The sequence below is a fragment of the Pseudomonas sp. B424 genome (assembly GCF_055408345.1).
In genome coordinates, this window is the sequence record NZ_JBUZTL010000003.1 from 167,928 (window position 1) to 223,508 (window position 55,581).

Consider the following 55,581-nt stretch of genomic DNA (forward strand, 5'->3'; position numbering starts at 1 on the left):
CATAAAAAATCCCGGCACCTGGCCGGGATTTTTGTTCAGCGCATTGGCTTACGGCACCAATTTGTCCAGCAACGCCTTGTCACGTACCGCGCCCTTGTCGGCGCTGGTGGCCAGCAAAGCGTAGGCCTTGAGGGCGGTGGTGACTTTGCGTGGGCGGATTTCTACCGGCTTCCAGCCTTTCTTGTCTTGTTCAGCACGGCGTGCCGCCATGTCTTCGTCGCTGATCATCAGGTTGATCGAACGGTTCGGAATGTCGATCAGCACTTTGTCGCCGTCCTGCACCAGACCAATTGCGCCACCGGCCGCCGCTTCTGGTGAAGCATGGCCGATGGACAGGCCCGAAGTACCGCCCGAGAAACGGCCATCGGTCAACAGGGCGCAGGCTTTGCCCAGGCCCTTGGATTTCAGGTAGGACGTCGGGTAGAGCATCTCCTGCATGCCCGGGCCGCCTTTGGGGCCTTCGTAGCGGATGATCACGATGTCGCCGGCCTGTACTTCGTCAGCCAGAATGCCGCGCACGGCGCTGTCCTGGCTTTCGAAGATCTTGGCGTTGCCTTCGAATACGTGGATCGACTCGTCGACACCCGCGGTTTTCACCACGCAGCCATCCAGCGCGATGTTGCCGTACAGCACGGCCAGGCCGCCTTCTTGCGAGTAGGCGTGCTCGACACTGCGGATGCAGCCGCTTTCACGATCGTCGTCCAGGGTTTCCCAGCGCGTCGACTGGCTGAACGCGGTTTGCGTCGGGATACCGGCCGGGCCTGCCTTGAAAAAGGTGTGCACGGCTTCGTCATCGGTCTGGGTGATGTCCCACTTGGCGATGCCTTCGGCCAGGGTCTTGCTGTGTACGGTCGGCAGGTCGGTGTGCAGCAAGCCGCCACGGGCCAGCGAGCCGAGGATGGAGAAAATGCCGCCGGCGCGGTGTACGTCTTCCATGTGGTACTTCTGGATGTTCGGCGCCACTTTGCACAGTTGCGGCACATGGCGCGACAGGCGGTCGATGTCTTTGAGGTCGAAATCGATCTCGGCCTCCTGGGCCGCGGCCAGCAAGTGCAGGATGGTGTTGGTCGAGCCGCCCATGGCGATGTCCAGCGTCATGGCGTTTTCGAACGCCTTGAAGTTGGCGATGTTGCGCGGCAATACCGACTCGTCGTTTTCGACGTAGTACTGGCGGCACAGGTCGACGATGGTGCGGCCTGCCTGCAGGAACAGTTGCTCGCGGTCGCTGTGGGTCGCCAGGGCGGTGCCGTTGCCCGGTAACGCCAGGCCCAGGGCCTCGGTCAGGCAGTTCATCGAGTTGGCGGTGAACATGCCGGAGCACGAACCGCACGTTGGGCAAGCGCTGCGCTCGTACTCGGCAACCTTCTCGTCAGAAGCGCTGGAGTCGGCGGCGATGACCATGGCGTCTACCAGGTCCAGGCCGTGGCTGGCGAGCTTGGTTTTGCCCGCTTCCATCGGTCCGCCGGAAACGAAAATCACCGGGATGTTGAGGCGCAACGAGGCCATCAGCATGCCCGGGGTGATCTTGTCGCAGTTGGAGATGCACACGATGGCGTCGGCGCAGTGGGCGTTGACCATGTATTCGACGGAGTCGGCAATGATCTCGCGGCTCGGCAGCGAATACAGCATGCCGTCATGGCCCATGGCGATGCCGTCGTCTACGGCAATGGTGTTGAATTCTTTGGCAACGCCGCCAGCGCGTTCGATCTCGCGGGCAACCAGCTGGCCCATGTCCTTGAGGTGGACGTGGCCGGGTACAAACTGGGTGAAGGAGTTGGCAATGGCGATGATCGGCTTCTTGAAGTCGGCATCTTTCATCCCCGTGGCGCGCCACAAAGCGCGGGCACCGGCCATGTTGCGGCCGTGGGTGGAGGTTTTCGAACGATAGTCAGGCATGGAACAACTCCGGGCGGCTAATCAGGTAACAAACAGGGAAGTGAGCTTCTAATGAATGACAGACCACACAGAAAATGACTACGTGTCCGCAAGCTGCCGTGAACGCTGCGGGATCGCCGCGCGCCTGGGCCTGAGCTCATAAACCCGCCGGGGATGATTGGCGATGAATGCGTCGATTCTACACGGCTGGTGGCGCGATGGAATGATTCGAGAGTGCTGGAAATGAAGGCAGCACTACATCCTGTGCACAGACCCCGGCAGGAAGCTGCGAGTCCCGGATGACTGGCCCCTACAATGGGCGTTGATCTTTAGTTTTTTCCGGCAGGGCATTAAGTAAGTCAGCGCTTGTCTTTAGATAAGAACAATCATTTGCCATAGGGATTCTGGATGCTAACCCTCAACCGCTCCGTAAAAACCAGCCTCGCCATTGGCCTGGTGCAAGGGCTTTTACTCTGGCTGGCCAGTGTTCTGACCGAGCCGGGCATCAAATATGCCGTAGTGACAGCGGCACTGGTCGGGGGGATCAACCTGGTGTTGCTGGGCGAGAACATCCGTCTGCGCGGCACCGCCTGGCTGGTGCTCGGGCTGACCGCCGTGATGACCGCGATCAGTGCCTGGGTATTTGGGGGCGGGAACGACTTTTGGCGCTACAGCAATTGGCTGACCGGCAGCTGGATCAGCTTCGGGGTGGCCATTACCTATATATGCACGGTTTTTATTCTGGGTTGGCCGACCCGTGAAGGTCGCTTCCCGCGTTATGAGGATTTGTTCCGCCATGCCTGGGACACGGTGTTTATCGTGTTGCTGGGGTTGCTGCTCAATGGGGTGTTCTGGGCATTGATCCTGCTCTGGGGCAGCCTGTTCAAGATGCTCGGGGTTGTGGCGCTCAATAAGCTGTTTGCCACTGACGGGTTTGTCTTCATCAGCTCGGCAATGGTATTTGCCCTGGGCCTGCAGATGGGCCGCGACAACGATCGTGTCATTGGCCTGTTGCGCGGCATTCTGCTCACGCTGTGCCGCTTCCTGCTGCCTCTGAGCGCGCTGATTGCGATTGTCTTTACCTTTGCCCTGCCCTTTAGCGGGCTGGAGCCGATCTGGGATACGGGCTATTCGACCCCGATCATGCTGTGTCTGGTGGCCGCCAATCTGTTTTTGCTCAATGGCGTGTTTCAGGAGGGGGAGCAGGGCAGCGGTTATCCGGTGTGGTTGCTGCGCACGCTGGATCTTTGCTTGCTGTGTTTGCCGGTGCTAGTGGTGTTGGCGGGGTATTCGAGCTGGTTGCGCATCGAGCAATACGGCCTGACCCCGACCCGTTTGCTGGCGATGCTGCTGGTGGGCGTGATGCTGGCTCACTGTGTGGCGGCGGTGTGGGCCGTGGTGGTGCCGCAACGTCAGTGGTTGTGGAGTTTGCGTGCCAGCAATCCTGCGATAGCGCTGGTCTGTGTCGTGTTGTTATTGGCGATCCACACGCCCTGGTTCAGCCCTTTCCAGTTCAGTGCCAAGAATCAGGTTCAGCGCGTTCTCAGCGGTAAAACGCCGGTTGAGGCCTTCGATGCAGACACCTTGCTCTATAAGTTGGGCCCTCAGGGCAAGCAGGCATTTAACGCGTTGTTGGCGCAAGTTGAGCAAGGTCAGGTGCTGGGCGAGCCTGCGCGGCAGATGTTGTTGAGCAGACTCAAGGATGCACAGGCACGCAAGGGTGAGGGTGAGCCCAATAATCGGATGCTGGAGTGGATCGGGCCACCCGTGGCAGGTAGCGAGCAGTTCGAGGCTCTGGGAATGCAGGGCCATTTGTGCCGGTATCCGGGATGCGCGATGTGGGCTGTCGATCTGGATCAGGACGGACAGGCCGAAGTGCTGCAATTGCCCAAGCAGAAGTGGTCTGGCCCGCTGTACTTCTTCAAGCGAGATGCTCAGGGGAAATGGCAGCGTGCGGGTATGTTCGAAGTCGACGACAATCCGCTGGAGTTGGTTGAGCTGATTCGTGCAGGTGAGGTGAAGGTGGTGAAACCGCGCTATCAATCGCTGCGGTTTGGCGGTGAAGAGCTGAGCCCCAGGCCTGATCGCTCACCAGAGCCTTGAAAACCCTGTAGCCGCTGCCGAAGGTGGCGGCTACAGGTCGGGTGCCAGCTTACTTAGCTGTTAGGCAGCAAACGGCAGGTGATGCTCTTGATGTAGCGCGTTTCTGCGATGGCCGGGTGCACCGGGTGATCCGGGCCCTGACCGCCGCGTTCCAGCAGCTGGATGTTGCGATCCAGGTGGCGGGCGCTGGTCAGCAGGATGTTTTGCAGGTCGTCTTCTGGCAGGTGCATCGAGCACGATGCGCTGACCAGAATCCCGTCCTTGCTGAGCAGGCGCATGGCTTGCTCATTCAGGCGACGGTAGGCACCTTCGCCGTTTTTCAGGTCTTTTTTGCGCTTGATGAAGGCAGGCGGATCAGCAACGATCACGTCGAAACGCTCTTCGTTGGCCTTGAGCTCCTTGAGGGCTTCAAACACGTCGCCTTCCATGCAGGTGACTCTTTCTGCAAAGCCGTTCAGCGCGGCGTTGCGTTCAACACCGTCCAGGGCGAACGACGAAGCGTCGACACAGGTCACTTCGCTGGCGCCGAACGCTGCAGCCTGAATACCCCAGCCGCCGATGTAGCTGAACAGGTCCAGGACCTTCTTGCCCTTGACGTACGGGGCCAGACGGGCGCGGTTCATGCGGTGGTCGTAGAACCAGCCGGTTTTCTGGCCGGCCATGACCGGGGCTTCGAACTTCACGCCGTTCTCTTCCAGGGCAACCCACTCCGGCACCAGGCCGAACACGGTTTCGACGTAACGCTCAAGGCCTTCGGCATCGCGGGCGGCCGAGTCGTTCTTGAACAGGATGCCGCTAGGTTTGAGCACTTGGACCAGGGCTGCGATCACGTCGTCCTTGTGCTGTTCCATGGTGGCCGAGGCCAGCTGAACCACCAGGATATCGCCGAAACGATCGACTACCAGGCCAGGCAGCAGGTCGGAATCGCCGAACACCAAGCGGTAGTAAGGCTTGTCGAACAGACGGTCACGCAGGGACAGAGCCATGTTCAGGCGGTGAACCAGCAGCGACTTGTCCAATGGCAGCTTGATGTCACGCGACAGCAGGCGGGCGCAGATCAGGTTGTTCGGGCTCATGGCCACGATGCCCAGCGGCTTGCCGCCGGCGGTTTCGAGCAGCGCTTGGTCGCCGGCCTTAAAACCGTTAAGCGGGGTGGTGGCTACATCGATTTCGTTGCTGTAGACCCACAAGTGGCCGGCGCGCAGGCGTCGATCGGCATTGGCTTTAAGGCGCAGGCTTGGCAGGGACATGACGTCGCTCCGGGTATTGAAAAGGGCGCGATTATAGCCTTAGACGTAACCTCGAGGCTTGGCTGATTCACCGCATTGCGTCGGATCACGGAGCCAGTGGCGCAGAAAATTCCGCTAGAATCGCCTGCTATTCCAGAGTACGGAGCCCCCATGCCTGAATTACCTGAAGTCGAAACCACCCGCCGAGGCATCGCCCCGTACCTTGAAGGGCAGCGGGTCAGTCGGGTGATTGTGCGCGAGCGCCGTCTGCGCTGGCCGATCCCTGAAGACCTTGATGTGCGCCTGTCCGGGCAGCGCATTGTGCTGGTTGAACGACGGGCCAAATATTTGCTGATCAATGCCGAAGTCGGGACGCTGATCAGTCATTTGGGCATGTCGGGCAACTTGCGACTGGTGGAAGCCGGGCTGCCTGCGGCCAAACACGAGCATGTGGACATCGAACTGGAGTCCGGGATGGCCTTGCGCTACACCGACCCGCGCCGATTCGGGGCGATGCTCTGGAGCCTGGACCCGCTCAACCATGAGTTGCTGGTGCGCCTGGGGCCCGAGCCGCTGACGGATCTGTTTGACGGCGATCGCCTGTTCCAGCTGTCGCGCAAGCGTTCGATGGCGGTCAAGCCGTTCATCATGGACAACGCCGTGGTGGTGGGAGTGGGCAATATTTACGCGACTGAAGCGCTGTTTGCTGCCGGAATTGATCCGCGTCGCGAGGCCAGGAGTATTTCCCGGGCGCGCTATTTGAAGCTGGCGATTGAGATCAAGCGGATTTTGGCAGCAGCCATCGAGCGTGGTGGTACTACCTTGCGCGACTTTATCGGCGGAGATGGCCAGCCCGGCTACTTTCAGCAAGAGCTGTTCGTGTACGGCCGGGGCTATGAGCCGTGCAAGGTGTGCGGTACAGAGTTGCGTGACGTCAAACTGGGCCAGCGCGCGAGCGTATTTTGCCCGCGTTGCCAAAAGTAGCCGTAATCAACAGGGCAGGGCTCTTGTGGGAGCGGGCTTGCTCGCGAGGCGGGCAACGCAGTCTGTCGGGTAAACCGCGCGGTGCAGCCATCGCGAGCAAGCCCGCTCCCGGCGAAGACGAATCAGGCCTTGCCGGTAATTGCCCGGTACTTTTCCATCAGCTGTTCTTCGGTTTCCGGGTGGGCTTCATCCAGCGGGATGCAGTCGACCGGGCAAACTTGCTGGCATTGCGGCTCGTCGTAATGGCCGACACACTGGGTGCACAGGTTCGGATCGATCACGTAGATCTCTTCGCCCTGGGAAATGGCAGCGTTCGGACACTCGGGTTCGCAGACGTCGCAGTTAATGCAATCGTCGGTGATGATCAGGGACATGGGTACTCCGGCCGGGGCGGTTGGCCCGGGCAACTGAAATCGAATGCGGCAATTGTGCCGCATTGGCGCCCGCAGTGCACGCGGGCGCCGCTTCAGCGGTTATTTCTTGCGAAAACGCTCGGTCAGTGCTTCGGCCACAACCGGGTGCACAAATTTGTTGATATCGCCGCCTAGCGCTGCGATTTCACGCACTAACGTCGACGATATAAACGAATAACGCTCTGACGGCGTGAGGAACAGGCTTTCGACATCGGGGGCCAGTTGGCGATTCATGTTCGCCAGCTGGAACTCGTATTCGAAGTCTGACACGGCACGCAGGCCACGCAGAAAGACATTGGCGTTCTGTTCTTTGGCGAAGTGCGCAAGCAGCGTCGAGAAGCCGACCACCTCGACATTGGGCAGGTGCTTGGTGACTTCACGAGCCAGCTCCACCCGCTGTTCCAGGGGGAACAGGGGGTTTTTCTTGGTGCTGGCAGCGACAGCAATGATCACGTGATCGAACAGGCGCGATGCGCGTTCGACCAGATCGCCATGGCCCTTGGTAATAGGGTCGAATGTACCTGGGTACAACACTCGGTTCATCGCGTCGTCCTGGCGGGAATCCGTTGGGGAGTCGGATGGTATCGCAGCATTCCCGGTCGGCCAAGTCGCCATTCGAAGAAGAAAGCACTATAGACGCGACGGATTTACTGCTTTTTCATGAATTTTTAAGGCGCTCGGCCAATTGTGTCGCAAGTTTTGCCGTTAGCCCGTACACCGATAATTGTGGGTTGGCACCAATGCTGGTGGGGAATAACGAGCCGTCATGGACCGATACATTGCGCAATTGATGATGGCGCCCGAGGCTATCGGTGACAGACATTCGTGAATTTTCCCCCATCGAACATCCGCCCATCACATGGGCACTGGCCAGGCGTGTCCGATACAACTCAAGGCTCAAACTGTCGATTCGGTCACGGGTTGCGCCCAGGCTGTTCATGTATTGCGCATCGCTGTGCAGCGGCATGACGGCACTGGCGCCCGCCGCAAACTGGATTTCGGCCATGCTGTGAAAGGCGCGTTTGAGGCCCTCCCAGCCGTAGGGCGTGAGGGTGTAATCGAGCACCGGGCTGCCATCGCCGCGCAACTCCACACTGCCCCCGGGACTGTCGGGGTGAAAACCGTCGCGCATCAGCGCCAGCATCATGTGGGTATTGGGCAGTTGGGCCATCAGTTCGGCGCTGGTCTGGCCAAGGCGGGCAAACAGGGTGGCGGCCAGTGCCGGATGCAGCGGGGGCACTTCGAGTTTGTAGCCCATAGGGCCTGTGGGGCCGTCTTTCCATTGAAAATGGTCGGAGTAAATCGACTGCGGCGCACCGTAAAAAGGATTAATAGCCGCAGGGAATTGCGCAGCAGAGAAGTTGACCAGATGCAGAAATGTGCGTTTGCCCAGTCGTCTGTGCGGGTCGGGTGCGTCGGAGCGCATCAGCAGGCCGGGTGTGTTGATACCGCCGCCCGCCAGTACGTAATGTCGGGCCTTGACCGTTATGGTGCGGCCATTGGGTGCCACGCAGCGGTTGTCCATGGCCTGGCATTCCAGGCCGGTGACCTGGTCGCCACTGATCAATAGCCGATGGGCTCGGGCCAGATACAGCAGCTCGCCGCCTTTTTCGAGGGTTGCGGGTATGGTGGTGACGAGCATGGATTGCTTGGCGTTTGTCGGGCAGCCCATGCCGCAATAGCCCAGATTCCAGCAACCGCGCACGTTGCGTGGAATCACGTGCCAGCTGTAGCCGAGCTTTTCGCAGCCATTGCGGATCACTTCGTTGTTGGCGTTGGGCGGGACGAGCCAGGGTGCGACGCCAAGGCGCTGCTCCATCTGCTCGAACCAGGGGGCCATCTGTGCTTCGCTGTGGCCGATGACATCATGCTCGCGTGCCCAGTGCTCCAGGGTGGGCGCCGGGGTGCGAAAACTCGAGGTCCAGTTGACCAGCGTGGTTCCGCCTACAGCGCGGCCTTGCAGAATGCTGATGGCGCCGTCCTTGCTCATGCGCCCGATGCCTTCCTGATACAGGCTGGCGTAAGCCTCATCTTCGAGCAGCTTGAAGTCGCTGCTGGTCTTGAGCGGGCCTTCTTCGATCAGCAGCACCTTGTAGCCGGCAGCGCTGAGGATTTCAGCCGTGGTGCCGCCACCCGCGCCGCTGCCGACGATGGCGACGTCAGCCTCCAGGGTCAAATCGCTGTCGAGTTGCGAGCCATCGTAGACTTTCCAGCCTCGGGCCAGGCCTTCGCGGAACGGATCGGGTACGGGCATGGGCGTTACTCTAAATGAGTGTGGGATCTTGTGTGGGAGCCGGTCAGTCAAACCTTTGGCGGCCCCGGATAGCCGCACGCGGCCCATGCCTCGGGTCGCTCATACCAGCTCATCATCACCAGTTGCAGCAGCGAGCTGTGGCCCATACGCAGCAGGCTCAGGCTGCTGTTCTGCCAGCGCTGCAGAAAATGCCGGATCTGCTCGGGAGTGGCGTTTTCCCAGCGGCCCCAAACCCCGGTCAACGGCCCGCGTGTGACGGGCATGGCCAGCACATCGAACAGTTGCTGAGTGAGCGAGAGCAGCCCGGGTGACAAGTGATTCAGGTTGTCGTCCAGTTTGTGCAACGTGGCGTTTGCCGCGCCGGGCATGGAAGGGGTGGCGACGCTGCCGAGCAGCATGACCGGGATCAGCGCCCGCAAAAAAGCCAGGTCGCTGCTGCGCAGGACGGCAAAGCCGCGGGCGCTGCTGCTGGCCGAGCACCCGCTGAGGCTGGCGCTCAACCCGGCGGTTGCCAGTAATGCACTGGCACAGACGCCAACCCTTAACGCGCCGCGCCGGGAGAGCAGGGCGTTTTCGACATGGATTTCAGTCATGGTCAGGGCTCGGCTAGCGGATAAACAGCTTCTGGATCAGGCGCCCCAGCTGCCGGCCATAAGGCGGGTAGATCATCAGCGAGCTGTTAAGGCGCTGTTTGATTAGCACGCCCTTGGCTTTGCTGAAGGTCAAAAAGCCTTCGTGGCCGTGGTAATGCCCCATGCCCGAGTGGCCAACGCCCCCAAAGGGCAGGTCGTCGATGGCCACGTGCAGCAGCGTTTCGTTGATGCTCACACCGCCTGAGTGGGTGTTATGGACGACGTGCTGCTGTTCGGTCTTGTTGTAGCCGAAGTAATAAAGCGCCAACGGGCGAGGCCTGGCGTTTATGTAGGCCAGCGCCTGTTCCAGGTGGGTGTACGGAACAATGGGCAGCAGCGGGCCGAAGATCTCGTCCTGCATCACCTGCATGTCGTCGTTTACATCCAGGATCAGGGCGTGGGGCATGCGCCGCCCCTGGCCCTGGTCGTACAACGGGATCAGGCGAGCGCCCTTGAGTGTCGCGTCCACTTGTAGCCGTTCAAGTCGCGCCAACTGGCGTTCGTTGATGATTGCGCTGTAGTCCGGGTTGTCGATCAGGGTCGGATAGAAACTGTGGATGGCCTGGCGATACGCTTCAACAAACCCTTCGATCCGGTCCTGTGGCACCAGTACGTAGTCCGGGGCGATACAGGTTTGCCCGGCGTTCAGGCTTTTGCCCCAGGCAATGCGCTGGGCCGCGTCTTTGAGCGGCACATCGGCCGAGACGATGGCCGGCGATTTTCCGCCCAGCTCCAGGGTCACCGGTGTCAGGTTTTCGGCCGCTGCCCGCATCACCAGTTTGCCCACGTGGGTCGAGCCGGTGAACAGCAGGTGATCGAACGCCAGGCCGGAAAACGCCACGCCCACATCGGCTTCGCCCAGCACCACGGCCACCATGTCTTCGGGGAAGATGCGCCCCAGCAGATCCTTGAGCAACAGCCCGGTGGCCGGAGTGAATTCGCTGAGTTTAAGCATGACCCGGTTACCGGCGGCCAATGCCCCGATCAAAGGGCCCATAGCCAGGTACAACGGGTAGTTCCACGGCACGATGATCCCGACCACGCCCAACGGTTGATACACCACCTTGGCGCTGGCGGGCTGGAACGTCATGCCTACGCTGCGTGACGAAGGTCTCATCCAGCGTTTGAGGTGTTTGAGGGTGTAATCAAGGCTGTGCAGGCTTGGCATCAGCTCGGCAAACAAGGTTTCGTCGGGGCAGCGATGGCTGAAATCCTGGCTGATGGCGTCGATCAGCACTTCGCGTTCGCGGCTCAACAACTGGCGCAGGCTTTTCAGCCATTGTTGACGTTGCGCAAGCGGCGGGAACGGATGAGCGGCGTAGGCCTTGCGTTGCATGTCGAGCAGGGAATGAAGATCGCTCTGCAGGGCTGAGGCGTCATGAGGGTGGGCGCTGTCGACAGGCATGGTTGCTCCAGGCTGATTTCTTATGAGTTGTTATTTTGTGAGAGCAGTAAAGCTTCTAGAGCCTATGCTCTAAATTGTCAATCGCAGGGCCTGCCGTCCGTGTTGTTTATCGATATGAGGTTAGGCCGTAAGATGCCTTTCGTTTTTAATTTAAGCCCAAGCCCATGGCCAAACGAATAAAAACCATCCAGCGCATCGCCGCCAACAGCCTGGAGCTGTTCAACCAGCTGGGCGAGCGGAGTGTCAGCACCAACCACATTGCGGCTCACATGGAGATTTCGCCGGGCAATTTGTATTACCACTTCCCGAACAAGCAGGCGATTATCTCTGTCCTGTTCAATGAGTATGAGTCGCTGGTGTTGAGCTTTTTGCACCTGCCAGAAGGCCGTTTGCCGAATGTGGATGACAAGCGTCTTTATTTGCAGCAATTGCTGGATGCCATGTGGCGTTACCGTTTTTTGTACCGCGATATCGAGCATCTGCTGCACAGCGACACGGAACTGGCCACCCGCTACCGACGCTTTTCACAGCGTTGTCTGGCTCAGGCGCAGGCAATTTATGCGGGCTTCGTCGAGGCCGGGATCATGCGCATGACCCCCCGGCAAATCGAATCCCTGAGCCTTAACGCGTGGATCATCCTCACCTCCTGGGTCGGCTTCTTGTGCTCGACCCGTGAAAACAGTGAGCAGCTCAGTGAGGAGGCGATCAAGCGCGGGGGTTATCAACTGCTGGTGCTGGAGTCGGGCTTTGTCACTGACCAGGCCCGTGAAGCGGTCGATGAATTGACCAAGCAATACTATGTCCCTCTGGAAAATGCGCTGTACGCTCAATAACTGCATTTCACCCCCTCACAGGAGTTCACTATGCCCGTTGCGCAATTGATCAGCCCTCAAGCCCTGAATGAACGTCAGGCGCAGCCCGGTCTGATTATTCTGGACTGTCGCTTTGCCCTTGAAGACCCGGACTACGGTCGTTGCAGTTATGCCGAAGGGCATATTGCCGGCGCGCAGTTTGCCGATCTTGAGCGTGACCTGAGCGGGCCTGTGGTCAAGGGCGTGACCGGCCGCCACCCGTTGCCCGACGCGCATACCTTGCTTGAGCGCCTGCGCACCTGGGGCGTGAACGCCGACAGTGATGTGGTGCTGTATGACGATGGCCCGGGCGCCTTTGCCGCCCGGGCGTGGTGGTTGCTGACCTGGCTGGGCAAGCGCGACGGCGTGTTTATTCTCGATGGCGGCCTCAAGGCCTGGCATGCCGCGGGTTTCCCCCTCAGTCTGGATGCCGTTGCCCTGCCGCGCGGTGATTTCGATGGCAAGCCCGACAAACACTTGCTGCTGGATGCAGAGCATCTGCAAAAGCACCTGGGCGACCCGGGCCTGACCTTGATCGATGCGCGCGCGCTGCCACGTTTTCGCGGCGAAGTTGAACCCATCGATCCTGTTGCCGGGCATATCCCGGGCGCGCAATGTGCCGCCTTCAGCGAGAACCTCGACAGCACGGGGCGTTTTTTGCCTGCCGAACAGCTCAAGCAACGCTTTGCCGAGAAACTCGCCGGCCGTTCACCTGAAGAACTGGTGGCTTATTGCGGTTCTGGCGTAACCGCTTGCCACAACCTGTTTGCACTGGCGTTGGCGGGCTATCCGCTGGGCAAGCTGTATGCGGGGTCGTGGAGTGAGTGGATCAATGATCCGGCGCGGGGCATTGCGACCGGCGATTGAACCGGGTACCCCCATGGGAGGCTGGCACTGGCCAGCCGATACACGCCGTGAGTAGTTCGCCGCTGTGACCCGCGTTCCTTACGCAGACTCAAGCCGCAGCGCGGCCAGCCATTGCGGAATGCGCCGCTCAAGGTAGTATCCCGGTTTTGTTGGCGTGCCCTCCAGAAATCCGACATGCCCGCCTTTGGCGTGCAGCTCCAGCTGTGTGCAGGCGGACAGTTCGCTGGCTTCGGGGATGCTGTGCTTGAACACGAAGGGATCGTCTTCGGACTGGATAATCAGCGTCGGAGTGTTGATGGCGCCGAGGAAGTAACGGCTGGAGGCACGGCGGTAATAATCATCGACATTCATATAACCGTTGAGCGGGGCGGTCACGCGGTCGTCGAACTCCCAGAACGTGCGCATTTTAGTCAGCGACTTTAGCGAGCCCAGCTTGTCCAGCGTGGCCAGGTCCTGGTGTTTTTTATCGAGCTGAAACTGACGTTTCTTGTCTTTGACGCAGGCCACCAGTTCACGCATGAAGTGCGCCTGATACACCCTGGAAAACCCGAGGCCGATGCGGTCGGCACACTGGTCCAGGCGAAATGGCACCGACACCGCGACGGCGCCTTGCAGGCCACTGTCGCTGCCGCTCTCGCCCAGGTACTTGAGCAACACATTGCCCCCCAGCGAATAGCCCACGGCGTACAGCGGCGACAGTGGGTGCCTGGCGCGTAAATGAGCAACGGTTTCGGCCAGGTCTTCGCTGGCGCCCGAGTGATAGCTGCGGGTCAGCAAGTTGGGTTCGCCCGAACACCCTCGCCAGTTGAGTGCCGCACTGGTCCAGCTCAGGGCGGCGAGGGCTTTTTGCAGCCCGCGCACATAGTGCGAGCCCGATGATCCCGTCAGACCGTGCAGTACCAGCACCACCGGCGCATAGGCCGAAGGCGTGCCATGCCAGTCCATGTCCAGGAAATCGCCATCCTTCAGCCAAATGCGCTCACGCCGGTGCTCGATGGCGGGTTTGGTACGCCAGAGCGGCCCCCATAACGTTTGTACGTGGGGGTTACTGAGGCCCAAAGCCGGGCTGAACGGTTCAAGGGGCGATGTATGGTGAGTCGAAAAAGGCACGTGGGTTCTCATCGGGTGACAGGCACGGCGGGGTGTCTGAATTGCCACATAATGACATTGCGTTAGTGAGATAGGGAGAGTTGAAACGGGGGGAGGGGAGCGGGTGAAGTGGGAACTGGCAGGCCAGCTCCCACAGGGAGTTACAGATTACTCGGCGCTGGGTGCCTGAACCGCTTCGCGCTGCCAGAGTGCGTAATTCACGCCCCCGGCTTTTTGCTCGCGGTGCAGGCGCCAGTTGGCGGGCAGGCCGAGTTCCGAAGGGCGGTTTTCGCTTTCGGTGTAGACCCATGCATCGTCCGTCAACCAGCCGCGCTGTTCCAGCAAGTCGCAAGCCGGCTTGAGCAGGTCCTTGTTGAACGGCGGGTCGAGGAAGACGACGTCAAAGGTGTCGCTCGGGGTGCCGTCCAGGTAACGCAGGGCGTCGGTCTGCTGCACTTCGCCAACGGTGCAGCGCAAAATGCCCATGTTTTCGCGAATGTTGGAGATTGCTTCGCGGTTGCTGTCCAGGGCTACGCCCTTGGCTGCGCCGCGGGACAAGGCTTCGAGGAACAGTGCGCCGCTGCCGGCGAACACGTCCAGTACCTTGGCGCCGATGATATCCGGGGCCAGCCAGTTGAACAGGGTTTCACGCACGCGATCGGGCGTCGGGCGCAGGCCCTCTACATGGGGGAAGTCCAGCTTGCGGCTGCGCCATTCCCCGCCAATGATGCGTAACTGACCCGCACCTGAGTGCGATGTGTTTTTTGGCTTTGCCATTAATGCTCCGGAACCCCAAGAGGTTGCTCTGAAGGTTTGTCGGTAGGAGGTGGCAGTGGTTTTTGCGGCACGGTTGGGCCGGCAGTCACTACGACCATTTTGTCGGCGCTCAGGTGCTTGTTCATGGCGTCCTTGACCTGATCGGTGGTCAGGTTTTGGGACTGCTGCATGAAGGTTTCCAGATAGTCCAAAGGCAAATCATAGAAGCCCATTGCGCCCAGTTGGCCGACGATGGCCGCGTTGCTGGCAGTGGACAGCGGGAAGCTGCCCGCCAATTCACGCTTGGCATCGTCGAGTTCTTTTTGCGTCGGACCATTTTTCAGGTAGTCGGCCAGAATGTCTTGCACCAGTTTGAGCGTACCTTCGCTCAATTCGGCACGGGTTTGCAGGTTGATCATGAACGGGCCACGGGCCTGCATCGGGCTGAAGCCGGAATACACGCCGTAGGTCAGGCCGCGCTTCTCACGCACTTCAGTCATCAGGCGTGTACCGAAACCGCCGCCGCCCAGGATGCTGTTGCCCAGCGCCAGCGCTGCATAGTCGGGGTCGTCACGGTCGATACCCAGCTGAGAGAACAGCAAGTGGGTCTGTTTGGACGGGAACTCGATATGGGTTGCGCCCGCTTTGGGCTCGACCGGTTGCACTGTCTTGGCCACCGCCGGGCCTTTAGGCAGTGCGGCCGAGACTTGGGCCGCAATGGCTTCGGCTTCGGCGCGGGACAGGTCGCCAACGATTGCGATCACCGCGTTGCCGGCAGTGTAGGCCTTGTTGTGGAAGGCTTTGAGCTGGTCGATGGTGATCGAGGTGATGCTTTGGGCATTGCCATCACTGGCGTGGGCATACGGGTGGTTGCCGTACAGGCGCTTGAACAGCTCATCGCTGGCCAGTTTGCCAGGGTTTTGCTTCTGGAACTCAAAGCTTGCGAGCAACTGGTTCTTGATTCGCGCCAGTGAATCGGCCGGGAACGTTGGCTTGCCCACTACTTCGGCAAACAGGTTGAGCGCCGGGGTACGTTTGTCTGCGTCGCTCAGGCTGCGCAGCGACACGACGGCCATGTCGCGATAGGCGCCGTTGCCGAAGTCTGCACCCAGGCCTTCAAAACCCTCGGCGATGGCGCCGACATCCTTGCCGGCCACGCCTTCGTTGAGCATGGCGTTGGTCAACAGGGCCAGACCCGGGGTGTCGTCGTCCTGGCTGCTGCCGGCGGCGAAGGTCAGGCGCAGGTCGAACATCGGCAGTTGCCGGGCTTCGACGAACAGCACCTTGGAGCCTTCGGCGGTTTTCCAGGTTTGTACGTTCAGTGCACGGTGGCTGGGTGCCTTGCCGTCGAGTTCGGCCAGGGATTCGAGTTTGTGCTCAGCCTTGGCCTGATCCAGAGCCTGACTGGCAATGGAACGGTCCGGGCTGATGAAATAGTAGCCGAGTACGCCAGCCAGTACGGCAGCGGTCAGCCCGAGCAGGGCGTAGCGGGGACCTTTACGCTCACTCATGGGTTTTCTCCTCGGGCAGTACGTGCGCAACGCTGAGACGGTCGCGGGTGAAATAGGTGCGGGCGGCCTGCTGGATATCGGCCGGGGTGACTTTTTGCAGGTCTTGCAGTTCGGTGTCCATCAACTTCCAGGACAGGCCGACGGTTTCAAGCTGGCCAATTGAGGTGGCCTGGCTGGTAATCGAGTCGCGCTCGTAAACCAGGCCGGCAATCACTTGCGCACGCACGCGCTCCAGCTCTTGAGCCGTAGGAGGCGTTTTTTTCAGGTCATCAAGCAATCGCCACAAGCCTGCCTCGGCCTGGGCCAGGGTGACTTTTTTCTGGCTGTTGGGCATCGCCGAGAGCATGAACAGGCTGTCGCCACGGGTGAAGGCGTTGTAGCTGGACGATGCGCCGGACACCAGCTCTTCGCCGCGCTCCAGTTGCGTCGACATGCGGGCGCTGTAGCCGCCGTCCAGCAGGGCCGAGATCAGGCGCAGCGCATTGGCGGTGACCGGGTCTTTGGCCGTGGCGATGCTCGGTACGTTAAAGCCCAGCATCAGGCTTGGCAGTTGGGTCTGTACGTGGATCTTGAGCAGGCGCTCGCCAGGGGTGGCCAGCTCCAGCGGGACCTTGGCAATGGGTACTGCGCGTTTAGGAACAGGGCCAAAGTAGCGCTTGGCCAGGGCTTTGACTTCGTCCGGAGTGACGTCGCCAACCACCACCAGTGTGGCGTTGTTTGGGGCATACCACTCTTCGTACCAGTCACGCAGTTCGCCAACGCTCATGCGCTCCAGGTCGACCATCCAGCCGATGGTGGGCGTGTGGTAGCCACTGGACGGGAAAGCCATGGCGCTGAAGAGCTCGTAGGCCTTGCTCATGGGCTGGTCATCGGTGCGCAGGCGGCGCTCCTCTTTAATGACCTCGATCTCGCGTTTGAACTCTTCTGGTGGCAGACGCAGGCTGGCCATGCGGTCGGCTTCAAGTTCGAAGGCCACACCCAGGCGGTCGCGGGCCAGCACCTGGTAATACGCGGTGTAGTCATCGCTGGTAAAGGCGTTTTCCTGGGCTCCGAGGTCGCGCAGGATCAGCGAGGCTTCACCGGGGCCGACCTTGTTGCTGCCTTTGAACATCATGTGTTCGAGGGCGTGGGACAGGCCGGTCTTGCCCGGGGTCTCGTAACTTGAGCCGACCTTGTACCAGACCTGGGACACCACCACGGGTGCACGGTGGTCTTCGCGCACGATGACTTTAAGGCCATTGTCCAGACTGAACTCGTGGGTAGGCTGCGGTTCGGCCGCCAGGGCCGAAAGCGGGAGCAAAACTGTGCTGAGCAACAGGCCAGCAGCGCGTCGGGCTAGAACAATCATTCGTTTTTAAACCTGTTGGGCTGCCCGCTTGGCCTTAGCGTCTGCGGGTGAGGAGGTGCTAGGATACTGATCCGTTTTACTGGCGGCCACGCCTATCAGGCCTTTGACGATCAGACGACGTTTGGTCGGGCAGTATAGGAGCCCGTTTGGAAGTTTGGATTTATCCCGGTAAATTTCGTTTTTTTGCCGATTTTCCCGTTCCAGACCCGAGTTAAGACGAAATTTCCGAGGTGTGCTTTACCCTCGGGAGCAAGTTGCGTGCGAACAAGCTGGCAAAAGAACAGTCTGTATCACACCGAATATTATTTGCCGGGGCGCCACAGTGGCGCGTCGCTACGATGAGATAGCCGTCCTCCATGTTTGGTTCCAACGACGACAAGAAGAACCCAGCTGCGGCTGGCGAGAAAAAAGGCCTGTTCGGATGGCTGCGCAGAAAGCCGCAGGAACCCGTGGTGGAACAGCCCGCGCCTGCCCCTGAAATCACCCCCGAGCCGTTGATTGAGGCCGCTCCTGTGGTCGTCGAGGCAACGCCCGAAGTGGTTGTGGTGGCCGCTGCACCCGCGGTTGAGCCAGCCATTGAGCCGACTGTCGCCCATGAGCCGACGCCATGGCCGCCGCTGCCTGTTCCCGAAGAGCCGGTAGCACTGGTTGTCGACGTGCAGGCGCCGCATGTCGTGCCGCCGATCCCTGAACCTGAGGTCTTTGCTCCCGAGCTGGTGATCGCCCCTGAACCTGTGGTTGAAGTGCCCGAGGTGGTTGAAACCATCGCAGAGCCAGAGCCAGAGCCAGAGCCAGAGCCAGAGCCAGAGCCGGTCGTAGCTCCGGTGGTGGTGCCTGCTCCGGTAGCAGCGGTAGCTGTCACGGCTGAGCCGAAAACCGGCTTCTTCGCCCGCCTCAAACAGGGCCTGTCCAAGACCAGCGCCAGTATCGGCGAAGGCATGGCCAGCCTGTTTCTGGGCAAAAAGACCATCGATGACGATTTGCTCGAAGAGATCGAAACCCGCTTGCTGACTGCCGATGTGGGCGTTGAAGCAACGTCGGTGATTATCAAGAACCTCACGCAGAAGGTTGCCCGCAAGCAACTGACCGATGCCGATGCGTTGTACAAATCGTTGCAGGCCGAGCTGGCTGCCATGCTCAACCCTGTTGAAAAACCGCTGAAAATCGAAGCTACCAACAAGCCGTTCGTGATTTTGGTGGTGGGCGTCAACGGTGCGGGTAAAACCACCACCATCGGCAAACTGGCGAAAAAGCTGCAGCTGGAAGGCAAAAAAGTCATGCTGGCGGCCGGTGATACCTTCCGCGCTGCTGCTGTCGAGCAGTTGCAGGTGTGGGGCGAGCGCAACAATATCCCGGTAATTGCCCAGCACACGGGCGCGGACTCGGCTTCGGTGATTTTCGACGCCGTACAGGCGGCCAAGGCCCGCGGCATCGACGTGTTGATTGCCGATACCGCCGGGCGCCTGCACACCAAAGACAACCTGATGGAAGAGCTGAAAAAAGTTCGCCGCGTGATGGGCAAGCTCGACGAAGATGCCCCGCACGAAGTGCTGCTGGTGCTGGATGCCGGTACCGGGCAAAACGCTATCAACCAGACCAAGCAATTCAATCAGACCGTTGAGGTCACAGGCCTGGCGCTGACCAAGCTTGATGGCACGGCCAAGGGCGGGGTGATTTTCGCCCTGGCCAAGCAATTCAACATTCCGATTCGTTATATCGGGGTGGGTGAAGGCATCGATGATTTGCGTGATTTTGAGTCCGAACCCTTTGTCCAGGCTCTATTTGCGGAGCGGGAGCGTCCATGATTCGTTTCGAGCAGGTCGGTAAGCGCTATCCAAATGGACACGTGGGCCTGCACGAGCTGAGCTTTCGGGTCCGCCGCGGCGAGTTCCTCTTTGTAACCGGCCACTCCGGCGCAGGCAAAAGTACCTTGCTGCGCCTGTTGCTGGCGATGGAGCGCCCTACCACTGGCAAATTGCTGCTGGCGGGGCAGGACCTGGGTCAGATCAGCAACGCGCAGATTCCTTTCTTGCGTCGCCAGATCGGCGTGGTGTTTCAGAACCACCAGTTGCTGTTTGATCGCACGGTGTTCAACAACGTCGCCCTGCCGCTGCAAATTCTCGGGTTGTCCAAGCCGGAAATCGCCAAGCGTGTCGACTCGGCACTGGAGCGCGTAGCGCTGTCGGACAAAACCGACCTGTACCCCGGCGACTTGTCCACGGGTCAGCAACAGCGCGTCGGCATTGCCCGGGCCATCGTCCATCGCCCGGCCTTGCTGCTGGCCGATGAACCTACCGGTAACCTCGACCCGCGTCTGGCGGCGGAAATCATGGGCGTATTCGAAGACATCAACCGTTTGGGTACCAGCGTACTGATTGCCAGCCATGACCTGGCGCTGATCGCGCGTATGCGCCACCGCATGCTGACCTTGCAGCGCGGACGATTGATCGGTGACGGGGAGGCCGCGCAATGAGTGCAACCCGTAGTTCCAAGGTCTCCGAGCGCGTAGCGCCCAAGGCTGCCGATCCGCAGCCACCGAAGAAAAAACACGACGATGATGACGGTCCCGGTTTCGGGATGTTGTTCAACGCCTGGGTTGAGTCCCACCGCGCCAGCCTGCTCGACAGCCTGCGCCGTTTGGGCAAGCAGCCGATCGGCAGTTTTTTTACCTGTCTGGTGATGGCGGTTGCCCTGAGCTTGCCCATGGGCTTGTCGTTGTTGCTCAACAACGTCGAGCGCCTGGGCGGTTCTTGGCAGCGTGCGGCGCAGATCTCGCTGTACTTGCATATAGATGCCAGCAGCGAACAAGGTGAAAAACTCAGCGATCAGATAAAAGGTATGGCAGGGGTGGCTGACGCTGAATTCATCAGCCGCGAAAAAGCCCTCGAAGAGTTCCAGCAGCAGTCAGGGTTGGGCGAAGCGCTTAAGGAACTGCCCGATAACCCGTTGCCGGGCGTGGTGCTGGTGACCCCCGATGAGGTCGATAAAGCCACCCTTGAAGCCCTCCGCGAGCGTCTTTCGGAGCTGCCGCAGGTGCAACAGGCTCAACTTGATCTAGTCTGGGTCGAGCGCTTGGCGGCCATCCTGAAATTGGGTGATCGTTTTGTGTTTGGCTTGACGGTATTGCTGGTATCGGCTTTGCTGCTGGTTATCGGTAATACGATTCGTTTGCATATCGAAAACCGTCGCATCGAAATCGAAGTCATCAAGCTGGTCGGTGGTACGGACAGCTATGTGCGCAGGCCGTTTCTGTATATGGGCGCACTTTATGGTTTTGGTGCGGGTGTATTGTCCTGGGGCGTTTTGGCATTCGGCTTGAACTGGCTCAACGACGCGGTTGTGGGACTGGCCGGGTTGTACGGCAGCAATTTTGCCTTGGCCGGTGTGCCGGTAGCCGATGGTCTGTCTCTCTTGCTTGGCGCGGTGCTGTTAGGGTATATCGGTGCATGGATTGCAGTAGCGCGTCACTTACGTGAGCTTTCGCCTAAGTAGTTTCTTTTACACCTGTTGACCTTTTCAGCTTTTTTTGGGAACTTTTTTCCAGGTTTCCGGTCAACTTTCGCAGTGCTGAACTGCACGAGTTATGTAAGACGGAGGTTTTTTCGTATGACCACTTCTTTGCAACCTGCGTATGCGTTGGTCCCTGGTGCGAACCTTGAGGCCTATGTAAATACGGTGAACAGCATTCCATTGCTGACACCGGAGCAGGAGCGTGAACTGGCCGAGAGTCTCTACTATGAGCAGGATTTGGGGGCGGCTCGGCAGATGGTGCTCGCCCACCTGCGTTTTGTTGTACACATTGCCCGTAGCTATTCGGGCTATGGCCTGGCTCAGGCAGACCTGATCCAGGAAGGCAACGTCGGCCTGATGAAGGCGGTCAAACGCTTTAACCCTGAAATGGGCGTACGTCTGGTGTCGTTCGCGGTGCACTGGATCAAGGCAGAGATCCATGAGTTCATCCTGCGTAACTGGCGGATCGTGAAAGTCGCGACCACCAAGGCTCAGCGCAAACTGTTCTTCAACCTGCGCAGCCAGAAAAAACGTCTGGCCTGGCTGAACAACGATGAAGTTCATCGTGTGGCTGAAAGCCTTGGCGTAGAGCCTCGTGAAGTCCGCGAGATGGAAAGCCGCCTGACCGGCCATGACATGGCGTTCGACCCGGCGGCCGAAGCTGACGACGACAGTGCGTTCCAGTCGCCAGCCAACTATCTGGAAGACCACCGGTACGACCCGGCGCGCCAACTGGAAGATGCTGACTGGACCGATAACTCCACCAGCAACCTGCATGAAGCGCTGGAAGTACTGGACGACCGCAGCCGTGACATTCTGTATCAGCGCTGGCTGGCTGAAGAGAAAGCCACGCTGCATGACCTGGCACAGAAGTACAACGTGTCTGCAGAGCGGATTCGTCAGCTCGAAAAAAGCGCGATGAACAAGCTCAAACTGTCGATTGCCGCCTAATCCGGTCCGATAAAAAAATGCCCCGGCTCGCAAGAGTCGGGGCGTTTTTGTTTGTGTTGCAGTTGCGTTCATTCTACGGCGCAGATCGTGTGGGAGCGGGCTTGCTCGCGATGTCATCACTGCGGTTTGCCTGACAAACCGAGTGCTCCGCATCGCGAGCAAGCCCGCTCCCACAAACTCATGTGCAGCTTCAGTCAGCCCAGGGCGCCTTGCGCGAGTTGTTCAGGTTGTCGAGGTAGCTATCCCCGCCCAATTGGCGCATTTGCTGGCGGATCCAGCCTGCGCGGCGGCTCACGTAGGTGCTGGGGTGGCCGGCGCTCCAGTTCAGCGGGCTGGGCAGTACCGCCGCCAGATAACTGGCCTGCTGACGCGAAAGGTTTTTGGCGCTGACACCAAAGTGATGCTGCGCCGCTGCCTCGGCGCCGAACACGCCTTCATCCCATTCCGCGCTGTTGAGGTACACCTCAAGAATCCGCTGCTTGGGCCAGAGCACTTCAATCAGCCCGGTGAACCAGGCTTCCAGCCCCTTGCGCAACCAGCTGCGGCCCGACCACAGGAACAGGTTTTTCGACACTTGCTGGCTCAAGGTGCTGGCGCCGCGCAACGTGCCGCCTTCCCCGTTGTGTACCAGGGCGGCCCGAATGGCACTGAAGTCAAAGCCCCAGTGGTCAGGGAATTTCTGGTCTTCGCCGGCAATGACCGCAACTTTCAGCTCGTTGGAGATTTCATCCCAGGGCCGCCAGCTGCGTTGCAGGTCGATGGGCTCACCGTCGAGCCACGAATCGATCTTGCGCTCGACCATCAACGCGGTACCGGGGGGTGGTATCCAGCGCAAAACCAGTACCAGCAATGCGCTGCCCACTGCGAACCAGAGCAGGGCTTTAAGAAAGCGATGAACAAGAAAACGCAGCATAGATGGCTTGGCCGAACCCGTTGAGCGGGCCATTATACAGACCCTGCGCCCTTCGATGATCCTGACTGGAGTTACCCATGTTGCGCACTTTTTTGATGCTGGCCGCGTTCTTCGGCTTCACCGGCGTTGCTCTGGGGGCTTTTGCGGCCCATGGCCTGAAAGGTCGTCTGACTGAGCAATACCTGGCCATTTTCCATACCGGCGTAACCTACCAATTGGTACACACCCTGGCCCTGTTCGGCGTGGCTCTGCTTGCCACCCATCTGCCCGGCCGTCTCGTGACCTGGGCCGGTATCTGTTTCGCCCTGGGGATCGTGCTGTTTTCCGGCAGTCTGTACCTGCTGACCATGACCGGCGTGAGCAAGCTGGGGATCATTACTCCCTTCGGCGGGCTGGCATTTCTGGCGGGCTGGCTGTGTTTGGGGCTGGCCGCCTGGCGCCTGAGCTGAGACCACAAGATGAATGGCTTGGGTCGACCTGACTGATCGGGCTAGAATGCTGGCCCCTTAAAATGAAGGCAGCGTCGCGCATGCTCATTCAGTTGAACGGTGAATCCTTTGAACTACCGGACGGTGAGACCGTTGCGGACCTGCTGGCACGTCAGGAGCTGACCGGCCGCAGGGTTGCGGTCGAGCTGAACCTGGACATTGTCCCGCGCAGCCAGCACGCCGAGACGGTACTCAAAGCAGGCGATCAGGTCGAAGTGGTGCACGCCATCGGTGGCGGCTAGGTTTTGCCCCCGCGTCATGCTCGCCCCACAGTGCACACAATTAAAGAGGATTCCCGATGAGCAACGTTCGCAGCGACAAGCCTTTTATCCTGGCCGGCCGTACTTACCAGTCGCGTCTGCTGGTGGGCACCGGCAAGTACCGTGACCTTGAAGAAACCCGCCTGGCCATCGAGGCCTCGGGTGCTGAAATCGTCACCGTTGCTGTGCGCCGTACCAACATCGGGCAGAACCCGGGTGAGCCGAACCTGCTCGACGTGTTGCCGCCGGATCGCTACACCATCCTGCCCAACACCGCCGGTTGCTATGACGCGGTAGAAGCCGTGCGGACCTGTCGCCTGGCCCGCGAACTGCTCGACGGGCACAAGCTGGTCAAGCTCGAAGTACTGGCCGACCAGAAAACCCTGTTCCCTAACGTCATCGAAACCCTCAAGGCCGCCGAGATTCTGGTCAAGGACGGTTTCGACGTGATGGTTTACACCAGTGATGACCCGATCATTGCCCGCGAGCTTGAAGCCATGGGCTGTATCGCCGTGATGCCGCTGGCCGGCCTGATTGGCACCGGTTTGGGGATCTGTAACCCTTACAACCTGCGAATCATCCTGGAAGAAGCAAAAATCCCGGTGCTGGTCGATGCGGGTGTCGGTACTGCCTCCGACGCGACCATCGCCATGGAAATGGGCTGTGAGGCGGTGCTGATGAACTCGGCCATCGCCAACGCCCAGCACCCGATCATCATGGCCGAAGCCATGAAGCACGCCATTGTGGCGGGCCGTCTGGCGTATCTGGCCGGGCGCATGCCGAAAAAACTCTATGCCAGCGCCTCTTCGCCGCTGGATGGTCTGATCAAGTAAGAGCCACTGATGACTGAATCACTAGACACCCCAATCCCGGAAGAAGGCGAAGATCGCCAACACCGTCGCATCAAGAGTTTTGTGATGCGCGCCGGGCGCATGACCGAAGGCCAGCAACGCGGCCTGGATCAAGGCACGCCACTGTACGTACTGCCGCTGGCTGACGCGCCGGTCGATTTCGATCAGGTGTTCGGTCGCTCGGCGCCGCGAACTCTGGAAATCGGCTTTGGCATGGGCCATTCCCTGCTGGAAATGGCGGCTTCTTCGCCTGAGCAGGACTTCATTGGTGTAGAGGTTCACCGCCCGGGTGTTGGCGCGCTGCTCAATGGCGTACTGACCCAGGGCCTGACCAATCTGCGGGTTTACGATTGCGATGCGATCGAAGTCCTGACCCGTTGCGTGGCCGACAATAGCCTTGACCGTCTGCTGTTGTTCTTTCCGGACCCTTGGCACAAGAGCCGTCACCACAAGCGCCGGATCGTGCAAGCGTCCTTCGCTGAACTGGTGCGCTCCAAGCTCAAGGTTGGCGGCGTGCTGCACATGGCTACCGACTGGGAACCGTATGCTGAATACATGCTGGAAGTGATGAACGTCGCCCCGGGCTACCGCAACCTGGCCGAAGATGGCCTGTGCGTGCCGCGTCCACCAGAGCGGCCGGTGACCAAGTTCGAACGCCGCGGCGAACGTCTGGGTCATGGCGTGTGGGACTTGAAGTTCGAAAAACTGGCGTAAGCGGTTTTTCTGATACCGGCCTCACCCCGCTTTGGGGCCGGTCAAGATGTGGGAGCGGGCTTGCTCGCGATGCATATGGCGCGGTCTACCTGCCGACCCCGGCGATACTGTCGCGAGCAAGCCCGCTCCCACAGCGGTTATGTGGTCTCAGCGCCGATCCGCAACAACCCCGATCAACACCAGTACAACCAACAACACCGGCGCCAGGCTGTAGTTATTGAACTGGCTCAGACCGCGTTCGACCCACGGCGTGGCGTAGATCAAGGCGGCACCGCTGCCGATCAGGCACAACAATGCCATCAATGGCACGCGCAGGGCCCCGGCGATGCTGCCCAGGCGTTGCTCGACCCAACCCTTGAAATCGGCACCAAACAGCACCAGCAAGCAGCCAATCAGGGCCAGAGCGATCTCCGAGAGGTGGCTGCGGCTCCAGCGCGATACGGTGGCAAGCAGGTCGAGTACCAAGTCCATTCGAGTTCCTTAGGTCAAAAAGTGCTGCAGCAAGTCGTTGAGAAACAGCTGGCCTCGGGCAGTTGCCGCCAGACGTGACGGTTCGACCTGCAATAAGCCACTTTGTTCGGCAGCTTCGCGTCCTGTTTTCAGGCTATCGAGCGCCAGTCCTGTGCGCTGGGGGTAAAGCGCAGAGTCGACGCCATCGGTCAGGCGCAAGGCGTTCATTAGAAACTCAAAGGGTAGTTCTTCGGCTGTAAGTGTTTTCTCGCCTGCCTGAAAGTTTTTGGCTGGATTGAGGTAGTCCTTTGGTAGGCGGGTTTTCCAGGTGCGCTGGATACGGCCATCGGGATGGCTCAGTTTGCCGTGGGCACCGGCGCCGATGCCGATAAAGTCGCCAAAGCTCCAGTAGTTGAGGTTGTGCCGCGCCGGGCGACCGGGCTGGGCATAAGCCGAGACTTCGTACTGGGTGTAACCGTGTTCGGCGAGCAGCGCCTGGCCGGCTTCCTGGATGTCCCACAGTGTGTCGTCTTCGGGCAGGGTCGGTGGCTGGTTCCAGAACACCGTGTTGGGCTCCAGGGTCAGCTGATACCACGACAGGTGCGTCGGCTTGAGGGCGATAGCCTGGCGCAGGTCGCTCAGGGCATCGTCCAGCGACTGATCGGGCAAACCGTGCATCAGGTCCAGGTTGAAGTTGTCAAAGCCCGCCTGGCGGGCCATACCGGCCGCACGTACGGCTTCGTCACCATTGTGGATACGGCCCAGGGCCTTGAGCTTTTGTTCCTGGAAGCTCTGGATACCAATCGACAGGCGATTGATCCCCAGCTTGCGGTAGGCCACGAACTTTTCCTGCTCGAAGGTACCGGGGTTGGCTTCGAGGGTGATTTCGATGTCGCCGGCGAACGGAATGCGGGCTTCAACCCCTTTGAGCAGACGGCCCAGCGCCTGGGCGCTGAACAGGCTCGGGGTGCCGCCGCCGAAAAAGATCGAGCTCAGCTCACGGCCATACACGGCGTGCAGGTCTTGATCGAGGTCGGCCAGCAGCGCGTCGACGTATTCGTCTTCAGGCAGTACGGGGCTGGCGGTATGGGAGTTGAAGTCGCAATACGGGCATTTGCGCACGCACCACGGAATATGGATGTACAGCGACAGCGGCGGCAGTTGCGTCAGCGGCGCGCGCGGCGCCTGCTGAGTAAAGCCAGCCTCACTGAGATAGAGCGGCTGGGGAGGTGTGTCGTGGGTCATTTCAGGCCCAAGCGCTGACGCAGCATGACCATGGCGCGGGCGCGATGGCTCAGCTGGTTCTTTTCGTTGGGGCTCAGTTCGGCGCTGGAGCAGTTGCGCTCGGGTACCCAGAACAGCGGGTCGTAACCAAAACCGTGCCCGCCACTGGCGGCAGGCAGGATGCGGCCTTGCCACAGGCCCTCACAGATAATTGGCAGTGGATCATCGGCATGGCGCACCAACGCCAGCACGCACACGAACTGCGCGCCACGCTCGGCTTCGGGCACGTCCTTGAGGGCGTCGAGCAGTTTGGCGTTGTTTGCCGCATCACCCTTGCCGTCGGCATAACGCGCCGAGTAAATACCCGGCGCGCCGCCGAGAAAGTCCACAGCCAGCCCCGAGTCGTCAGCCAGTGCTGGCAGCCCCGAGATACGCGCCGCGTTGCGGGCTTTAAGAATCGCGTTTTCAACAAACGACAAACCGGTTTCATCCGGTTCGACGCTGCTGAATTCTCCAATCGAGCGCAGTTGCACCGACTCGCCGAGCATGGCCTGAAGTTCTTTGAGTTTGCCGGCGTTATGGCTAGCCAGTACCAATTGCGTGATGTTCATCATTAGAGCGGAGCGACCAGTTGAGAGAATTTTAAGTCTGAAGTTTCGCCGTTGATCTTGAGCTCAATGTCAAAAACAAAGGTTTGAGGCTTATTGACCGGGAACTGGGCGAAATAATCGATCGCGCCGCTGTCATCGATCACTTGCTTGAAGGTCAGGGGGATGGCTTTTTTCTCGCCCTCTGCGCGCACGGTACCTTTGATCGTACTGGCGACTTTTTTACCGGCCGTGTCCAGGTTGATGTTCAGCCCGCCGAGCTGTTTGCTGCGTTCCAGCTTGTACTTTTGGGCGATGGCGGGGGACAGGAAGTCCGACATGTAGGCGTTGTAATTCACTTTTGTCTGGCCGACGACCAGGGCTCCGGCCGCCATTGCCTGCATGCCAAAACACATCGAAAGCAGTAGTAATCCAATACGACCCATCATTGTCTTTCTCCTTGAGCTCGCTGATTTAAACCGCGACCTGATGATCCTGAAGGCCAGGGCTGCTGACACGATAAATGCCAATCTCGCCCAACAGGTTAGGCCATATCTTGCTCGCCCACCCGTGTCGGTGTTGTTGATCTACGGCAAGGCGGTTGATCACGCGTGCTTCACGCCCGCGACACAGTGCCTCGAAGTCTTCGAAGGTGCAGAAGTGGATGTTCGGCGTGTTGTACCAGGTGTAGGGCAAAAAGTCGGATACCGGCATCCGTCCCTTGCTGGCCAGGTACCAGCGGCAGCGCCAGTGACCGAAGTTGGGGAAGGTGATGATGCACTGGCGACCCACGCGCAGCATTTCGTCGAGGATCCGGTCGGGGTAATGCACGGCTTGCAGCGCCTGGGTCATAACCACGATGTCGAAACTGTTGCTGGCGAAGTTGCCCAGGCCCTTGTCGAGGTCTTGCTCGATAACGTTGATCCCTTTGGCGACACACTCGGCGATGTTGTCCGGGTCGTTTTCCAGGCCGTAGCCGGTGACTTGCTTGTTATCGCGCAGCCAGCTCAGCAGTTCGCCATCACCACAACCGAGGTCGAGCACGCGGCTGCCGGCGGGGATCCAGTCTTGGATGATTTCCAGGTCGGCTCTCATGGCGTTCTCACAGTTCTATGCGGTTCATGTAATTGCTGAAGGCTTGCAGGTAGCGGGGGATCGGGATCAGGAAGGCGTCATGGCCTTGCGGAGCATCGATCTCCAGGTAGCACACGTCTTTTTTCGCGGCCATCAGTGCATCCACCAGTTCCCGCGAACGGGCCGGCGAGAAGCGCCAGTCGGTGGTGAACGACATCACGCAGAAACGCGCCTTGGCCCCGGCAAAGGTTTTGGCCAGGTCGTCGTCGAAATTGGCCGCCGGGTCGAAGTAGTCCAGCGCCTTGGTCATCAACAGGTAGGTATTGGCGTCGAAGCGCCCGGAGAACTCTTCGCCCTGATAGCGCAGGTAGCTCTCGACCTGGAACTCCACGCTGTGGAAGTCGTAGTTGAGGTTTTCGTTCTTCAGCCCCCGGCCGAACTTCTCGCCCATCGAGTCATCGGACAGGTAAGTGATGTGCCCCACCATGCGCGCCAGCATCAGGCCGCGCTTGGGGATCAGGCCTTTTTCCTGGAACGAACCGCCGTGGAATTCGGGGTCGGTGAGGATTGCCTGACGGGCGACTTCATTGAACGCGATATTTTGCGCGGACAGCTTTGGCGCAGAAGCAATGGCCAGGCAATGGCGCAGGCGATCCGGGTAGCTGATGCTCCACTGCAAGGCCTGCATGCCGCCCAGGCTGCCACCGATCACGGCCGCCCATTGGTTGATACCCAACCGGTCAGCCAGACGTGCCTGGCTGTGCACCCAGTCTTCAACGGTCAGTACCGGGAACTCGGCGCCAAACGGGCGGCCGGTTTCGGGGTTGATGCTGCTCGGGCCGGTAGAGCCGTTGCAGCCGCCAAGGTTGTTCAGGCTGACGACAAAGAACTTGTTGGTATCAATCGGCTTGCCGGGGCCGATGCAGCTGTCCCACCAGCCGGGCTTGCGCTCGTCGACGCTGTGAAAGCCCGCCGCGTGGTGGTGCCCGGACAGCGCGTGACAGATCAGCACGGCATTGCTGCCCGTGGCATTGAGCTGGCCGTAGGTTTCGTAAATCAGGTCATAGGCAGGCAGTGAGCGGCCGCAGGCTAAAGCCAGGGGCTCGTTGAAGTGCGCAGTTTGCGGCACAACCAGACCAACGGAATCGGGGGGAAAGGCAGCTGGCATCGACCCTGCTCTCATTTAAATGAGGCGTAAGTCTAATGAGCGTGGGACCCAGCAGCAAGCAATGGTCTGGGCTGATTTTATGACGTGTGTGCAAACGATGTAGGAGCAGGCTTGCTCGCGATACAGGCAGCACGGTGTATCTGCCTGATTGAGTTGATGCCATCGCGAGCAAGCCCGCTCCCACAGGTTCAGGGTCTGGCCAGCCCCGGCAAATCCGGCAGTTTTTTCGGGGCGTGCACCCGCACCCGTTTCTGCCGGTTGAGTTCGCCGCTGATCAGGCTTACCTGGCTTTTCGAGATGCCGAATGCCTTGGCCAGAAAAGCCGTCAGGTGGGCATTGGCCTTGCCTTCTACCGGTGGGGCGGTGAGGCGGATTTTCAGGCGGTCACCGTGCAGGCCGGCAAACTCATCGCTGCTGGCCTTGGGTTGCAGGTGACAGTCGAGAATCAGGTCCTCGCCGTCCCAGCGGAAGTAGCTCATCAGATCAGGCCGAACAACACGACCGGCATGCCGACGTACATGGCCAATGGCGGGATCACGAAGCTCTGGATCAGCTGGATCAACATGAATGCCAGGATCGGCGAGATATCCAGGCCGCCCATGCTTGGCAGGAAGCGGCGCAAGGGTGCCAGCGCAGGTTCGGTGATCTGGTTGACCAGTTCAGCGCCCGGGCTGGTGCTGCCCGGTGCAACCCACGACAGGATCACGCTGATGATCAGGGCGAAGAAGAACACCTTCAAAAACAGCGCGGTCACGCCGATGATCGCCCAGGCCAGCAGGCCCAGCACGTTGAACGACATGTAGCTGAGTGTCAGCACGACGGCGAAGATCACCATTTGTACGACGATGGCCAGCACCAGTGACGACATGTCCAGGCCGAACACGCTCGGGATCACGCGGCGCAAAGGCTTGAGCAGTGGCTGCGTAGCCTTGACCGTGAACTGGCACAGCGGGTTGTAGAAGTTGGCACGTACCAGTTGCAGGATGAACCGCAGCAGGACGATCAGCAGGTAGAGGCTACCCAGGGTTTGAATTACAAAAATGGCAGCGCCATTAAGTCCGGACATCATGTGCTCCTTATTGACCCAGTTGTTCGGCCATTTCGGCCGAGCGGTGCGCGGCGGCACTCAATGCTTTTTCGACCATGGTTGCAAAACCATCGGCCTGGAATGATTTGATCGCGGCTTCGGTGGTCCCGGCTGGCGAGGTCACGCGGCGGCGCAATTCGGCGGCGTCGACATCGCTGCCCACGGCCATGTGCGCGGCGCCCAGCGCAGTTTGCTCGGCAAGCTGCTTGGCCACTTCGCGGGGCAGGCCGAGTTTGACGCCAGCGTCGGTCATCGCCTCGATCAGCAGGAAGAAATACGCCGGGCCACTGCCAGACACAGCGGTCACGGCATCGATCTGTGCTTCAGTCTCAACCCACACCACAACGCCCACGGCGCTTAACAGCTGGTCGGCCTGCTGGCGTTGCTCGGCGCTCACGTCGGAGGTGGCGAACAGACCGCTCACGCCCTTGCCCAGCAGTGCCGGGGTATTGGGCATGCAGCGCACCAGCGGTTGGCTGCCCAGCCAGTTAAGCAGGCTGGCGCAGGTGATGCCTGCGGCAATCGACACCAGCAGTTGATGCGGCAACAGATGCGGGCGCAGGTCCTGGCACACGGCCTTCATGGCCTGGGGCTTGACCGCGATCACAATCACATCGGCGCCCTGAATGGCCTGTGCGTTGTCGGCAAACAGTTCGATGCCCTGCTCGGCTGCCACTTTGGCCCGAGTCTCGGCGCCCGGATCGCTGGCGCGGATCTGTGCAGCATCCAGACCTTTGGCCAACAGGCCGCCGATCAGGCTGGTAGCCATGTTGCCGGCTCCGATAAAGGCAATACGCGTCTTGCTCATAACAGATCCTTATAAAAAATGAGGTCGGTCTTCTCAGGCCTGGCCGTAGTCGCGGGCGCCGAAGAGTGCCGTACCAATACGCACCCAGGTGGCGCCTTGGGCAATGGCCGATTCAAGATCGTGGCTCATGCCCATGGAAAGCGTGTCGAGCCCCAGGTTCAGGCTTTCTTGCAATTGGCGAACGGTCGCGAAAGCGGCGTCTTGTTCGGCGCGGTCTTCGGTCGGTTCCGGTATTGCCATCAAGCCGCGCAACTTCAGGCGTGGCAGCGCACTGATAGCGTTTGCCAGTGCAGGCAAGTCTGCCGGGGTGCAGCCCGATTTGCTGGCTTCACCACTGACATTGACCTGTATGCAGATGTTGAGCGGCGGCAGTTCTGCCGGGCGTTGTTCAGACAAACGCTGGGCAATTTTGAGCCGGTCCACGGAATGCACCCACGCAAAATGCTCGGCAATATCGCGCGTCTTGTTCGATTGAATGGGGCCGATGAAGTGCCAACTCAAGGGCAGGTCGGCTAATTCAAGCTGTTTGGCGCGGGCTTCCTGCAGGTAGTTTTCGCCAAAGTCGCGAACCCCTGCGGCATAGGCTTCACGCAGCGCGGCGGCAGGTTTGGTCTTGCTGACAGCGAGCAGGTGAATGCTCGTTACATCACGTTGCACAGCCAGTGCAGCTGCACGGATGCGAGCCTCAACCAGCGCAATGTTGCCTGCTATCGTGGACATTCGTTTAAGCCCGCCGTTGTGAAAGTCTGCGGCATTCTACTGGAATTGGGAGGGGGGATGGATATCGCCGACCTGTTGGCGTTTGGCGTCAATCACGGGGCTTCGGACGTGCACCTGTCGGCAGGTGTGGAGCCCATGCTGCGCATCGATGGCGAAGTCAGGCGCAGCGGGCTGCCCGAGTTGGCGCCCGGTGAGGTGCGTGAGCTTATCCACAGCGTGATGACTGACACCCAGCGCCTGGGGTTTGAGTCGCATCACGAGGAGGATTTTTCATGCGTGGTGCCCGGTTTGGGACGCTTCCGGGTGAATGCCTTCGAACAGCAACGCGGTGCGGGGGCTGTTTTTCGCAGCATTGCCCAGGTGGTGCCGAGCCTTGAATCACTTGGCCTGGGCGAAGTATTCAGCCAGTTCTGCCACATGCCGCACGGGCTGGTGCTGGTCACGGGGCCGACCGGCTCGGGGAAGACCACGACCCTGGCGGCAATGATCGATCACCTCAACAGCACCCGCCAGCAGCACATTCTCACCATTGAAGATCCGATTGAGTTTATCCACGAGTCACGCCGATGCCTGATCAACCAGCGCGAGGTGCATCGCGACACCCATAGCTTTGCTGCGGCGTTGCGTTCGGCCATGCGCGAAGACCCGGACGTAATCATGCTGGGCGAGATGCGCGATCTGGACTCCATCCGGCTGGCGCTGACGGCGGCAGAAACCGGGCATCTGGTGTTTGCCACCCTGCACACGCCTTCGGCGGCCAAGACCATTGACCGGGTGGTGGACGTGTTCCCGGCTGAAGAGAAGGCGATGGTGCGCTCCATGCTGTCGGAGTCACTGCAGGCGGTGATTTGCCAGACGCTGGTCAAGAAGAAGGGCGGGGGGCGGGTAGCGGCGCATGAGGTCATGCGGGTTACACCTGCGATCCGTAATCTGATCCGTGAAAACAAGGTGGCGCAGATGGTTTCTGCGATCCAGACCGGCGGGGCGCTAGGCATGCAGACGCTGGAGATGAGCCTGAACAGGCTGAGAGAGCAGGGGGTGACCCAATAACTGGGTGGTTTTTGTGGGAGCGGGCTTGCTCGCGATTCAGGCTGCGCGGTTCAGCAGGTAAACCGCAGCGCTCCAGTCGCTAGCAAGCCCGCTCCCACAGATCAGAAGCAGCGCTTTAGCGTTGCACAACCTGCAGCGTGGCTTTCTCTTTAGGCAATACACGCTTGGCAACCACGTAATGGCTCTGCCAGTAAGGCTTTTTCAGGGTGTCGATGGTCACGGATTTGCCGCGACGAGGAGCATGGATAAACCGGTCGTTGCCCAGGTAGATGGCGACGTGGTTGACCTTGCGGCTCTTGATGTTGAAAAACAGCAAGTCGCCTGGTTTCAGATCCTTGCGTTCGACCTTTTGCCCATGACCGCTGGCCATTTCGCTGGAAGTGCGAGGCAAATCGACTGCCGACACGTCGTTAAAGGCGTATTTGACCAGCCCGCTGCAGTCAAACCCTTTACTTGGGCTGCTGCCGCCCCAACGATAAGGGGTGCCCAGCACGTTCACTGCACGGCTCAAAACCGTGCTGCTCTGCTTGTTCGCGGCGGCCAGTGAAGCGGTCGCAATTTTGCCGGGGGCTTGGCGGTGGGCTTTACTGGACGCAGGACGTGCTACGGTTTTGCTCGTAGTCTTGCTGTCAGAGGCGACAACGGTGGCGTTCGCAGATGATTTTGCGGTGTAGCCAGTGAAGCCTGAAGGAAGATGTTGCTCACGATTGGTGGCGTGGGCGGCCAGTGGCAATAATAGGCAAATGGTTAGCCATGTCTTGAATATAGGACGCATTCGGCAGGGCTCAATGGTTATAAACGCGAAACTTTATAACAGCTTTTTTGTCCTTTCTCAGGCCATTTGTCGGTTGGACTATGGGGTCAAATTCCGCAAACGTGGTGGCAAATTGTCACATGGCAACGGTGCAAGTCAGGTACTACAAGGCTTTGCGCCAATTCCTGCAAGACACCTTTACCTGTTACGTGACAGTAAAAAAGTCACAAAAAAAACCACAATATTTTTCTATCAGCAGCAAAGAGGGCATTTATGAGCGGCTATCGAGATGATGTACAGCGCGATACTCACAGCAAAGTGCTGGGCTATTTGCTGTGGATTTTTGGTTTTCTGGGAGCGCACCGCTTCTATTACGGCAAGCCGGTGACCGGGACGATCTGGTTTTTTACCTTGGGCTTGCTGGGTATTGGCTGGTTGATCGACCTGTTCCTGATCCCGAGCATGGATCGTGAAGCCGACCTGCGTTTCACTTCAGGTGACACCGACTACAGCGTGGCCTGGATTCTGCTGACGTTTCTGGGGTTGTTCGGCGTACACCGCATGTACATGGGCAAATGGATCACGGGGATCATCTACCTGTTCACCGGTGGTTTGTTCCTGATCGGTATCCTTTATGACTTCTGGACCTTGAACGAACAGATCTCGATCAAGAATGCCGAGCGTCGTTAAGCAGTTGCACATTAAACCCTGTGGGAGCCGGCAAGCCCGCTCCCACAGGGGCACATCAGGATTTCAGCCTTCGTAACTGATCCGGCCATCCACCAGCGTGTAAAGAACGGCACTCGGCAGGCAATGGCCGAGGAACGCGCAGTTGTCGCCTTTGGAAAGCCAAGTTTCACCGGCTACGGTCGAGGCCGCCGGATCAAACAGTACCAGGTCCGCAGGCGCACCCACCGCCAGCTTGCCGGCAGGCAGTCGCAGGGCCTGAGCCGGGCCTGCGCTGAGGCGCGCAAGCAGTGTCGGCAAATCAAGCAAACCGTCTTCCACCAGGGTCATGGCCAGCGGCAGCAGCAGTTCAACACTGCTCATGCCCGGCTCGGTCGCACCGAAGGGTGCCAGTTTGGCGTCGCGTTCGTGAGGCTGGTGATGGCTGGAGATGGCTTGCACCACACCCGACTTCACTGCCTCGCGCAGACCGTCGCGGTCGGCACGGGTGCGCAGCGGCGGTTGCACGTGATAAACGCTGGAGAAATCCACCAGCGCTTCATCTGTCAGGATCAGCTGGTACAAGGCCACGTCGGCCGTGACTTTCAGGCCACGCGCCTGGGCCTGGGCGATCAGGGCCACGCCCCGGGCGCTGGTCAGCTGGCTGAAGTGCGCCCGCACGCCGCTTTGCTCAACCAGCAGCAGGTCGCGGGCCAGGGCCACGGTTTCGGCAGTTTCAGGAATGCCCGGCAAACCGCGGAATGCCGCCATCGGGCCGTCGTGGGCAATGCCGCCTTCGGCCAGGTCGCGGTCCTGGGAGTGGAAGATCACCGTCAGGTCGAACGTCGCGGCGTATTCCAGCGCCCGGCACAGGGTGCGGGTGTTGGTGAAACTGTTGAGGCCGTTGCCGAAGGCGACGCAACCGGCGTCACGCAGCGCAATCAGCTCTGCCAGCTGCTCGCCCTCCAGGCCTTTGCTCAGTGCCCCGATCGGGAACACTTTGCAGTTACCGGCTTCACGGGCACGGTCAAGGATCAGCTCGGCGACCGCGGAGGTGTCCAGGACTGGTTTGGTGTGCGGCGGGCAGCACAGGCTGGTGACGCCACCGGCCGCAGCTGCGCGGGTTTCGCTGGCAATGGTGCCTTTGCGGCTGTAACCCGGCTCGCGCAGGGCGACATTCAGGTCAACCAGTCCGGGAGCGGCCACCAGGCCTTTGGCCTTGATGATCCGGCTAGGGGTGAAACCGGCTGGCACTGCGCCAATGGCAATGATTTTGCCGGCTTCCAGATGCAGGTCAGTCACTTGATCCAGTTGGCTGGTCGGATCAATCACGCGGGCGCCGAGAATGCTGAGCTTCACTGGGCGTTCTCCTGTTCGAATTGGCGCTGGGCGGTTTGCCCGCTCATGGTCATGGACAACACGGCCATGCGCACGGCGATACCGTAGGTGACCTGGTTGAGAATGACCGATTGCGGGCCATCGGCTACCGCCGATTCAATCTCGACCCCGCGGTTGATCGGGCCCGGGTGCATCACGATGCAGTCCGGTTTGGCTCCGGCCAGGCGGGCAGTGGTCAGGCCGAACAGACGGTAGAACTCGCCTTCGCTCGGCAGCAGGCCGCCCGACATACGCTCGCGCTGCAAGCGCAGCATGATGACCACGTCGACGTCTTTCAGGCCTTCGGTCATGTCGGTGTAAACCTTCACGCCGTATTGCTCGATGCCGATCGGCAGCAGGGTTTTGGGCGCGATCACACGGATATCCGGGCAGCCGAGGGTCTTGAGGGCGATCATGTTCGAGCGCGCCACCCGCGAGTGCAGGATGTCGCCGACGATTGCCACCGACAGGTTTTCAAAGCTGCCCTTGTGCCGGCGGATGGTCAGCATGTCGAGCATGCCTTGGGTCGGGTGCGCATGGCGGCCGTCGCCACCGTTGATGATCGCGACCTGCGGGCACACGTGCTCGGCGATGAAGTGCGCGGCGCCGGAGTCGCCGTGGCGCACCACGAACATGTCGGCGGCCATGGCTTCAAGGTTGCGCAGGGTGTCGAGCAGGGTTTCGCCCTTGCTCGCGGACGAGGTGGACACGTTCAGCGTGATCACGTCGGCAGACAGGCGCTGGGCGGCCATCTCAAAGGTGGTGCGGGTGCGGGTGGAGTTTTCAAAGAACACGTTGCACACGGTCTTGCCGCGCAGCAACGGGACTTTTTTCACCGCCCGGGCGCCGACTTCGAGGAACGAGTCAGCGGTGTCGAGAATTTCAGTCAGCAGCTCACGGCGCAAACCGTCGAGCGACAGAAAGTGGCGCAGCTGGCCCTGATCATTGAGCTGCAGCGGGCGCTTGGCGTCTGTAGGCGTCATCGCAATGGTCTCTTAGAGGGCGAGGTCTTGAAGTTCGAGTGTCAGTGGTTGCGGGCCGGACAATTTTACCCGCTCGGACGGTTTGAGTGACAAGGTTGCCCCCACCACATCCGGGCGGATCGGCAGCTCGGCAGCGTCCAGGTCCAGGAGGCTGACCAGGGTCACACTGGCCGGACGACCATAGTCGAACAATTCGTTGAGTGCGGCGCGGATGGTACGACCGCTCATCAGCACATCGTCGATCAGCACCAGGTGCTGGTTTTCGATTTCAAACGGCAGCTCGGAAGGGCGCACTTGCGGGTGCAGGCCGTTCTGGCTGAAGTCATCGCGATAGAACGACACGTCCAGGGTGCCCAGCGGTGCGTCACTGTTCAGGGCGCGCAACAGCGCCTGGGCAACCCAGATACCGCCGGTGCGGATACCGATAAAACGTGGCTCGGTGATACCGCGACGGGCCAGATGGGCCTTGAGGTCGAGGGCCATCTGAGAAATCAGTTCAGCGGGGACAGGCAGGATCATGGTGGCTCCTTAAAAGGCCCGGGCAGCAGAGCGTGCAGCGGCGGGCGCAAACAATGAGGCGCGTCATTCATACGAACGCAGGGTCAGTCTTGAGATTGAGCCGGGTTTGCGTCGAGCCAGCCTTGAAGCACCAGCTTGGCGGCGATGGCATCAACGGGGTTGTCGCGGTAAGTGCCGCGCTGGCCGCCCTGGGCCCGGCGTTCGCCCTTGGCCTCGAAGGTGGTCAGGCGTTCATCATGGGTAAACACCGGCAGATTGAAGCGGCCATTGAGGCGGTTGGCAAATTTTTGCGCCCGGGCGCAGAACTCGCTCGGAGTGCCGTCCATGTTCAGGGGCATGCCGACCACCATCGCATCGGGCTGCCATTCCTTGATCAGTTTTTCGATCTCTTCCCATTTCGGGATGCCGTTTTCGGCTTTCAAGTTGCACAGCTCGCGGGCCTGGCCGGTAATCATCTGGCCGACAGCCACGCCGATGGATCGTGTGCCGTAGTCGAAGCCCAGCAGTAAGCGAAGGCTGGCCATCAGGAATGGCCTGCTTGACGGGTTAGCAAATTGAGGTTCACTCCGAGGTGTTTGGCGGCCGCGTCGAGGCGCAGCTCGCTTGGGGTTTCAAACAGAATGTGGGCGGAATACGGGCAGGTCAGCCATGCGTTGTCGGCCAGCTCGGCCTCCAGTTGGCCAGGTTCCCACCCGGCATAGCCCAGGCAAATCAGGCTGCGGTGCGGGCCGCGCCCGTCAGCAATGCTGAACAGCACATCGGCGGACGTGCTCAGGGCCAGTCCGTCGTCGAGTTCGGCCGTGGCATCAAAGCTGATGCCCGAGGGGTGCAGCACAAAACCACGGTCAATCATCACCGGCCCGCCGCCATAAATCGGTACGTGCTGGCAGAGGGGCGAAGAGAGTTTTTCCGGGCGCAACTGCTCAAGAATATCCGCCAGGTTCAGCTCCAGCGGGCGGTTGACCACCAGCCCCATGGCCCCATTGGCCGTGTGCTCGACGATGTAGGTCAAGGTCTGGGCAAAGGCCGGGTCAGCCATCTGCGGCATGGCGATCAGGAATTGATGCTTGAGGTAGGTCGGGGCGTGGTTCTTCATGAGTATTAGTGTGGCGCTGGCAACGTGAACTGACAAGTTTGAAGCTTAATATTACTGGGTCTTTGTGGGAGCGGGCTTGCTCGCGATACAGGCGGCGCGGTTTAACGGTAAAACGCAGCGCTCCAATCGCGAGCAAGCCCGCTCCCACAGCTGCCCTGTGTATCAGTTACTGGATAACCGATCGCCCTGGGCGAATTTCCAGGTGCGGATGATTTCCAGCCGGTCGATATCTGACAGGTCGCCGGTGAAGGGCGCAAAGGGGGCGGCCAGGCGCACGATGCGTTGCGCGGCCTGATCCAGCAGCGGTTGCCCCGAGGACTCGAGCACCAGCACTTCATGCAGCGAGCCGTCGCGGTTGATCGACACCAGCAGGCGCAGCTTGCCGTAGATCTTTTCCCGGCGTGCCTGTTCGGGGTAGTTGAGGTTGCCGATACGCTCGATTTTCTTGCGCCAGTCCTCTTTGTACCAGGCGCCTTTGTCGCGCATGGTCGAGGCCGCGCTCATGCGGTAGATCTTCGGGCGTTTGGCGTACAACTGCTGCTCGTTGGCCAGTTCGGCTTCGAGGCTGGAAATCTCGCTGGACAGCTGGGAGCTGTCGAACGTCGGGATATTGGCCTTGGGCGCGGCTTCGGTTTTGACCTTATGCGGCTGGCTCGGGGCTTTTTTCGGGGTTGGTGCGACCGTGGTCACGGCGGCCTTTGGGGCGGCCTGGGTCTGCTCGGGCCTGGCGGCAGGCGGCGGGGTGACCTTTTTTACGGTGTTGTCCTGAAAGGGCGCGATTTCAGTGGTCTTGGGCACGGCTTTCTTGTCCAGCGTACCGCTGCCCTGCTGGTTATCCTTGGCTAGAAAGTCCGCCTTTTCCGGGGCTTTTTCGCTTTTGAAGGTCGACAGGGTGATCTCCAGGGTTTTGCTGATCTGCTTGGGTTCACTCATGCTGAACCCCACGCCCACTATCACCGCGATATGAATCAGCGCTGCGACAAACAGGGTAAAACCCAGGCGATCGGCCGCGCGCACGCCTTTATGGCTGAGCTCAGGGGGCAGGTCGCTGGGGAGTGTCATGACAAAAAGACCAACATCGCGGGTTTCACAGGTTGCGCATGATAGCGCAATGTTGGTCGTTTTCTGGAGCTTGCGATCAGCGTGCGGCGAGCTTCGCAGCAATGGCGTCCATCAGCAGGGCACCGATATTGGTACCGAACGCATTGTCGATCTCACGGATACAGGTCGGGCTGGTGACGTTGATTTCAGTCAGGTGCTCGCCGATCACGTCCAGGCCAACAAACAGCAGGCCCTTTTCACGCAGCGTCGGGCCGACCTGGGCGGCAATCCAGCGGTCCTTGTCGCTCAGCGGGCGGGCTTCGCCACGACCGCCGGCGGCCAGGTTGCCGCGTGTTTCGCCAGCCGCCGGGATACGGGCCAGGCAATAGGGAACTGGCTCGCCGTCGATCATCAGGATGCGTTTGTCGCCGTCCTTGATCGCCGGCAAATAGCCTTGCGCCATGATTTGCTGGGTGCCGTTGGCGGTCAGGGTTTCGAGAATCACTGACAGGTTCGGATCGCCCACCCGGTGACGGAAAATTGAGGTACCGCCCATGCCGTCCAGCGGTTTGAGGATCACGTCGCCGTGCTCGGCTGCGAATTCGCGCAACACGTCCGCGCGGCGGCTGACTACCGTCGGCGGCGTGCACTGGGTGAATTGGGTGGCGAACAGTTTTTCGTTGCAGTCACGCAGGCTCTGGGGCTTGTTGACGATCAACACGCCATCGCGCTCGGCTTGCTCAAGCAAGTAGGTCGAGTACACGAATTCCATGTCGAAGGGCGGGTCCTTGCGCATCAGGATCACGTCCAGATCGCTCAGGGCCGTGTCGGTCTCGGCGTCCAGCTCAAACCATTTTTCCGGGTTGGCGAACACCTTGAGCGGCTTCATCCGTGCGCGGGCCTTGCCTTCATTCAGGTAAAGGTCCTGCTGTTCCATATAGAACAGGGTCCAGCCGCGATCCTGGGCGGCCAGCAACATGGCCAGCGAGCTATCCTTTTTATAGGAGATGCCCGCAATGGGGTCCATGACAATCCCGACTCGAACGCTCATGGCTAATTCCTCAAATAAATAGTGGGCGCAAAGGCTTTGAAAAGTGGCGCCAGAGTGGCGCTGAGTGTGGCCCCGGTCAAGGAAAAACCACCTGCTCCAGACTGCCTGGGGCCCTCCGATAGATTGAAGGTCGTGACTGTGCTAAAAAGGCTCGCAAGTACTTGCAGCCCTTGTCCATCAAGGCGTTGGGGTTTTAGGCCGCATAGTTGTAACAAAATGGGTCGCCGTGGCGATGGTAGAGCACATATGGAAAAGCATTCCAGCGCCTTGAAGGTGATGGTGATTGACGATTCAAAAACCATTCGCCGCACCGCCGAAACACTGCTGAAAAACGTGGGCTGCGAAGTCATTACCGCCATCGATGGTTTCGATGCGCTGGCCAAGATTGTCGACCATCATCCACACATCATCTTTGTCGACATCATGATGCCGCGGCTGGATGGCTATCAGACCTGCGCACTGATCAAGAGCAACCGGGCATTCAAATCGACCCCCGTGATCATGCTGTCGTCCAAGGACGGCCTGTTCGACAAGGCCAAGGGGCGGATTGTGGGTTCTGATCAATTTTTGACCAAGCCCTTCAGCCGCGATGAGCTGCTGAGCGCAATCAGGGCTCATGTGCCAGCCTTCAATATCGTACAAACTGCTCAATGACCCCGGCCAGCCGGCCAATCATCTTTTAAATGGGGAACACCATGGCTCGCATTCTGATCGTCGATGATTCGCCGACCGAAATGTACAAATTGACCGGCATGCTGGAAAAGCACGGCCATGAAGTACTCAAGGCTGAAAACGGCGCAGATGGCGTCGCACTGGCGCGTCAGGAAAAACCCGATGTGGTGTTGATGGATATCGTGATGCCGGGCCTCAATGGCTTTCAGGCCACCCGTCAACTGACCAAAGACCCCGAAACCAGCCACATCCCGGTGATCGTTGTGACCACCAAAGACCAGGAAACCGACATGGTCTGGGCACAGCGCCAGGGTGCCAAGGGCTATCTGACCAAGCCGGTGGACGAAGAAAAACTGATCCTGAAGGTGAAGAAAGTCCTGGAAGAAAACCCTCCAAAATGACGGCCACCCTATGCCAGGCTCTCTGACTGCCTTCGAACTGCTGCTTGAAATCGACCAGCGCTGTCGCTCGCTGGCGGCGGGCCTGGCGCCTGCGCCAACGCAGCTCGATACCTGGAGCGGTATCGGCTTTCGGATCGGCGAGCATTGTTTTGTGGCGCCGATGGGCGAAATTGCCGAAATCCTCCATGAACCGCGGTTCACCTTGTTGCCAGGAGTGAAACCCTGGGTCAAGGGCGTGGCCAATCTGCGCGGGCAACTGCTGCCGATCATGGACCTGTGCGGCTTTTTCGGGGTTGAGCTGTCGCCCTTGCGCAAGCAGCGCCGGGTGCTGGTGCTGGAATACAAAGACGTGTTTGTCGGGTTGCAGGTCGATGAAGTGCAGGGCATGCAGCACTTTGCCCACGCCGACCTCAAGACTGGCACGCAGGCATTGCCCCACCCCATGTTTGAGCCCTATGTGCAGGGCCATTTTGCCGGAGAGCACCCCTGGTGGGTGTTCAGCCCGTTTGCCCTGGCCCAGGCGCCGCAGTTCTGGGCGGTGGCAGTGTGAACCGGCAACGCTGTTTGCCTTCAGCTTTAAAACGGGATCTCAGGACCTGATCGATGACCACAGCCAATACCGCTAAACCAATGGAAGGGTCGCGCAGTCGTTCGCAGATCATCGTGCTTTTTATCGCCCTGATCGTGTTCATCATGCTGTTGTTCGCCAACTTTGCTTACCTCAACACCCAGTCCAACTACGACAAGCAATACATCAGCCACGCGGGTGAGTTGCGCGTCTTGTCCCAGCGCATCGCCAAGAACGCCACTGAAGCTGCCGCCGGTAAAGCCGCCGCGTTCAAGCTGTTGATTGATGCGCGCAACGATTTCAGCCAGCGCTGGGGTTATCTGAAAAAAGGCGATCCGGTCACCGGCCTGCCCCCCGCGCCCCCTGCCGTGCACAAGGAAATGCAGGCAGTCCAGCGGGACTGGGAGCTGCTGCTGAACAACGTCAATGCCATCTTGGCCAGCGAGCAAACCGTACTGTCGCTGCATCAGGTGGCCGCGACGCTGGCCGAGACCGTGCCGCAGTTGCAGGTCGAATACGAAAAAGTCGTCGAGATCCTCCTGCAGCGTGGCGCACCCGCCAGCCAGGTGGCGTTGGCCCAACGTCAGTCATTGTTGGCCGAGCGGATATTGGGTGCGGTCAATACGGTGCTGGCCGGCGACGAAAATGCCGCCCAGGCGGCCGGAGCCTTCGGGCGGGATGCCAACCGCTTCGGGCAAGTGCTTAACGGCATGCTGGAGGGTAGCGTCGGGCTGAGAATTTCTCAGGTCGAAGACAAGGACGCTCGCGCTCGCCTGCAGGAGATTTCGGAGCTGTTCCAGTTTGTCTCCGGGTCGGTGGATGAAATCCTCGAAACCTCGCCGCAGCTGTTCCACGTGCGCGAAGCCGCGAATAATATTTTCAGCCTGTCGCAAACCCTGCTCGACGAGGCGTCGAGCCTGGCCAACAGCTTTGAAAACCTTGCCACCGGGCGTTCGCTCGACATCATTGGCGGTTACGTCTTGGGCCTGCTGGCCCTGGCTTCGATCATCCTGATCGGCTTGGTGATGGTGCGTGAAACCAATCGGCAACTGCGCGAAACCGCCGAAAAGAACGAGCGCAACCAGACAGCGATCATGCGTTTGCTGGACGAGATTGCCGACCTCGCCGACGGCGACCTGACCGTGACCGCCTCGGTGACGGAGGACTTCACGGGGGCCATCGCCGACTCGATCAATTACTCCATCGACCAGTTGCGCGAGCTGGTGGCGACCATCAACCTCACGGCGGGCCAGGTGGCAGCAGCCGTGCAAGAAACCCAGGCCACCGCCATGCAGCTGGCCGAGGCCTCAGAACATCAGGCCCAGCAAATCGCCGAGGCGTCGGGGGCGATCCAGCAAATGGCCCACTCCATCGACCAGGTGTCGGCCAACGCCTCCGAATCTTCGGCGGTGGCCGAGCGCTCCGTGGCCATTGCCAACAAAGGCAACGAAGTGGTGCACAACACCATTCATGGCATGGACAACATTCGTGAGCAGATCCAGGACACGGCCAAGCGGATTAAGCGTTTGGGTGAGTCTTCCCAGGAAATCGGCGACATTGTCAGCCTGATTGATGACATTGCTGACCAAACCAATATTCTTGCCCTCAACGCGGCAATTCAGGCCTCGATGGCCGGGGATGCCGGGCGCGGGTTTGCCGTGGTGGCCGACGAAGTGCAGCGCCTGGCCGAGCGTTCGTCAGCGGCAACGCGCCAGATAGAAACCCTGGTGCGGGCGATTCAGGCCGACACCAACGAGGCGGTGATTTCCATGGAGCAAACCACCAGCGAAGTGGTGCGCGGTGCCCGCCTGGCCCATGACGCCGGTGTGGCGCTGGAAGAGATCGAAGGCGTGTCGCAAAACCTCGCCGATCTGATTCAAAGCATCTCCAATGCGGCGCAACAGCAGACCACCTCGGCCGCGCAGATTTCCTTGACCATGAACGTGATTCAGCAAATCACCAATCAAACCTCGTCCGGCTCCACCGCGACCGCCGACAGCATTGGCAACCTGGCCAAAATGGCCAGCCAGCTGCGGCGCTCCGTGTCGGGCTTCACCTTGCCCGCCCCGTCAAAAGATCGGGGGCCAAAGTAGTGCTGCGCAATTCTGACTGGAGTCGTTATGGTTGACCGGCACGACTATGTGGCCCTTGAGTGGGTTAAAGGCGAAATTGCCCACACCTTGAAACAGGCCACCCTGGCGCTGGACGCCTACGCGCAGCAGCCATCTGCCGACACGCTGGCTCAGTGCCTGGCATGCATTCACCAAGTGCATGGCAGCTTGCTGATGGTCGAATTCTACGGTGCCGCCTTGCTGGCCGAAGAGATGGAGCAACTGGTGATTGCCCTGCAGCAGGGCCGCGTCAGCCAGCTTGATGAAGCTCTGCGCTTATTGCATCAAGCCTTCAGCCAATTGCCCTTGTACCTGGACCGTGTGCACAGCGCCCGGCGGGACTGGCCATTGGTAGTGTTGCCGTTGCTCAACGATTTGCGTACCGCCCGTGGCGAAGCACTGCTCTCGGAAACCAGCCTGTTCAGCCCGCCCTTGCAGGTGTTGCCTGCTCTGGACGCGGCCGAGCTGGCCCGGTTGGCGCCGGCTGAATTGCCGCGTCAGTTGCGCACGCTGCGCCACAGCTTGCAGGCCGCGTTTCTGGGTTTGCGCCGCGGGGAGGCGGTACAGGCCAACCTGGAGCAGATGGCCGGTGTGTTCGCGCAGCTTCAAACCCTGTGCCAGGGTTCGCCGCTCAACGCCTTGTGGAAAATCGCCGCAGCGCTGGTGGACGGCATGCTCAAAGGCCGGGTGCCCAACAGCCCGGCCCTGCGCAGTCTGCTGAAAAAATCCGACAAAGAACTCAAGCGCCTGCTGGAGCAGGGCATGGTGGCTGTCAACCAGCCCGCGCCCGAAGAACTGCTCACCAGCCTGCTGTTTTACATCGCCAAGGCCGAGCACCCGACCTCGAAAATGCTCGCGTTGAAAAACCACTACGAGCTGGACGAAGCCATGCCTGATGCGGCGATGGTCGATGAAGAGCGGGCGCGGCTGGCCGGCCCTGACCGCGATGCGATGCGCTCAGTGGTGGCGGCATTGTGCGAAGAGCTGGTGCGGGTCAAGGAGCGCCTTGACCTGTTTGTGCGCAGCGACCGCTCGCACGTCTCGGAGCTGAGCAGCCTGATGGCGCCCCTGCGCCAGATCGCCGACACCCTGGCCGTGCTGGGTTTTGGTCAGCCGCGCAAAGTCATCATCGACCAGCTGGCGGTGGTTCAGAGCCTGGCCCAGGGCCAGCGTGAACCCTCCGACGCCGTGCTGATGGACGTCGCGGCCGCCTTGCTCTACGTCGAAGCCACTCTGGCGGGCATGGTCGGCAGCGTTGAGCCTTCGCAGCGCGAAGAGAGCCGCTTGCCCACCACCGACCTGATGCAAATCCATCAGTTGGTGATCAAGGAGTCGCGGATTGGCCTGGAAGAAGTCAGAGACCTGATCACCGACTACCTGGCGGCGGACCATGACCGCCAGCACTTGCAGTCCGTGCCCGGGCTGCTGACGCAAATCCGCGGTGCATTGGCGATGATCCCGCTGAGCCGCGCCGCCAGCATGCTGCAAGCCTGTCATGACTATCTGTGCGAGCACGTGCTGCAGGGACCGGACAGCCCCACCGAGCAGCAAATGGATCATCTGGCCGAAGCGCTGATCAGCATCGAGTATTACCTGGAACGTCTGGCCCAGGACCCCGGAGCTGCGGGCGAGCGGGTGCTGGATCGGGCTCAAGGCTGCCTCACCGAACTGGGGTACGCCCCGGCAAGGCTTGCTGCGCCGTTGTTCGAGGACGTGCCCGGGCCCGCAGCGCGGGGGGACATGCCGCCCGACGACCCGCGGATTGCGCAAAGCCTGGCCCAGGCACTGGCCAGCCCGCTGTCGGCGCTCAACCCGCCTGCGCAACACATGCCCACCAGCCTGCTGCCGCCGCCGGTGGATGAAGAGCCGCTGGATGAAGAGTTGCTGGAAGTCTTTCTGGAAGAGACCGATGAAGTACTGATCACGTTGCACGATTTCTTGCCGCAATGGGTCGCCAACCCGGCGGACAGCGCCGCGCTGTCGCAGCTGCGGCGCGGCTTCCACACCCTCAAGGGCAGCGGGCGCATGGTGCGGGCCCTGGTCCTGGCCGAACTGGCATGGGCGGTGGAGAACCTGTTGAACCGGGTGATCGAAGGCAGCGTGGCACCGGGGCCACAGATCTATCAACTGCTGGAAAACACGCTGGTGATGTTGCCGGAGCTGATCCAGGCGTTTGCCGAGCAAAGCCAGCGTCAGCGTGAAGACGTCGACCAGCTGGCCGCGCGGGCCCATCACCTGTCCCGGGGTGAGCCGCAACCGCTGCTGCTCGCCCAGGACGCCAGCAGCTTCGACCCGCAGTTGCTGGATATCTTCCGACAGGAAGCGCAAGCCCACCTTGAGCGTCTTGACCGCTTTCTGGATCAGGCCCGCGGGCAACTGCCGTTGTACGCCAGTGATGATCTACAGCTGGCGATGCACACCCTCAAAGGCAGTGCGCACATGGCGGGTGTGGTGCGCATGGCCGAACTGGCCGCACCGATGGATCACCTGGTGCGTGAATACAAGGCCCATCACATTGCCTTGGGGCAGGATGAGATTGCGTTGCTGCTGGAGGCCGACGGCCTGCTGCATCGTGGTCTCAAGCAACTGGACCTTGACCCGCTGGCCGAAATCCACGGTGCCCGTTCCTTGATTGAACGCACTGAGCAACTGATCGCCAGGCGGCTGGAAGCCTTGCTCAATGCGCCTGCAAGCCACTGGGTGGCCAAGCGCGATCCACAGCGCATCAGCGAGTTTCTGGCCCAGAGCATGGACATCCTGTTTGATGCCGAAGACCTGCTGAAAAACTGGCAGCAGAACCCCCATCAGCGCGACGGGCTCGACACCCTGCTGAACGAGTTGACCACCTTGGCCGAGTCCGCGCACCTGCTGGACTTGCAGCCCATTGATGCGCTGTGCGAAGCCTTGCTTGACCTGTATGGCGCAGTTGAAGAAAGCAGCCTGGCGGTCAGTGAACGTTTTTTTCAGGCTGCCGATGACGCCCACGAAGGGCTGATCAACATGCTTGACCAACTGGCGGCGGGGCAGGAAATCATCCCTCAACCGGAGCTGATCCAGACGTTGCACGCGCTGCTGCATGAAGGGCTGGCCCCCGATGCCACGGGGCTGATTCGCCGAGATGGCGGCCAGACCCTGGACATCACTGAACTGGGCGCCGCCACCGAGCAACTGGGAGCCGGGCAGGACGATGAGTTCGACGAAGAGATCGTCGAAATTTTCCTCGAAGAGGCGGTGGATATTCTCGAAAGTGCCGGGCAGAGCCTGCAGCACTGGTTGAGCGCTCCTGACAGCCTGGCGTCGTTGTCTTCCTTGCAGCGCGACTTGCACACCCTCAAGGGGGGGGCGCGCATGGCCGGGATCGAGCCGATTGCCGAGCTCGCCCATGAACTGGAACATCTATACGAAGGCCTGCTGGACCGGCGCCTGAACGAGAGCCCGGCCCTGGGCCGCTTGCTTGAGCGCAGCCATGCGCAACTGGCGGTGATGCTTGAGCAACTGGAACACCAGCAACCCTTGCGCGAGCCTTACGAACTGATCGAGGCCATCCGCGGGTTCCGTCTTTATAGCCATTCGCCTGCCGAGCCGAGCAGCAGCGCGGCCGAGCCCGAGGGTGCGCAAAGCGGTGGCGACCGGGAGCTGCAGGACATCTTCCTCGATGAAGCCTTCGATATCCTCGAAAGCTCGGGGGCTGCCCTGTTGCGCTGGCAAGCCGACCCGCAGAACCACCTTGAGGTCGAAAACCTGCTGCGTGACCTGCACACCCTCAAAGGCGGTGCCCGCATGGTTGAGGTCGCCGCCATTGGTGACTTGGCCCACGAACTTGAAACTCTCTTCGAAGACATCTCCGTAGGGTTTCTGGCACCCAGTGCCGATCTGTTTGTGTTGTTGCAGCGCTGCCATGACCAGCTTGCGCAAATGTTTGATGCGCTGCGCAGCGGTCAGCCGCTGCCCTCGCCCCAAACACTGATCGAGCGGATCCGCCAGATTGAACGCAGCTCCCGGCAGGAGACTGCGACCAGCCCGCCACCTGCGCCGCACAAGCCCGAGCCTGCTGGCGGGCAATTGGCCGAAGGTGAGCGCACCGGACTGGACACCCTCAAGGTGCCGGCAGAGCTGCTGGAAGATCTGGTCAACCTGGCAGGTGAGGCCTCGATCATCCGTGGTCGCATCGAGCAGCAGGTCAACGATGGTCAGGTGGCGCTTAACGAAATGCAGACCACGCTTGAACGGATGCAGGACCAACTGCGCCGTCTCGACAGCGAAACCCAGGGCCGCCTGCACAGCCGCCCGCACATCGAAGCCGACGGTGTGGCCTATGACGAATTCGACCCGCTGGAAATGGACCACCATTCCCTGCTGCAACAACTGTCCCGTGCCCTGTTTGAATCGGCCTCGGACTTGCTCGACCTCAAGGCCACACTGGCGGCACGTACCCAGGACGCCCATGGCCTGCTGCAAAAACAGGCCCGGGTGAACACCCAGTTGCAAGAAGGCCTGATGGGCACGCGCATGGTGCCGTTCGAGCGCGTGTTGCCGCGCCTCAAACGGGTCGTGCGCCAGGTGGCCAGCGAACTGGGCAAGCAGGTTGAGTTCAGCGTGATCAATGCCGAAGCCGAAATCGACCGCAACGTTCTGGAGCGCATGGTTGCGCCGTTGGAACACATGTTGCGCAACGCCGTCGATCACGGCCTCGAGCCTGCCGGCATCCGCCAGGACAGTGGCAAGCCGGAGCGCGGGCTGATCAGCCTGGAGCTGTCGCATGAAGGCGGCGACGTGGTGTTCGACATGCGCGACGATGGCGCCGGAGTGCCCCTTGAAGCCGTGCGCCGCAAAGCCATTTTGCGCGGCCTGCTGGACCCCGATGCGCCGGCCAGCGACCGCGAGGTGCTGCAGTTCATCCTGCAGCCGGGGTTCTCCACCGCAGAAAAAATCACCCAGATCTCCGGGCGCGGCGTCGGCATGGACGTGGTTCACGAAGAAGTGCGCCAGCTGGGCGGTAGCATGACCATCGACTCGGTGGTCGGGCAGGGCGTGCACTTTCAGATTCGCCTGCCGTTCAGTGTCTCGCTCAACCGCGCGTTGATGGTGCAATGCGCCGACGAGCAATACGCCATCGCGCTCGATACCGTCGAAGGCATCGTGCGTGTGATGCCCAATGAGCTGGAAGGCTATTACCAGCTCAACCCGCCGCTGTATCACTACGGCGGGCAAACCTACGAATTGCGTTACCTGGGCGAGCTGTTGCAAACCGTGGGCAAACCCAAGCTTGTGGGCGAAAGCCATTCGTTGCCGGTGTTGCTGGTGCATTGCCAGGATCAGCGCGTGGCGTTGCAAGTCGACGCCTTGGCGGGCTCGCGTGAAATCGTGGTCAAAAGCCTCGGCCCGCAATTCACCGGGGTGCAAGGTTTGTCGGGTGCGACCATTCTGGGGGATGGCCGGGTGGTGCTGATCCTCGATCTGCTGGCCTACATTCGCGCCCATCAGGCGCGTCAGCCGCTACAGCGGGCCCATCACGAAGCGGTCGGGGCGCTGGAGTTCACCCCGGCGGTACGCCCGCCGCTGGTGCTGGTGGTCGACGACTCGGTCACGGTGCGCAAAGTCACCAGCCGGCTGCTGGAACGCAACGGCATGAACGTCATCACGGCCAAGGACGGGGTGGATGCCATGAGCGTGCTGGAAGAACACACCCCTGACCTGATGCTGCTGGACATTGAAATGCCGCGCATGGATGGCTTCGAAGTCGCCACCCGCGTGCGCAACAACCCGCGCCTCAAAGACTTGCCGATCATCATGATCACCTCGCGCACTGGGCAAAAACACCAGAACCGGGCGATGGCGATTGGCGTCAACGATTACCTGGGCAAGCCGTACCAAGAGTCGGTGCTGCTGGAACGCATCGCCTACTGGAGCAACTTTCATGCTTGACCATCGCGTGGGCAGCCTGACCGGCCTGCTGTTACCGCTTGCGGATCGCTACCTGCTGCTGCCCAACGTCGCCATTGCCGAACTGATCGGCTGGCAGCGCGGCGAACCCAGCAGCGACTCCCCGCCCTGGCACCTGCGCCAGATCACCTGGCGCGAGCACCGACTGCCGCTGATCAGCTTCGAAGCGGCGTGTGGCAGCCCGCTGGTGATAGGCGAGCGGGCGCGCATCGTCATCCTCAATACCCTGAGCGGCGACCCTGAACTCAAATTCATCGCCATGGTGGTGCAGGGCATTCCGCGTTCCTACAAAGTGGACAGCCAATTGAGCTTTGTCGACGTACCGCTATGCCCGCTGGAGCGTGCGGCGGTGCAGGTGGGGGATCACGTGGCAAAGATCCCGGACTTGCTGGCGCTGGAGCGGTTGGTGCGCGGTGAGAGCGCCTTGTAGCCGCTGACGCGTCTGAGCGGCACAAAACATGTGGGAGCGAGCCTGTGCAAGGCTGGTTTTCGACGAATGCAGCATTGCCCTTTAAGTTCGCAACCTTGACCCTTATCTCGTATCAAAGTGACACGGTCGCACAATCAGTTCTTGAGGATGTTGCACATGTATCACGGTGAAAAGCTCAATGCCTGGACCCATCTGGTGGGTGCGATTGCGGCAGCAGTGGGCAGTATTTGGTTGCTGGTGATGGCGTGCCTCGATGGCAGCCCGCAGAAGATTGTGAGCGTCGCGATTTATGGCGTCACGCTGGTGTTGTTGTACAGCGTTTCAACCGTCTACCACAGCGTGCGCGGGCGCTCGAAGGTGATCATGCAGAAGTTCGATCATCTGTCGATTTACCTGCTGATCGCCGGCAGTTACACGCCGTTTTGCCTGGTTACCCTGCATGGAGCCTGGGGCTGGTCGCTGTTCGGGATTGTGTGGGGCATGGCGGTGATCGGCATGCTGCAGGAGATCAAGCCCCGCTCCGAGGCGCGCATTCTGTCGATCGTGATTTACGCGGTGATGGGCTGGATCGTGCTGGTGGCCGTCAAGCCGTTGCTGGCGGCGCTGGGCACCGCCGGCTTTATATGGCTGGCCACGGGCGGAGTGATGTACACCGTGGGGATCATCTTTTTTGCCCTGGATCACCGCCTGCGCCATGCCCACGGCATTTGGCACCTGTTCGTGATTACAGGCAGCCTGCTGCATTTTGTGGCCATCGCGCGTTACGTGATCTGACTCAGGGCAACTAAGCTTGCGGCTTGGGTTTTTTGGTGTCACTGCGAATCTGCGCATGACTGATCAGGGCAAAGATAAAGCTGCCACCGATGATATTGCCGGCCAGGGTCGGGCCGGCAAATATCAGCCAGAAGTCTTTCCATGGCAGCTCGCCGGCAAACACCAGATACGACACTTCGGCCGTACCGACCACGATGTGGGTGAAGTCGCCCAGCGCCATCAGGTAGGTGATGAGGATGATGATCCACATCTTGGCGCTCTCCATGGACGGGATCATCCACACCATCGTCGCGATCATCCAGCCCGAGATGATGCCCTTGGAAAACATCTGACTGACGTCGTTCTCCATGACCTTGTGCCCTATTTCCAGGAAAGCCTTGTCGGTCTGGGTGTCGAAAATCGGCAAGTGCAACATCACATAAGCCACCAGCAAGGTGCCTATCAGGTTGCCCACCAGCACCACAGCCCACAATCGGAGCAGACGCCCGAAATTGCTCAGCGTGGGTTTGCTCATGATCGGCAGTACGGCAGTCAGGGTATTTTCGGTGAACAATTGCTGGCGGGAGAGGATGACGGCCAAAAAGCCGGCGCAGTAGCCGAAGCTGGCGATGACCTTGAAGGCTTCGCCGCTGGGCAGGCGCGAGTTGAGCAACCCCATGGCCATAAGCGACAGGCCCATCGTGAGCCCGGCGGCCAGTGCCGACCAGAACAGGGCGGCGATGCTGCGCTCCAGCTCCTGATCACCCTGCAAACGAATGATTTCGTGCAGGACCGCTGCGCGCGGAGGCTGGTTTTTGGTGACGTCGTGCTTTTCTTCAGCCGACAGGTTGGGGGTTTTGCCGCTGTTTTGGGTGTCCATGAGGTGTCATGACCGTTGGCGTGTGTAAGCGTACGACACGCGCGGGGGCCAGCTGTTCACTCATGCCTGTGGGAGTTGGCTTGCCAGCGATGCAAACGGCCAGAGAGACCTTGGTCATGCATTCGCCGGCAAGCCGGCTCCCACAAAGCCCGGGGGGGTTATTCAGTCTTTCTTTTCATCGTCGAACTGATCTTTGACGTACTTGATTTCAGTGCGCCCGTGCGGCGCCGGCAGGCCGTCTTCGCCCAGATTGACGAAGACCATTTTGTCGACGGTCAGGATGCTTTTGCGGGTGATCTTGTTGCGCACTTCGCAGGTCAGGGTGATCGAGGTGCGGCCGAATTCGGTGGCGGTGATGCCCAGCTCGATGATGTCGCCCTGGCGTGAGGCGCTGACAAAGTTGATTTCGGAGATGTATTTGGTGACCACGCGCTGGTTGCCCAGCTGGACGATGGCGTAGATCGCGGCTTCTTCGTCGATCCAGCGCAGCAGGCTGCCACCGAACAGGGTGCCGTTGGGATTGAGGTCTTCGGGTTTAACCCATTTGCGGGTGTGAAAATTCATATTCGCTCCTGACCGTCTTGCCTTAGATGCCGGCCATGATGTCAGACCACGGCCCAGAGCTCTATCAAGCTTCGACTATGGTCTCGATTAAGCAAATTAAAATGCCGTGGATAAATCCTTGGGAACATCGGCGCGGATGGCTATAATCACCCCCGCTTCAAAACGGTCATTTTTACCCGGTACCGTTCCCGCCACCTGTCCGAGGGGCGCTGCAGCAGGTTCAACCTGTCAGGCTCGGATGGGGCGTTGTTTGTTCAGGGCTCCCTGTTCAGGCACTAAACGCACAACGGCGCCCATTCGCGATTAAACGAATGGAGGCTCTTGATGAGCGCTGTAAACACGCCTGCAGGTTTTACCGACTATAAAGTCGCTGATATGTCCCTCGCCCCATGGGGCCGTCGCGAAACGTTCATCGCCGAGTCCGAAATGCCGGCCCTGATGGGTCTGCGTCGCCGTTATGCCGCAGAACAACCGCTCAAGGGCGCGAAGATTCTGGGCTGCATCCACATGACCATCCAGACTGCCGTACTGATCGAAACCCTGGTTGCCCTGGGTGCCGAAGTGCGTTGGTCCTCGTGCAACATCTTCTCGACTCAGGATCAGGCTGCTGCCGCGATCGCTGCTGCCGGCATCGCGGTTTTCGCCTGGAAAGGCGAGACCGAAGAAGAGTACGAGTGGTGCCTTGAGCAGACCATCCTCAAAGATGGCGAGCCTTGGGACGCCAACATGATCCTCGACGACGGCGGCGACCTGACCGAGCTGCTGCACAAGAAATACCCGGCCATGCTGAAAAAGATCCACGGCGTGACTGAAGAAACCACCACCGGCGTACACCGTCTGCTGGACATGCTGGCCAAAGGCGAGCTGATGATCCCTGCGATCAACGTGAACGACTCGGTCACCAAAAGCAAAAACGACAACAAGTACGGCTGCCGCCATAGCCTGAACGATGCCATCAAGCGTGGTACCGACCACCTGCTGTCCGGCAAGCAAGCGCTGGTCATCGGCTACGGTGACGTGGGCAAGGGCTCGGCCCAGTCCCTGCGTCAGGAAGGCATGATCGTTAAAGTGTCGGAAATCGACCCGATCTGCGCCATGCAAGCGTGCATGGACGGTTATGAAGTGGTTTCGCCGTTCATCAACGGCCAGAACGACGGTACCGCTGCCAGCATCGACGCGGCACTGCTGGGCAAGATCGACCTGATCGTGACCACCACCGGTAACGTCAATGTGTGCGACAAAAACATGCTGGCTGCGCTGAAAAAACGCGCTGTAGTGTGCAACATCGGCCACTTCGACAACGAAATCGACACAGCTTTCATGCGCAAGAACTGGGCATGGGAAGAAGTGAAGCCACAGGTTCACAAGGTTCACCGTACTGGCCTGGGCGAATTCGACCCACAGAACGACGACTACCTGATCCTGCTGGCCGAAGGCCGTCTGGTTAACCTGGGCAACGCCACAGGTCACCCAAGCCGCATCATGGACGGTTCGTTCGCCAACCAGGTTCTGGCTCAGATCTTCCTGTTCGCGCAGAAGTACGCTGACCTGCCGGCCGAGCTGCAAGCCGAGCGCCTGACTGTAGAAGTTCTGCCGAAGAAGCTGGACGAAGAAGTGGCCCTGGAAATGGTTCGCGGCTTCGGTGGCGTTGTGACGCAACTGACCAAGACTCAGGCCGACTACATCGGTGTGACCGTCGAAGGCCCGTTCAAGCCAGACGCTTACCGCTACTGATTAAAAAAGGCGGTCAGGCTTGCACTGACCGCCTTTTTTTTGTGTGAGAGTTCAGCGTCAGGGGGCGCCATAACCCCCCTTCGCGTACGCAAGGGTATTCCCATGTCTCAAGACCGTCGTTTCAGCTTCGAGTTCTTCCCGACCAAGACCGATGCTGGACATGAAAAACTGATGAACACGGCTCGCCAACTGGCGACCTACAACCCGGATTTTTTCTCCTGCACCTATGGTGCCGGTGGCTCGACCCGCGACCGCACGATCAATACCGTGCTGCAGCTGGAGAGCGAAGTAAAAGTGCCTGCCGCTCCGCATTTGTCGTGCGTGGGTGACAGCAAGGCCGATTTGCGCGGCCTGCTGGCCCAGTACAAGGCCGCGGGCATCAAGCGCATTGTTGCACTGCGTGGCGACCTGCCTTCGGGTATGGGCATGGCCAGCGGCGAGTTGCGCTACGCCAATGACCTGGTGAGCTTCATTCGTGAAGAAACCGGCGATCACTTCCATATCGAAGTGGCGGCTTACCCGGAGATGCACCCGCAAGCGCGCAACTTCGAAGACGATATCAACAACTTCGTGCGTAAAGCCAACGCGGGCGCCGACAGTGCGATCACCCAGTATTTCTTCAACGCCGACAGTTACTTCCGTTTTGTCGAGCGCGTGGAAGCTGCGGGCGTGATGATCCCTGTCGTGCCGGGCATCATGCCGATCACCAACTACAGCAAGCTGGCGCGTTTCTCTGACGCCTGCGGCGCCGAAATCCCGCGCTGGATTCGCAAGCAACTTGAAGCCTACGGCGACGATACGCAGAGCATCCAGGCGTTTGGCGAACAGGTGATCAGCGAAATGTGCGCACGCCTGCTGGACGGCGG

At 60.2% G+C, this 55,581-nt stretch carries 56 protein-coding genes and 1 riboswitch (1 of these 57 cut by a window edge); of the genes, 24 read left to right on the plus strand and 32 right to left on the minus strand.

Annotated elements, in window-relative coordinates:
- Nucleotides 1–48 precede the first annotated feature (48 nt).
- Nucleotides 49–1,896, minus strand: coding sequence for a dihydroxy-acid dehydratase (ilvD, locus tag ACZRMS_RS05490; protein ID WP_463994445.1), 1,848 nt, complete (start codon nt 1,894–1,896; stop codon nt 49–51).
- Nucleotides 1,897–2,283: 387 nt separating this feature from the next.
- Here ilvD and ACZRMS_RS05495 point away from each other — a divergent pair, with 387 nt between their 5' ends.
- On the plus strand, nt 2,284–3,978 hold the full coding sequence (locus ACZRMS_RS05495) for a DUF4153 domain-containing protein (protein WP_463994446.1): 1,695 nt from the start codon (nt 2,284–2,286) through the stop codon (nt 3,976–3,978).
- A 53-nt stretch (nt 3,979–4,031) separates the two neighbouring features.
- Here ACZRMS_RS05495 and ACZRMS_RS05500 read toward each other — a convergent pair whose 3' ends face one another.
- A complete protein-coding gene (locus tag ACZRMS_RS05500; RefSeq protein ID WP_048361284.1) occupies nt 4,032–5,228 on the minus strand; it encodes a class I SAM-dependent rRNA methyltransferase in 1,197 nt (398 codons plus the stop codon).
- Nucleotides 5,229–5,378: 150 nt separating this feature from the next.
- On the opposite strand from ACZRMS_RS05500, the gene mutM reads away from it, so the two are divergent.
- Nucleotides 5,379–6,191: a bifunctional DNA-formamidopyrimidine glycosylase/DNA-(apurinic or apyrimidinic site) lyase gene (gene mutM, locus ACZRMS_RS05505; RefSeq protein ID WP_463994447.1), complete on the plus strand. Its 813-nt coding sequence runs from the start codon at nt 5,379–5,381 to the stop codon at nt 6,189–6,191.
- Between the two features lie 122 nt (nt 6,192–6,313).
- On the opposite strand, the gene ACZRMS_RS05510 is transcribed toward mutM, so the two are convergent.
- The 5 genes from ACZRMS_RS05510 to ACZRMS_RS05530 form a co-directional block, all read right to left on the minus strand.
- A complete protein-coding gene (locus tag ACZRMS_RS05510; protein ID WP_016782613.1) occupies nt 6,314–6,565 on the minus strand; it encodes a YfhL family 4Fe-4S dicluster ferredoxin in 252 nt (83 codons plus the stop codon).
- Between the two features lie 99 nt (nt 6,566–6,664).
- On the minus strand, nt 6,665–7,147 hold the full coding sequence (gene coaD / locus ACZRMS_RS05515) for a pantetheine-phosphate adenylyltransferase (protein WP_048361282.1): 483 nt from the start codon (nt 7,145–7,147) through the stop codon (nt 6,665–6,667).
- 115 nt (nt 7,148–7,262) lie between these two features.
- Entirely contained in the window at nt 7,263–8,858 is a 1,596-nt protein-coding gene (locus ACZRMS_RS05520) for a GMC family oxidoreductase (RefSeq protein WP_463994448.1), read from the minus strand.
- A 47-nt stretch (nt 8,859–8,905) separates the two neighbouring features.
- Nucleotides 8,906–9,451, minus strand: a complete 546-nt coding sequence (locus ACZRMS_RS05525) for a twin-arginine translocation pathway signal protein (protein ID WP_463994449.1) — start codon at nt 9,449–9,451, stop codon at nt 8,906–8,908.
- Between the two features lie 13 nt (nt 9,452–9,464).
- On the minus strand, nt 9,465–10,895 hold the full coding sequence (locus ACZRMS_RS05530; protein WP_463994450.1) for a coniferyl aldehyde dehydrogenase: 1,431 nt from the start codon (nt 10,893–10,895) through the stop codon (nt 9,465–9,467).
- Between the two features lie 164 nt (nt 10,896–11,059).
- Here ACZRMS_RS05530 and ACZRMS_RS05535 point away from each other — a divergent pair, with 164 nt between their 5' ends.
- Nucleotides 11,060–11,728, plus strand: a complete 669-nt coding sequence (locus ACZRMS_RS05535; RefSeq protein WP_463994451.1) for a TetR/AcrR family transcriptional regulator — start codon at nt 11,060–11,062, stop codon at nt 11,726–11,728.
- A gap of 30 nt (nt 11,729–11,758) precedes the next feature.
- Entirely contained in the window at nt 11,759–12,613 is an 855-nt protein-coding gene (locus tag ACZRMS_RS05540) for a sulfurtransferase (protein ID WP_463994452.1), read from the plus strand.
- A gap of 78 nt (nt 12,614–12,691) precedes the next feature.
- On the opposite strand, the gene ACZRMS_RS05545 is transcribed toward ACZRMS_RS05540, so the two are convergent.
- The 4 genes from ACZRMS_RS05545 to ACZRMS_RS05560 all read right to left on the minus strand — a co-directional run bounded on the left by ACZRMS_RS05545 (nt 12,692) and on the right by ACZRMS_RS05560 (nt 17,317).
- A complete protein-coding gene (locus ACZRMS_RS05545; RefSeq protein ID WP_463994453.1) occupies nt 12,692–13,723 on the minus strand; it encodes a hydrolase in 1,032 nt (343 codons plus the stop codon).
- 147 nt (nt 13,724–13,870) lie between these two features.
- Entirely contained in the window at nt 13,871–14,479 is a 609-nt protein-coding gene (rsmD, locus tag ACZRMS_RS05550; RefSeq protein WP_048361274.1) for a 16S rRNA (guanine(966)-N(2))-methyltransferase RsmD, read from the minus strand.
- Nucleotides 14,479–15,969, minus strand: a complete 1,491-nt coding sequence (locus ACZRMS_RS05555; RefSeq protein WP_463994454.1) for a M16 family metallopeptidase — start codon at nt 15,967–15,969, stop codon at nt 14,479–14,481. Before ACZRMS_RS05555 ends, rsmD begins: the two co-directional genes overlap by 1 nt.
- A complete protein-coding gene (locus tag ACZRMS_RS05560; protein WP_463994455.1) occupies nt 15,962–17,317 on the minus strand; it encodes a M16 family metallopeptidase in 1,356 nt (451 codons plus the stop codon). Before ACZRMS_RS05560 ends, ACZRMS_RS05555 begins: the two co-directional genes overlap by 8 nt.
- Nucleotides 17,318–17,673: 356 nt before the next feature.
- Here ACZRMS_RS05560 and ftsY point away from each other — a divergent pair, with 356 nt between their 5' ends.
- The 4 genes from ftsY to rpoH all read left to right on the plus strand — a co-directional run bounded on the left by ftsY (nt 17,674) and on the right by rpoH (nt 21,778).
- Nucleotides 17,674–19,122, plus strand: a complete 1,449-nt coding sequence (ftsY, locus tag ACZRMS_RS05565; RefSeq protein ID WP_463994456.1) for a signal recognition particle-docking protein FtsY — start codon at nt 17,674–17,676, stop codon at nt 19,120–19,122.
- Nucleotides 19,119–19,790, plus strand: coding sequence for a cell division ATP-binding protein FtsE (gene ftsE, locus ACZRMS_RS05570; RefSeq protein WP_004419735.1), 672 nt, complete (start codon nt 19,119–19,121; stop codon nt 19,788–19,790). Before ftsY ends, ftsE begins: the two co-directional genes overlap by 4 nt.
- The gene (gene ftsX / locus ACZRMS_RS05575) at nt 19,787–20,809 is read left to right on the plus strand and encodes a permease-like cell division protein FtsX (RefSeq protein WP_463994457.1); all 1,023 of its coding nucleotides are present in this window, start codon (nt 19,787–19,789) and stop codon (nt 20,807–20,809) included. Before ftsE ends, ftsX begins: the two co-directional genes overlap by 4 nt.
- A gap of 114 nt (nt 20,810–20,923) precedes the next feature.
- Nucleotides 20,924–21,778 carry an RNA polymerase sigma factor RpoH gene (gene rpoH, locus ACZRMS_RS05580; protein ID WP_004419731.1) on the plus strand — a complete coding sequence of 285 codons (855 nt, stop codon included), beginning with the start codon at nt 20,924–20,926 and terminating at the stop codon, nt 21,776–21,778.
- A 190-nt stretch (nt 21,779–21,968) separates the two neighbouring features.
- Here the strand turns inward: rpoH and mtgA are convergent, their stop codons facing one another.
- A complete protein-coding gene (mtgA, locus tag ACZRMS_RS05585; protein WP_463994458.1) occupies nt 21,969–22,724 on the minus strand; it encodes a monofunctional biosynthetic peptidoglycan transglycosylase in 756 nt (251 codons plus the stop codon).
- Nucleotides 22,725–22,768: 44 nt separating this feature from the next.
- Here mtgA and ACZRMS_RS05590 point away from each other — a divergent pair, with 44 nt between their 5' ends.
- The 4 genes from ACZRMS_RS05590 (at nt 22,769) to trmB (ending at nt 25,004) form a co-directional block, all read left to right on the plus strand.
- Nucleotides 22,769–23,140: a DUF423 domain-containing protein gene (locus tag ACZRMS_RS05590; protein WP_048361268.1), complete on the plus strand. Its 372-nt coding sequence runs from the start codon at nt 22,769–22,771 to the stop codon at nt 23,138–23,140.
- An 80-nt stretch (nt 23,141–23,220) separates the two neighbouring features.
- Complete coding sequence (thiS, locus tag ACZRMS_RS05595; protein ID WP_016782550.1) at nt 23,221–23,421, plus strand: sulfur carrier protein ThiS; 201 nt, start codon at nt 23,221–23,223, stop codon at nt 23,419–23,421.
- A gap of 56 nt (nt 23,422–23,477) precedes the next feature.
- Nucleotides 23,478–24,272, plus strand: a complete 795-nt coding sequence (locus tag ACZRMS_RS05600; protein WP_048361267.1) for a thiazole synthase — start codon at nt 23,478–23,480, stop codon at nt 24,270–24,272.
- A 9-nt stretch (nt 24,273–24,281) separates the two neighbouring features.
- On the plus strand, nt 24,282–25,004 hold the full coding sequence (gene trmB, locus ACZRMS_RS05605) for a tRNA (guanosine(46)-N7)-methyltransferase TrmB (protein WP_463994459.1): 723 nt from the start codon (nt 24,282–24,284) through the stop codon (nt 25,002–25,004).
- 147 nt (nt 25,005–25,151) lie between these two features.
- On the opposite strand, the gene ACZRMS_RS05610 is transcribed toward trmB, so the two are convergent.
- The 10 genes from ACZRMS_RS05610 to ACZRMS_RS05655 form a co-directional block, all read right to left on the minus strand.
- A complete protein-coding gene (locus ACZRMS_RS05610; protein ID WP_463994460.1) occupies nt 25,152–25,475 on the minus strand; it encodes a DUF3392 domain-containing protein in 324 nt (107 codons plus the stop codon).
- A gap of 9 nt (nt 25,476–25,484) precedes the next feature.
- Nucleotides 25,485–26,699 carry a radical SAM family heme chaperone HemW gene (gene hemW / locus ACZRMS_RS05615; protein ID WP_463994461.1) on the minus strand — a complete coding sequence of 405 codons (1,215 nt, stop codon included), beginning with the start codon at nt 26,697–26,699 and terminating at the stop codon, nt 25,485–25,487.
- The gene (gene rdgB / locus ACZRMS_RS05620) at nt 26,696–27,292 is read right to left on the minus strand and encodes an RdgB/HAM1 family non-canonical purine NTP pyrophosphatase (protein WP_463994462.1); all 597 of its coding nucleotides are present in this window, start codon (nt 27,290–27,292) and stop codon (nt 26,696–26,698) included. Before rdgB ends, hemW begins: the two co-directional genes overlap by 4 nt.
- A complete protein-coding gene (locus ACZRMS_RS05625) occupies nt 27,292–27,714 on the minus strand; it encodes a DUF4426 domain-containing protein (RefSeq protein ID WP_463994463.1) in 423 nt (140 codons plus the stop codon). The genes rdgB and ACZRMS_RS05625 overlap by 1 nt, the downstream gene beginning before the upstream one ends.
- Before the next feature lie 25 nt (nt 27,715–27,739).
- Nucleotides 27,740–28,360 (minus strand): methionine biosynthesis protein MetW, encoded by a 621-nt coding sequence (gene metW / locus ACZRMS_RS05630; protein ID WP_133075164.1) that lies wholly within the window; start codon nt 28,358–28,360, stop codon nt 27,740–27,742.
- A 7-nt stretch (nt 28,361–28,367) separates the two neighbouring features.
- Nucleotides 28,368–29,507: a homoserine O-succinyltransferase MetX gene (metX, locus tag ACZRMS_RS05635; RefSeq protein ID WP_463994464.1), complete on the minus strand. Its 1,140-nt coding sequence runs from the start codon at nt 29,505–29,507 to the stop codon at nt 28,368–28,370.
- A 188-nt stretch (nt 29,508–29,695) separates the two neighbouring features.
- The gene (locus ACZRMS_RS05640; protein ID WP_463994465.1) at nt 29,696–29,986 is read right to left on the minus strand and encodes a DUF167 domain-containing protein; all 291 of its coding nucleotides are present in this window, start codon (nt 29,984–29,986) and stop codon (nt 29,696–29,698) included.
- Complete coding sequence (locus ACZRMS_RS05645) at nt 29,986–30,573, minus strand: YggT family protein (protein WP_463994466.1); 588 nt, start codon at nt 30,571–30,573, stop codon at nt 29,986–29,988. The genes ACZRMS_RS05640 and ACZRMS_RS05645 overlap by 1 nt, the downstream gene beginning before the upstream one ends.
- 10 nt (nt 30,574–30,583) lie before the next feature.
- Complete coding sequence (gene proC, locus ACZRMS_RS05650) at nt 30,584–31,402, minus strand: pyrroline-5-carboxylate reductase (protein WP_463994467.1); 819 nt, start codon at nt 31,400–31,402, stop codon at nt 30,584–30,586.
- A 33-nt stretch (nt 31,403–31,435) separates the two neighbouring features.
- Nucleotides 31,436–32,122 carry a YggS family pyridoxal phosphate-dependent enzyme gene (locus tag ACZRMS_RS05655; protein WP_463994468.1) on the minus strand — a complete coding sequence of 229 codons (687 nt, stop codon included), beginning with the start codon at nt 32,120–32,122 and terminating at the stop codon, nt 31,436–31,438.
- 57 nt (nt 32,123–32,179) lie between these two features.
- Between ACZRMS_RS05655 and ACZRMS_RS05660 the strand changes: the two genes are divergently transcribed.
- Complete coding sequence (locus tag ACZRMS_RS05660) at nt 32,180–33,172, plus strand: type IV pilus twitching motility protein PilT (RefSeq protein WP_463994469.1); 993 nt, start codon at nt 32,180–32,182, stop codon at nt 33,170–33,172.
- Nucleotides 33,173–33,287: 115 nt separating this feature from the next.
- On the opposite strand, the gene ACZRMS_RS05665 is transcribed toward ACZRMS_RS05660, so the two are convergent.
- Nucleotides 33,288–33,947, minus strand: a complete 660-nt coding sequence (locus ACZRMS_RS05665; protein WP_463994470.1) for a C40 family peptidase — start codon at nt 33,945–33,947, stop codon at nt 33,288–33,290.
- On the opposite strand from ACZRMS_RS05665, the gene ACZRMS_RS05670 reads away from it, so the two are divergent.
- Entirely contained in the window at nt 33,931–34,203 is a 273-nt protein-coding gene (locus ACZRMS_RS05670; protein ID WP_463994471.1) for a hypothetical protein, read from the plus strand. The genes ACZRMS_RS05665 and ACZRMS_RS05670 overlap by 17 nt on opposite strands.
- Nucleotides 34,200–34,616: an NINE protein gene (locus ACZRMS_RS05675; protein ID WP_048361254.1), complete on the plus strand. Its 417-nt coding sequence runs from the start codon at nt 34,200–34,202 to the stop codon at nt 34,614–34,616. Before ACZRMS_RS05670 ends, ACZRMS_RS05675 begins: the two co-directional genes overlap by 4 nt.
- Before the next feature lie 63 nt (nt 34,617–34,679).
- Here ACZRMS_RS05675 and ACZRMS_RS05680 read toward each other — a convergent pair whose 3' ends face one another.
- The 7 genes from ACZRMS_RS05680 to gshB form a co-directional block, all read right to left on the minus strand.
- Nucleotides 34,680–35,951 (minus strand): dihydroorotase, encoded by a 1,272-nt coding sequence (locus ACZRMS_RS05680; protein ID WP_463994472.1) that lies wholly within the window; start codon nt 35,949–35,951, stop codon nt 34,680–34,682.
- Nucleotides 35,948–36,952, minus strand: a complete 1,005-nt coding sequence (locus tag ACZRMS_RS05685) for an aspartate carbamoyltransferase catalytic subunit (RefSeq protein ID WP_048361252.1) — start codon at nt 36,950–36,952, stop codon at nt 35,948–35,950. The genes ACZRMS_RS05680 and ACZRMS_RS05685 overlap by 4 nt, the downstream gene beginning before the upstream one ends.
- Before the next feature lie 12 nt (nt 36,953–36,964).
- Entirely contained in the window at nt 36,965–37,471 is a 507-nt protein-coding gene (pyrR, locus tag ACZRMS_RS05690; RefSeq protein ID WP_463994473.1) for a bifunctional pyr operon transcriptional regulator/uracil phosphoribosyltransferase PyrR, read from the minus strand.
- Nucleotides 37,472–37,554: 83 nt separating this feature from the next.
- A complete protein-coding gene (ruvX, locus tag ACZRMS_RS05695; RefSeq protein ID WP_463994474.1) occupies nt 37,555–37,995 on the minus strand; it encodes a Holliday junction resolvase RuvX in 441 nt (146 codons plus the stop codon).
- Entirely contained in the window at nt 37,995–38,567 is a 573-nt protein-coding gene (locus ACZRMS_RS05700) for a YqgE/AlgH family protein (RefSeq protein ID WP_463994475.1), read from the minus strand. The genes ruvX and ACZRMS_RS05700 overlap by 1 nt, the downstream gene beginning before the upstream one ends.
- Nucleotides 38,568–38,729: 162 nt before the next feature.
- Entirely contained in the window at nt 38,730–39,629 is a 900-nt protein-coding gene (locus ACZRMS_RS05705; RefSeq protein ID WP_463994476.1) for an energy transducer TonB, read from the minus strand.
- 76 nt (nt 39,630–39,705) lie between these two features.
- The gene (gene gshB, locus ACZRMS_RS05710; RefSeq protein ID WP_463994477.1) at nt 39,706–40,659 is read right to left on the minus strand and encodes a glutathione synthase; all 954 of its coding nucleotides are present in this window, start codon (nt 40,657–40,659) and stop codon (nt 39,706–39,708) included.
- 246 nt (nt 40,660–40,905) lie between these two features.
- On the opposite strand from gshB, the gene pilG reads away from it, so the two are divergent.
- From pilG to trhA, 7 genes are all read left to right on the plus strand, one after another.
- Entirely contained in the window at nt 40,906–41,313 is a 408-nt protein-coding gene (gene pilG / locus ACZRMS_RS05715) for a twitching motility response regulator PilG (protein ID WP_048361246.1), read from the plus strand.
- 41 nt (nt 41,314–41,354) lie between these two features.
- Nucleotides 41,355–41,732 carry a twitching motility response regulator PilH gene (gene pilH / locus ACZRMS_RS05720; protein ID WP_463994478.1) on the plus strand — a complete coding sequence of 126 codons (378 nt, stop codon included), beginning with the start codon at nt 41,355–41,357 and terminating at the stop codon, nt 41,730–41,732.
- Nucleotides 41,733–41,742: 10 nt separating this feature from the next.
- A complete protein-coding gene (locus ACZRMS_RS05725; protein ID WP_463994479.1) occupies nt 41,743–42,282 on the plus strand; it encodes a chemotaxis protein CheW in 540 nt (179 codons plus the stop codon).
- A 53-nt stretch (nt 42,283–42,335) separates the two neighbouring features.
- Nucleotides 42,336–44,393, plus strand: a complete 2,058-nt coding sequence (locus ACZRMS_RS05730) for a methyl-accepting chemotaxis protein (protein ID WP_463994480.1) — start codon at nt 42,336–42,338, stop codon at nt 44,391–44,393.
- 27 nt (nt 44,394–44,420) lie between these two features.
- A complete protein-coding gene (locus tag ACZRMS_RS05735; RefSeq protein WP_463994481.1) occupies nt 44,421–50,336 on the plus strand; it encodes an Hpt domain-containing protein in 5,916 nt (1,971 codons plus the stop codon).
- Entirely contained in the window at nt 50,329–50,784 is a 456-nt protein-coding gene (locus ACZRMS_RS05740) for a chemotaxis protein CheW (protein WP_463994482.1), read from the plus strand. The genes ACZRMS_RS05735 and ACZRMS_RS05740 overlap by 8 nt, the downstream gene beginning before the upstream one ends.
- A 156-nt stretch (nt 50,785–50,940) precedes the next feature.
- A complete protein-coding gene (gene trhA, locus ACZRMS_RS05745; RefSeq protein WP_463994483.1) occupies nt 50,941–51,558 on the plus strand; it encodes a PAQR family membrane homeostasis protein TrhA in 618 nt (205 codons plus the stop codon).
- Between the two features lie 10 nt (nt 51,559–51,568).
- On the opposite strand, the gene ACZRMS_RS05750 is transcribed toward trhA, so the two are convergent.
- Nucleotides 51,569–52,417 (minus strand): formate/nitrite transporter family protein, encoded by an 849-nt coding sequence (locus ACZRMS_RS05750; RefSeq protein WP_463994484.1) that lies wholly within the window; start codon nt 52,415–52,417, stop codon nt 51,569–51,571.
- Between the two features lie 162 nt (nt 52,418–52,579).
- Nucleotides 52,580–52,981 (minus strand): acyl-CoA thioesterase, encoded by a 402-nt coding sequence (locus tag ACZRMS_RS05755; protein ID WP_019409147.1) that lies wholly within the window; start codon nt 52,979–52,981, stop codon nt 52,580–52,582.
- A gap of 195 nt (nt 52,982–53,176) precedes the next feature.
- Nucleotides 53,177–53,283, plus strand: a riboswitch (S-adenosyl-L-homocysteine riboswitch).
- A 22-nt stretch (nt 53,284–53,305) separates the two neighbouring features.
- Between ACZRMS_RS05755 and ahcY the strand changes: the two genes are divergently transcribed.
- Both ahcY and metF read left to right on the plus strand, forming a co-directional pair.
- The gene (gene ahcY, locus ACZRMS_RS05760) at nt 53,306–54,715 is read left to right on the plus strand and encodes an adenosylhomocysteinase (protein WP_048361237.1); all 1,410 of its coding nucleotides are present in this window, start codon (nt 53,306–53,308) and stop codon (nt 54,713–54,715) included.
- A 102-nt stretch (nt 54,716–54,817) separates the two neighbouring features.
- On the plus strand, nt 54,818–55,581 hold the 5' portion of the coding sequence (gene metF, locus ACZRMS_RS05765) for a methylenetetrahydrofolate reductase [NAD(P)H] (protein WP_463994485.1). It continues 82 nt past the right edge of the window; only the first 764 of its 846 coding nucleotides appear in the window; it begins with the start codon at nt 54,818–54,820; its stop codon lies off the right edge, out of view.

Coding starts and splice junctions, on each gene's coding strand:
- ilvD (WP_463994445.1), bottom strand. CDS start 1,896: ATGCCTGACTATCGTTCGAAAACCTCCACCCACGGCCGCAACATGGCC.
- ACZRMS_RS05495 (WP_463994446.1), top strand. CDS start 2,284: ATGCTAACCCTCAACCGCTCCGTAAAAACCAGCCTCGCCATTGGCCTG.
- ACZRMS_RS05500 (WP_048361284.1), bottom strand. CDS start 5,228: ATGTCCCTGCCAAGCCTGCGCCTTAAAGCCAATGCCGATCGACGCCTG.
- mutM (WP_463994447.1), top strand. CDS start 5,379: ATGCCTGAATTACCTGAAGTCGAAACCACCCGCCGAGGCATCGCCCCG.
- ACZRMS_RS05510 (WP_016782613.1), bottom strand. CDS start 6,565: ATGTCCCTGATCATCACCGACGATTGCATTAACTGCGACGTCTGCGAA.
- coaD (WP_048361282.1), bottom strand. CDS start 7,147: ATGAACCGAGTGTTGTACCCAGGTACATTCGACCCTATTACCAAGGGC.
- ACZRMS_RS05520 (WP_463994448.1), bottom strand. CDS start 8,858: ATGCCCGTACCCGATCCGTTCCGCGAAGGCCTGGCCCGAGGCTGGAAA.
- ACZRMS_RS05525 (WP_463994449.1), bottom strand. CDS start 9,451: ATGACTGAAATCCATGTCGAAAACGCCCTGCTCTCCCGGCGCGGCGCG.
- ACZRMS_RS05530 (WP_463994450.1), bottom strand. CDS start 10,895: ATGCCTGTCGACAGCGCCCACCCTCATGACGCCTCAGCCCTGCAGAGC.
- ACZRMS_RS05535 (WP_463994451.1), top strand. CDS start 11,060: ATGGCCAAACGAATAAAAACCATCCAGCGCATCGCCGCCAACAGCCTG.
- ACZRMS_RS05540 (WP_463994452.1), top strand. CDS start 11,759: ATGCCCGTTGCGCAATTGATCAGCCCTCAAGCCCTGAATGAACGTCAG.
- rsmD (WP_048361274.1), bottom strand. CDS start 14,479: ATGGCAAAGCCAAAAAACACATCGCACTCAGGTGCGGGTCAGTTACGC.
- ACZRMS_RS05555 (WP_463994454.1), bottom strand. CDS start 15,969: ATGAGTGAGCGTAAAGGTCCCCGCTACGCCCTGCTCGGGCTGACCGCT.
- ACZRMS_RS05560 (WP_463994455.1), bottom strand. CDS start 17,317: ATGATTGTTCTAGCCCGACGCGCTGCTGGCCTGTTGCTCAGCACAGTT.
- ftsY (WP_463994456.1), top strand. CDS start 17,674: ATGTTTGGTTCCAACGACGACAAGAAGAACCCAGCTGCGGCTGGCGAG.
- ftsE (WP_004419735.1), top strand. CDS start 19,119: ATGATTCGTTTCGAGCAGGTCGGTAAGCGCTATCCAAATGGACACGTG.
- ftsX (WP_463994457.1), top strand. CDS start 19,787: ATGAGTGCAACCCGTAGTTCCAAGGTCTCCGAGCGCGTAGCGCCCAAG.
- rpoH (WP_004419731.1), top strand. CDS start 20,924: ATGACCACTTCTTTGCAACCTGCGTATGCGTTGGTCCCTGGTGCGAAC.
- mtgA (WP_463994458.1), bottom strand. CDS start 22,724: ATGGCCCGCTCAACGGGTTCGGCCAAGCCATCTATGCTGCGTTTTCTT.
- ACZRMS_RS05590 (WP_048361268.1), top strand. CDS start 22,769: ATGTTGCGCACTTTTTTGATGCTGGCCGCGTTCTTCGGCTTCACCGGC.
- thiS (WP_016782550.1), top strand. CDS start 23,221: ATGCTCATTCAGTTGAACGGTGAATCCTTTGAACTACCGGACGGTGAG.
- ACZRMS_RS05600 (WP_048361267.1), top strand. CDS start 23,478: ATGAGCAACGTTCGCAGCGACAAGCCTTTTATCCTGGCCGGCCGTACT.
- trmB (WP_463994459.1), top strand. CDS start 24,282: ATGACTGAATCACTAGACACCCCAATCCCGGAAGAAGGCGAAGATCGC.
- ACZRMS_RS05610 (WP_463994460.1), bottom strand. CDS start 25,475: ATGGACTTGGTACTCGACCTGCTTGCCACCGTATCGCGCTGGAGCCGC.
- hemW (WP_463994461.1), bottom strand. CDS start 26,699: ATGACCCACGACACACCTCCCCAGCCGCTCTATCTCAGTGAGGCTGGC.
- rdgB (WP_463994462.1), bottom strand. CDS start 27,292: ATGATGAACATCACGCAATTGGTACTGGCTAGCCATAACGCCGGCAAA.
- ACZRMS_RS05625 (WP_463994463.1), bottom strand. CDS start 27,714: ATGATGGGTCGTATTGGATTACTACTGCTTTCGATGTGTTTTGGCATG.
- metW (WP_133075164.1), bottom strand. CDS start 28,360: ATGAGAGCCGACCTGGAAATCATCCAAGACTGGATCCCCGCCGGCAGC.
- metX (WP_463994464.1), bottom strand. CDS start 29,507: ATGCCAGCTGCCTTTCCCCCCGATTCCGTTGGTCTGGTTGTGCCGCAA.
- ACZRMS_RS05640 (WP_463994465.1), bottom strand. CDS start 29,986: ATGAGCTACTTCCGCTGGGACGGCGAGGACCTGATTCTCGACTGTCAC.
- ACZRMS_RS05645 (WP_463994466.1), bottom strand. CDS start 30,573: ATGTCCGGACTTAATGGCGCTGCCATTTTTGTAATTCAAACCCTGGGT.
- proC (WP_463994467.1), bottom strand. CDS start 31,402: ATGAGCAAGACGCGTATTGCCTTTATCGGAGCCGGCAACATGGCTACC.
- ACZRMS_RS05655 (WP_463994468.1), bottom strand. CDS start 32,122: ATGTCCACGATAGCAGGCAACATTGCGCTGGTTGAGGCTCGCATCCGT.
- ACZRMS_RS05660 (WP_463994469.1), top strand. CDS start 32,180: ATGGATATCGCCGACCTGTTGGCGTTTGGCGTCAATCACGGGGCTTCG.
- ACZRMS_RS05665 (WP_463994470.1), bottom strand. CDS start 33,947: ATGCGTCCTATATTCAAGACATGGCTAACCATTTGCCTATTATTGCCA.
- ACZRMS_RS05675 (WP_048361254.1), top strand. CDS start 34,200: ATGAGCGGCTATCGAGATGATGTACAGCGCGATACTCACAGCAAAGTG.
- ACZRMS_RS05685 (WP_048361252.1), bottom strand. CDS start 36,952: ATGACGCCTACAGACGCCAAGCGCCCGCTGCAGCTCAATGATCAGGGC.
- pyrR (WP_463994473.1), bottom strand. CDS start 37,471: ATGATCCTGCCTGTCCCCGCTGAACTGATTTCTCAGATGGCCCTCGAC.
- ruvX (WP_463994474.1), bottom strand. CDS start 37,995: ATGGCCAGCCTTCGCTTACTGCTGGGCTTCGACTACGGCACACGATCC.
- ACZRMS_RS05700 (WP_463994475.1), bottom strand. CDS start 38,567: ATGAAGAACCACGCCCCGACCTACCTCAAGCATCAATTCCTGATCGCC.
- ACZRMS_RS05705 (WP_463994476.1), bottom strand. CDS start 39,629: ATGACACTCCCCAGCGACCTGCCCCCTGAGCTCAGCCATAAAGGCGTG.
- gshB (WP_463994477.1), bottom strand. CDS start 40,659: ATGAGCGTTCGAGTCGGGATTGTCATGGACCCCATTGCGGGCATCTCC.
- pilG (WP_048361246.1), top strand. CDS start 40,906: ATGGAAAAGCATTCCAGCGCCTTGAAGGTGATGGTGATTGACGATTCA.
- pilH (WP_463994478.1), top strand. CDS start 41,355: ATGGCTCGCATTCTGATCGTCGATGATTCGCCGACCGAAATGTACAAA.
- ACZRMS_RS05725 (WP_463994479.1), top strand. CDS start 41,743: ATGCCAGGCTCTCTGACTGCCTTCGAACTGCTGCTTGAAATCGACCAG.
- ACZRMS_RS05730 (WP_463994480.1), top strand. CDS start 42,336: ATGACCACAGCCAATACCGCTAAACCAATGGAAGGGTCGCGCAGTCGT.
- ACZRMS_RS05735 (WP_463994481.1), top strand. CDS start 44,421: ATGGTTGACCGGCACGACTATGTGGCCCTTGAGTGGGTTAAAGGCGAA.
- ACZRMS_RS05740 (WP_463994482.1), top strand. CDS start 50,329: ATGCTTGACCATCGCGTGGGCAGCCTGACCGGCCTGCTGTTACCGCTT.
- trhA (WP_463994483.1), top strand. CDS start 50,941: ATGTATCACGGTGAAAAGCTCAATGCCTGGACCCATCTGGTGGGTGCG.
- ACZRMS_RS05750 (WP_463994484.1), bottom strand. CDS start 52,417: ATGGACACCCAAAACAGCGGCAAAACCCCCAACCTGTCGGCTGAAGAA.
- ACZRMS_RS05755 (WP_019409147.1), bottom strand. CDS start 52,981: ATGAATTTTCACACCCGCAAATGGGTTAAACCCGAAGACCTCAATCCC.
- ahcY (WP_048361237.1), top strand. CDS start 53,306: ATGAGCGCTGTAAACACGCCTGCAGGTTTTACCGACTATAAAGTCGCT.